The organism is Streptomyces sp. NPDC059567 (assembly GCF_042735655.1).
Taxonomy (GTDB): domain Bacteria; phylum Actinomycetota; class Actinomycetes; order Streptomycetales; family Streptomycetaceae; genus Streptomyces.
Genome location: NZ_JBHWBS010000018.1, coordinates 1 through 55,941, shown reverse-complemented (window position 1 = coordinate 55,941; position 55,941 = coordinate 1). Strand labels below are relative to the sequence as shown.

Here is a 55,941-nt window from a genome sequence, read left to right as displayed (position 1 = left end):
CGGTCAGGTCTACACGACCCTCAACCGTCTCGAACGGGACGGCATGGTCGCGCAGGGCGGCGAGGACGACGCCGGCCACGCGCTCTACGCGATCACCGACAGCGGTCGCGAAGAGCTCAAGAAGTGGTTCGAGAAGCCCGTGGACCGCACCAGCCCGGCCCGCGACGAGCTCGCCATCAAGCTCGCCATGGCCGTCGGGGCGCCCGGGGTCGACATCCGCGCCGTCATCCAGTCCCAGCGCCGCCACACCGTGAAGGCGATGCAGGACTACACCCGGCTCAAGGCCCAGGCACTCGCCGCCCTCGAGAGCGGCGAGTCCCGGGAACGCGACGACGTGGCCTGGCTCCTCGTCCTGGAGCAGCTGATCTTCCAGACCGAGGCCGAGGCCCGCTGGCTGGACCACTGCGAGGCCCGGCTGATCCGGCTCTCGACGGCCGCCGCCCTCGGCACCACCGGCTCCTCGGACCGCCCCGCCTCCGGCACCGGCTCCGACACCGGTGAGGCACGACCGCCCGACTCCGCCGGCACGGCCTCCCAGGACGCCCGCACGGCGCCGCTGCGCTGACCCGCGGCCCCGCACACCGCACCACCACCTCAACCGCTCCGTACGAGACCAACCGCTCCGTACGACACCGCACGCGACCTCACGTGACCGCACGTCACACGACCGTCCGTCGGCGTACGCCCAAGGGGGACCCCTCCATGTCCACACAGCAGCCCGTGCTGCAACTGCAGAACCTGACCCGTGTCCACGGCTCCGGCGAGACCGAGGTGCACGCCCTGCGCGGCATCGACCTCGATGTCTTCCCCGGTGAACTCGTCGCCGTCATGGGCCCGTCCGGCTCCGGCAAGTCCACCCTGCTCACCATCGCGGGCGGCCTCGACACCCCCACCTCCGGCCGGGTGATCGTCGAGAACACCGACATCACCACCGTCGGCCGCAAGGCCCTCGCGGCCCTGCGCCGCCGCAGCATCGGGTACGTCTTCCAGGACTACAACCTGATCCCGGCGCTCACGGCCGCGGAGAACGTCGCCCTGCCCCGCGAGCTGGACGGCACCTCCGCGCGCAAGGCGCGCGGCGAGGCACTCGCCGCGCTGGAGGAGATGGACCTGGGTCACCTCGCCGACCGCTTCCCCGACGAGATGTCCGGCGGCCAGCAGCAGCGTGTGGCCATCGCCCGCGCCCTCGTCGGCGACCGTCGGCTCGTCCTGGCCGACGAGCCCACCGGCGCCCTGGACTCCGAGACCGGAGAGTCCGTCCTCGCCCTGCTCCGCTCGCGCTGCGACGCCGGCGCCGCGGGCGTGCTCGTCACCCACGAGCCGCGGTTCGCCGCCTGGGCCGACCGCGTCGTCTTCCTGCGGGACGGCGCCGTCGTCGACCAGACCGTACGCAGCGACGCCGACTCGCTCCTCTCGGGCCAGGCGGCCGAGCGGTGAACAACTGGTTCCACTCCTGGCGGGCCGCGATCCGCATAGCCCGCCGTGACGCCTGGCGCTACAAGGGCCGCAGCTTCCTGGTCCTCGCCATGATCGCCCTGCCCATCCTGGGTGTCAGCGCCGCCGATCTGACCTTCCGCAGCTCCGAGCTGTCCACCGAGGAGAGCCTGGACCGGACGATCGGCGCCGCCGACGCCCGGTTCACCGACGCCGCCGTGGCCGGCGTGCCGATCCTCCAGTCGCCGGACGGCGAGATGAACACGCCGGCGCAGGACTACGGCGACAAGATGTGGCCCACCGGCGGCACCGATGTCTCCAAGACCTTCCCGGCCGGATCCACCGTCCTGACGGACGGCTCCGGAAACGCGAAGCTCACCACCGTCCACGGACTGCTCCAGACCGAGGTCCGTGAGCTCAAGGCCGCCGACCCGATCGCCAAGGGCATCATGTCCCTCCAGGAGGGACGCTTCCCGGAGAAGGCGGACGAGTTCGCCGCGACCACGCACTTCCTGGAGAGCAGCGGCCTGTCGATCGGTTCGACCCTGTCCGCGCGCGGCTACGACAGGACCTACCGGATCGTCGGCTCCTACGAGCTCCCGAACGATCTGAAGGCCGACCAGGTCAATGCCCTGCCCGGCGCCTTCCTCGCCCCGTACGCGAAGGTGGCCGAGAAGGCCGGTATCACCCGGGGTGGAGTCGAGACCACGTACCTGGTGAAGGCCCCCGGTGGTTTCACGTGGAACACCGTGCAGCAGATCAACACCAAGGGTGTCGCCGTCGTCTCGCGCGCCGTGCTCCTCGACCCGCCCGCCGACTCCGAGGTCCCGCTGTACCAGAAGGAGGGCTGGGGCACCTACGAGTCCAGCACGGGCGCCCAGGCCGCCGAACTCGCCGCGGTCGGCACCGTCGTCGGCCTCGCGATGCTGGAGATCTGCCTGCTGGCCGGACCCGCGTTCGCCGTCGGCGCGCGCCGCTCGCGCCGTCAGCTGGGGCTCGTCGGCGCCAACGGCGGCGACCGGCGACACATCCGGGCCATCGTCCTGGGCGGCGGTCTCGTCATCGGTGTCGCCGCCGCCGTCACCGGCACGGTCCTCGCGCTGATCCTGACCTTCGCCCTCCAGCCGGTCCTCGAGGACTCGTTCGGGCAGCGCTTCGGCAGCTTCGACATACGCCCGCTGGAACTGCTCGCCATCGCGTTGCTCGCCGTTCTGACCGGCGTCCTGTCCGCGATCGTCCCGGCCGTCACCGCCTCCCGGCAGACCGTCCTGGCCTCGCTCACCGGCCGCCGCGGTGTCCGCCGCAGCAGCCGTGTCCTGCCGCTGGTCGGCCTCGGCGCCCTGCTCCTGGGCGCGGCGATCGCGCTGTACGGATCGGTGGTCTCCGACCAGTTCGTCATCGTCGCGGGCGGCAGCGCCATCGCCGAGCTGGGCGTGGTCGCCATGACCCCCGCCCTCGTGGGTCTCTTCGGCCGGGCCGGCCGCTGGCTGCCCCTGTCGCCGCGCCTCGCCCTGCGGGACGCCGTGCGCAACCGGGGGCGTACGGCACCCGCCGTCGCCGCCGTGCTCGCCGCCGTCGCGGGAACCGTCGCCGTCTCCACGTACACGGCCAGCTCCGACGCGCAGGAGCGGGCCGAGTACCGGGCGAGCCTGCCGCACGGCGCGGTCTCCGCCCTCGTCATGGAGGACGGCGGCCGGGACGTCCCCGCCGTCCGCGACGCAGTCCAGCGTCACCTGCCCATCGACGTCCGCGCGGATGTCGACCGTGTGCAGGTCGGCAAGCCCAACTGCCAGCCTTATATGGACTCCCCGGGCTGCGGCAGGTCCGAGATCATCATCCCGAAGGCCAACGAGTGCCCGCTGTGGGCATCCGAGAACGGCGATGACCCTTCGGAGAAGTTCACCAAGGAACAGCGGCGCAAGCTCGCCGAGGACTGGCGCTGCAAGTCGAGCAATGACGGCGGCATCTACGTCGAGGGCGGGCTGCTGATCGGCGACGCCAAGGTCCTCAAGGTCCTCGGGATCAACGACCCGGGAGCCGAGAAGGCCCTGGCCGAGGGCAAAATCGTTTCCTTCTCCAAGCCCCAGGTCGATCAAGGCGGAAAGATCTCCGTCAAGCTGATCGCCGACACGATGAAGGCGAGCGAGGCCGAGCAGGCGGGCAAGCCCGTCCCGGGCGAGATCAAGTCCCTGCCCGCCTACCAGGTGCCCGCCGGGAAGAGCTCGTACGGCGTCCAGGCCCTCCTCACCCCGGCCGCCGCCAAGGCCGCCGGCTTCGGCACGGCGCCGCTGGGCTCGCTGTTCTCCACCGACACGATGCCGACCAGCGAGCAGCGCCAGAAGCTCGACGGCGAGATCGCCAAGATCGGCAGCGATGTCGAGCTGCGGGTCGAGGACGGCTTCGTCGGCAAGAGCAGCATCGTGCTCCTCTCGCTGGCCGTCTTCGCCGGTCTCGTGACCATCGGCGCCGCCGGTATCGCGACCGGACTGGCACAGGCCGACGCGGAGGCCGACCTCAAGACGCTCTCCGCCGTCGGAGCGCCCCCGCGGGTCCGCCGCACGCTCAGCGGCTTCCAGTGCGGGGTGGTCGCCGCGATGGGTGTGATCCTCGGGTCGGCGGCCGGAGTGCTGCCGGCGATGGGCCTGCGGCTCACCGAGGGGCGCGAACGCGAGCGCTTCTACCAGGAGAGCCTCGACCAGGGCTGGGGCGCCATGGACTCGCCCCCGTACGTGCCGATCGTCGTCCCCTGGGAGACGCTGGTGGCGCTGCTGGTGATCGTGCCGATCGGCGCCGCGCTCCTGGCGGCCCTGGTCACCCGCTCGCGCGGGGCCCTGGCCCGCCGCGCCGCGATCTGACCGGACCGTTGCCGTCCTGTGCCCCCGGAGAAGGGTGGATCACCCTCCTCCGGGGGCACACCGTGTGGTGAGGCACGTGTGCGAGAGAATGGCGGCATGGAGATGCCGAGGAATGAACGGTCGCAGGAGAGCCCCCAGGTCCTCATCGTGGGACAGGACGGAATGGCGCTCGGCGGCACTCAGGGTGACGACGAATCCCGCGAGGTCCCGGTGACGGAAATGGTCGAGCAGCCTGCGAAGGTCATGCGCATCGGCAGCATGATCAAGCAGCTCCTGGAAGAAGTACGCGCGGCACCTCTCGACGAGGCCAGCCGGGTCAGGCTCAAGGACATCCACGCCAGCTCCGTGAAGGAGCTGGAGGACGGGCTCGCGCCCGAACTGGTCGAGGAACTGGAGCGTCTCTCCCTGCCGTTCACGGACGAGGCGATTCCCTCCGAGGCGGAACTGCGCATCGCGCAGGCCCAGTTGGTGGGCTGGCTGGAGGGCCTCTTCCACGGAATCCAGACGGCGCTGTTCGCCCAGCAGATGGCGGCCCGCGCCCAGTTGGAGCAGATGCGCCGGGCTCTTCCGCCGGGTGCGTCGCATGACGATGACGACGACCAGGGCCACGGACACGCGGTCCGCTCGGGGCCGTACCTGTAGGCCGGTGGGGCGTCCGATACGCGGAAGGGCCCGGCACACCGTGTGTGCCGGGCCCTTCCGCGTACAGGCGCCTTGTGGGGCGGGTCAGGCCCGCGGGGCCAGCAGCAGGACCTTGCCCACGTGCGAACCCGAGTCCAGCGCCCGGTGGGCCTCCGAGGCGTCGGGCATCGGCACCGTACGGTCGACCACGGGGCGTACCGTGCCCGCGCCGATCAGCGGCCAGACGTGCTCGCGCACCGCGGCGACGATGGCCGCCTTCTCGTGAAGCGGGCGGGCACGCAGCGTGGTCGCGGTGATCGCCGCACGCTTGGAGAGCAGCGCTCCGAGGTTCAGCTCGCCCTTCACCCCGCCCTGCATCCCGATGATCGCCAGACGGCCGTTGACCGCGAGGGCCTTCACATTGCGGTCCAGATACTTCGCTCCGACGATGTCGAGGATCACGTCCGCCCCGGCCCCGTCGGTGGCCTTGCGCAGCTCCTCGACGAAGTCCTGCTCGCGGTAGTCGATCAGGATGTCCGCGCCCAGCTCGGCGCACCGCGCCAGCTTCTCGGGGCCGCCGGCGGTGACGGCGACCCGTGCGCCGATCGCCTTGGCCAGCTGGATCGCCATGGTGCCGATGCCGCTCGCACCGCCGTGCACGAGGAGCGTCTCGCCGGGCCGCAGGTGGGCGATCATGAAGACGTTCGACCAGACGGTGCTGGTCACCTCGGGCAGCGCCGCGGCCGTGACCAGGTCCACCCCGTCCGGTACGGGAAGCAGCTGGCCGACGGGCACGACGACCTTCTCCGCGTAGCCGCCGCCCACGAGCAGCGCGCACACCTCGTCGCCGACGGACCAGCCGGACACGCCCGTCCCGAGCGCGGTGATCCGCCCGGAGCATTCGAGGCCGGGGTACGGGGACGTGCCCGGTGGCGGGTCGTAGAAGCCCTGTCGCTGGAGCAGATCGGCACGGTTGACGGCGCTCGCCACCACCTCGACGAGGACCTCGCCCTCGGCGGGCACGGGATCGGGCACCTCGGCCCAGACGAGTGCCTCGGGGCCGCCGGGTTCCGGAATCGTGATCGCATGCATGGCGGCGAGGCTACTCGGGCGGCGTCGACAGCGGGGTGACGGACGCCGCCCGGACGATCGTGATCACACGGTCCGTCAACTGCAGTGGGCTGGCGGCGGGATCGTCGTATCCGAGCAGCCGGTGCCCGCGCAACACGCTGACCACCAGGTCCTCGGTCTCCCGTACGTTCTTGCCCACCTCGGCCTTTATCACCGGCCGTTCGACCAGATCGAGGCCCGAACCCTGCTGGATCAGGTCCTCCATCACCGTGCCCGCGCTGGGGCTGAGCACGGAGAGCCCGAGCAGCCGGCCGGCCGCGCTGGCGCTGGTGATCACGGCGTCCGCACCGGACTGGCGCAGCAGCGGCGCGTTCTCCTCTTCACGGACCGCGGCGACGATCTTCGCGCCCCTGTTGAGCTGCCGGGCGGTGAGCGCCACCAGCACGGCGGTGTCGTCGCGCTGGGTGGCGATGACGATCTGACGTGCCTTCTGGACCTCGGCGCGGAGCAGCACATCGCTGCGGGTCGCGTCGCCGACGACACCGACGAAGCCGTCCGCGTTCGCCGTCTCGATCACCTTGGTCGAGGGGTCGACGATCACGATCTGATCCTTGCGAAGCCCCGTCGCACAGAGCGTCTGGATCGCCGAGCGGCCCTTGGTGCCGAAGCCGACGACGACGGTGTGGTCACGCAAGGTGGACCTCCAGCGGTTCAGCCGCCACTCCTCCCGGGTCCGTTCGGTGAGGACCTCGAGAGTGGTGCCGACCAGGATGATCAGGAACAGGACGCGCAGGGGCGTGACCACCAGGATGTTCACGAGCCGCGCGGAGTCGCTGTACGGGACGATGTCGCCGTACCCCGTGGTGGAGAGGGTGACGGTCGCGTAGTAGGCGCTGTCGAGGAAGTCCAGGCTGCCGTCGGAGTTGTCGTTGTAGCCCCCACGATCGATGTAGACGATCACGGTGGTCAGGGCCAGCACGCCGAGGGCCATCAGCAGCCGCTTGGTCACCTGGCGCAAGGGCTTCTCGACGACGCGCCGGGGCATCCGGATCCGGGACGGGGACGTTTTCTCGTCCGCGTTCCGGGCCATGACGTCACGGCTGGGAAGTTTCACGTGAAACACGCTCCTTGGGACGCGCCGGGACCTGGTGCCTGGCCCGGGGCCACCGGCCAGGGGAGGTCGAGGATCTCCAGTGCGTCCCCCGACCGCGCGCCCCCGGGCGGCACGACGGCCATCCCGTCCGCGGCGGCGATGCCCCTGAGCATCGCCGGGCCGTTGTAGTGCAGCGGCACGACCTCGTCGCCCCGGTGGACGACCGGGACGAGCCGGGTGTCGTACGGATGGCCCTGGACCTCGTCCCGCACGGAGACGCGGTACGGCGGCTGGACCGGGGCGCCCGCGAGGGCGTGCAGCAGCGGCTCGGCCAGCGTGAGCAGTCCGGAGACGGCGGCGAGGGGGTTGCCGGGCAGGCCGACCAGGTGCCGGTCGCCGTCGAGGCGGGCGAGCAGCATCGGATGGCCGGGGCGGACCTTCACACCGTCGACGAGGAGTACGGCTCCGGCCTTGGCGAGGACCGGGTGGACGTGGTCGACGGGCCCCGCGGCCGTGCCCCCGGTGGTGATCACGAGGTCGGCCTCGGAACCGGTGACGGCGGCGTACAGGGCGTCGGCGTCGTCGCCGATCCGCCGGGTGGCGAGCACGTCGGCGCCGAGCGCGTTCAGCCAGGGGCCGAGCATGGGGCCGAGGGCGTCACGGATCAGACCGTCGTGGGGGAGTCCGGCGGTCAGCAGCTCGTCGCCGAGGACGAGGACCTCCACACGAGGGCGGGGCAGGGTCGCCAGCTCGTCGTAGCCGGCCGCCGCGGCGAGACCGAGGACGGCGGGGGTCACCGCGGTCCCGGCGGGCAGCAGCCGGTCGCCGGCGCGGCACTCCTGTCCGCGGGGGCGGATGTCCTGGCCGGGCAGGACCTCGCGCCGGGCATGCAGATGGCCGCCGGCGTCCGCGCGGGAGTGTTCGCTGCGGATGACCGCGGTGGTCTCGGGCGGGACGCGGGCGCCGGTGGCGATCCGTACCGCCGTGCCGTCCGCGAGCGGAGCGAGGGGTGCGTGGCCCGCGAGTACCGCGCCCTCCTCGTGGATCTGCCACGGGCCGGGGCCTGCGACCGCCCAGCCGTCCATGGCCGAGGTGTCGAAGGACGGCAGATCGGTGAGCGCGCGGAGCGGCTCGGCGAGGACCTGGCCGAGGGCCTGCCCGAGGGGCGTACGGCGGGGTTCCCGGCCGGCCCCGCCCGCGGTCCCGGCCCGCACGGCGACCGCCCGGGCGGCGGGCCAGGCGGTGGCGCGGTGGGACTCGGCGCGGTGGGACGGGGCGGAGTGGGACTCGGCGCGGTGGGACTCGGCGCGGTGGGACGGGCCGGGGTCGCCGGGGCGCGGGTCGCCGGGCGCGGGGCCGGGCGACGCGGGGTCGACGGACCTCTCGCCGGACCCGGATGCGGCGGATCGGTAGGCGGCAGCCCGCGGCCCGGCGGGGTGGGACGGACCGGAGTCGGGCTCGCCGGGGTGCGGGTCGGCGGACCCGGATGCGGCGGATCGGTTTGCGGCTGCCCGCGGCCCGGCGGCGCGCGGCGGGGCGACGAGGGCGAGGGCCTCGTCGCTGCCGTCGCTCTCGGGCTCCGGGGCGGGGGCCGCCTCCGGCTCGGTGCCCGCGCCGGTCCCGGGCCCGGCCGCCCGCTCCTGCGGGGTCATCCGGCTTCGCCCTGCTCCGTCTCGGCCTGCTCCGCCTCGGCGGCCCAGCGGTTGGCGAGGGCGGCGGCCTTGCGGGCGGCCTCGGCGACCGCCTTGGGGCCGCCTTCGCCGCCGGCCGCCTGCGCCGCCGCGTACCCGACCAGGAACGTGGTCAGCGGCGCGGCCGGGCGGGCCACCCCGTGGGCGGCGTCCCGGGCCAGATCGAGCAGTACGCCGGTGTCGACGTCGATCTCGATGCCCAGCTCGTCCTTGACTGCGGTGATCCATTCGTCCAGCACGTTCCCATGCTCCCTGATGCGGGCCCGGGCCGTGGCAATGTCCTCCCAGGTGTCGCAGTCGAAGGAGGCGAGAGGCTCCGCGGCGACCCGGACGATGTGGAGCTCCCGGGTGAGCAGACGCAGCGGGAGGCCGGTGAGGGTGCCGTGCGCGTCGGCGATGAGAGCCAGCTCACGCCGGAGCACGTCGGTGCGGTAGGCGGCCACGAGCGGCTGGTCCCGGCCGTCGGCGTCGACCAGCAGCGCGGCCTCGGCGTCGGGCGCGGCGGACAGGGCGGCCAGGAGCTGCCGGCCGGTGCCCTCGTCGAGGAACGGCAGGTCGGCGGAGAGGACGAGCGCCGTGTCGGCGTCCACCTCGCGCACCCCGGCGCCGAGCGCGGCCAACGGCCCCCCGCCGGGGGGCTCCTCCCTGGCCCACACCACGGGGCGGACGGTCGTCCGACAGCCGCCGACGACCACGGTGCGCCCGGCGCCCCGGCAGCCCGCGAGGACCCGGTCGAGCAATGCCCGGCCCCCGACCCGTACCGCGGGCTTGTCCGCCCCGCCGAGCCGCTTCGCGGCGCCCCCGGCGAGCACGATGGCGTCATACACGGTCGTCATCCCAGCAGTATGGTCCGCGCCCGCGCGGTACGACCCCAAAGATCGCCGCCTGTCTCACGTACGGAGACAGGCGGCCGATCGGGGTGATCCGCGCGACCTCGCGCACCACGGCCCCCGGCGGGAGCGGGCGACGTCAGAGCGTGCGGAGCAGGACCGCGGGGCGCTCGACGCAGTCCGCGACGTAGCGCAGGAAGCCGCCCGCGGTGCCGCCGTCGCAGACGCGGTGGTCGAAGGTCAGCGACAGCTGGACGACCTGGCGCACGGCCAGCTCTCCCTCGTGGACCCACGGCTTGGGGATGATCCGGCCCACCCCGAGCATCGCCGCCTCCGGGTGGTTGATGATCGGCGTCGAGCCGTCGACCCCGAACACCCCGTAGTTGTTCAGCGTGAACGTCCCGCCGGTCAGGTCCGCCGGCGTCAGCGTCCCCTGCCGGGCGGACTCGGTCAGCCGCGCGAACTCCTCCGTCAGCGACTCCGCCGTCCGCGTGCCCGCGTCCCGCACCACCGGGACGACCAGTCCCCGCGGGGTCTGCGCCGCGAACCCGAGGTGCACCGACGGCAGCCGGACGATCTCCCGGGCCGCCGTGTCCACCGTGGAGTTGAGCTCCGGGAAGCGGGCGAGGGCATGGGTGCAGATCCGGGCGAGCAGCGCGAGCAGCGAGATCTTCGACCCGCCCGCCGCGTTCATCGCGGCCCGCGCCGCCATGAGTTCGGTGGCGTCGGCGTCCACCCAGCAGGTCGCGTCCGGGATCTCCGTACGGCTGCGCGAGAGCTTGTCGGCCACGGCGCCGCGGACTCCGCGCAGCGGAACACGCTCGGCTCCGGCGGCGACGACGGCCACGGGCGACGGCGCGGCGGGAGCAGGTGCCGGGCGCTCGGCGGCGGCCAGGGCCGACTCGACGTCCGCCCGCAGGATCAGTCCGGCCGGACCGGACCCGCGCACCTCGCGCAGGTCGAGCCCCTTGTCCCGGGCCAGCTTCCGCACGAGCGGGGAGATCACCGGCACGGGTCCCTCGGGAAGCGCCGGCTTCACGGGCGCCGCCACCTGGGCGACGGGGGCCGCCGGGGCGGTGTCCCTGCGGACGCGGCGCCTGCGCGCCGCGGGCCCCGCCGTGCCGTAGCCGACGAGCACGTTGCCGGAGTACTCCGAGGACTCGGCGTCCTCGGCAGCCGCCGCCGACTTCGTTGGCGCCGCCACCGGAGCTTCCGCTCCGCCCACGGCGACCGTCAGCAGCGGTGCGCCGACGGGCAGTTCGGTGCCCTCCTCGCCGAAGCGGGCGGTCACCACCCCGCCGTAGGGGCACGGCACCTCGACCATCGCCTTGGCGGTCTCGACCTCGACGACCGGCTGGTCGATGGCGACGACGTCGCCGACGTTCACCAGCCAGCGCACGATCTCCGCCTCGGTCAGCCCCTCGCCGAGGTCCGGCAGCTTGAACTCGAGCACCTGGGCCATCAGCTCCCCGCCTCCCACTGCAGCCGCGCCACCGCGTCGAGCACCCGGTCCACGCCCGGCAGATGGTGCCGCTCCAGCATCGGCGGCGGGTAGGGGATGTCGAAGCCGGCGACCCGCAGCACGGGCGCCTCCAGGTGGTGGAAGCAGCGCTCGGTCACGCGCGCGGCGATCTCCCCGCCCGGCCCGCCGAACCCGGCCGACTCGTGCACGACGACCGCCCGTCCGGTACGCCGTACCGACGCGCTGACGGTCTCGTCGTCGAACGGCACCAGCGAGCGGAGGTCGACGACCTCCAGGTCCCAGCCCTCTGCCTGGGCGGCCTCTGCCGCCTCCAGGCAGACCGGCACGGACGGCCCGTAGGTGATCAGCGTGGCGCTGGTGCCGCGGCGCCGCACGACGGCCTTGCCGATCGGCTCCACCCGCGCGGGCGCCTCGGGCGACCAGTCGGACTTCGACCAGTAGAGCCGCTTGGGCTCCAGGAAGACGACCGGGTCGTCGGAGGCGATCGCCGCCCGCAGCAGCCCGTACGCGTCCTCGACGGTGGCCGGGGTGACGACATGGAGACCCGAGGTCGCCATGTAGTACGCCTCGGAGGAGTCGCTGTGGTGCTCGACGCCGCCGATCCCGCCGCCGTACGGCACCCGGATCACCATCGGCATCGGCATCGCGCCGCGCGTGCGGTTCCGCATCCGCGCGACGTGGCTGATCAACTGCTCGAACGCCGGGTAGGCGAAGGCGTCGAACTGCATCTCCACGACCGGCCGCAGCCCGTACATCGCCATGCCGACGGCCGTGCCCAGGATGCCGGCCTCGGCCAGCGGGGTGTCCGTACAGCGGTCCTCGCCGAACTCCTTGGCGAGGCCGTCGGTCACCCGGAAGACACCGCCGAGCGTGCCGACGTCCTCGCCCATGACGTGGACGGTCGGGTCCTCGGCCATCGCGTCCCGCATGGCCCGCTGCAGCGCCTGGGCCATCGTGGCCGGCTTCGCGGGCTTGGCGGGCTTGGCCGCCACCTGCGTCGTCATCACGCCTCGCTCTCGGCGTCGAGCTCGGCCCGCAGCTGCGCGGCCTGCTCGCGCAGCTGGGTGGTCTGCTCGGCGTAGACGTGCGCGAACAGATCCATCGGGTCCAGGACCGGCTCGGCGTTCATCCGCTCGCGCAGCGCCGCCGCCATCGTCTCGGCGGCCTCGGCCGCGGCCCGCTTTCCGTCCTCGTCGAGCATCCCGCGCTCCGTCAGCTCCCGCTCCAGGAGCAGGATCGGGTCGTGTGCCCGCCACGCCTCGACCTCGCTGTCGCCGCGGTAGCGGGTGGCGTCGTCGGCGTTGGTGTGGGCCTCGATGCGGTACGTGACGGCCTCGATCAGCGTCGGACCGCCGCCGCGACGCGCGCGTGCCACGGCCTCGGTGAGCACCTGGTGGACGGCGACGGCGTCGTTGCCGTCGACGAGCCGGCCGGGCATGCCGTATCCGACGGCCTTGTGGGCCAGGGAGGGGGCCGCGGTCTGCTTGGCGAGCGGCACGGAGATCGCGAAGCCGTTGTTCTGCACCAGGAAGACCACGGGGGCCTGCCAGACGGCCGCGAAGTTCAGCGCCTCGTGGAAGTCGCCCTCGCTGGTGCCGCCGTCGCCGACCATGGCGAGCGCGACCACGTCGTCGCCCTTGAGCCGGGCGGCGTGGGCCAGGCCCACCGCGTGCGGGAGCTGGGTGGCGAGAGGCGTGGACAGCGGCGCTATGCGGTGCTCACGCGGGTCGTACCCGGTGTGCCAGTCGCCGCGCAGCAGCGTCAGCGCCTGGACCGGGTCGAGGCCGCGGGCGACGGCCGCGAGGGTGTCGCGGTACGAGGGGAACAGCCAGTCCCGGTCCTCCAGGGCCAGCGCGGCCGCGACCTCGCAGGCCTCCTGGCCGGTCGTCGACGGGTACACGGCGAGCCGGCCCTGCTTGGTGAGGGCCGTGGCCTGGGCGTTGTACCGCCGGCCGCGCACCAGCTCCGCGTAGAGCCGCCGCAGCAGCTCGGGGTCGGCGGCGGCCACCGCGTCCGTGCCGAGGACACGGAACGGCTCGGCGTCGGGCAGCAGGGGGGCCGGGTCGGTGCGCGGCTTCCACGCCGGGGGCGGGGTGGGCCGGTAGACAGGGGTGGCACCGGGCGGCTCTTGGACTGTCGAACTGCGCTGTTGCAACGAGTCCACCTCCTCGTGGGAGCGGGCATAAGACCCGAAGGCGGGTGGCGCGGGTGTGGCGCGCCTCACCTACCGATTGTTCGGTCGTGGAGGCATTTTGGCTACAGGCACCCTCAGCCTGTGGACAATCGGTTCTCCACAGCCTGGGATAGGAGCATGTCGTCCATGGGAGAGAGGCGGGGGGACATGGCGGATGAACAAATGGCCGAGAGCTGGGAGCGGGAGCTCGCCCAGCCGCCGGGCACGGCGCCCGGCGGGGCGCCCCAGGGGCCCCAGGGCCCTCCGGCGCGCCCGCTGGACGCCATCGACCGCGACATCCTGCGCATCCTCCAGACGGATGGTCGCGCCTCGATACGCTCCGTGGCCGAGCGGGTCCATGTGTCCAGGGCCAACGCCTACGCGCGGATCAACCGGCTGATCGACGACGGGGTGATCCGCGGCTTCAGCGCCCGGGTCAACCACGAGCGCGCGGGCCAGGGCGCCTCCGCCTACATCACGCTCAAGATCGTCCAGAATTCCTGGCGCACCGTGCGCGAGCAGCTGCAGGCCCTGCCGGGCGCCGCGCACATCGCGCTGGTCAGCGGGGACTTCGACGTCCTGCTGCTGGTCCACACCCCCGACAACCGGACCCTGCGCGAGCTGGTGCTCACCAAGCTCCAATCGATCCCCGAGGTGCTCTCCACCCGCACGCTGCTGGTCTTCGAGGAGACGGACCTCGACCCGGACCACTGAGGGAGCGCCCGGTTGCAGGCCGAGGGGCCTACAAGGCCGAGTGGCCCCTGCAGGCCGAGAAGGGCCTTGTACACGCCTCTGAGGGCCCTCACAGGGCCCTCAGAGCGGCTTCAGCGGGCCGTACGCAGCCCGTCGAACGCGAGGTGCACGACGGTGTCGGCGAGCTGCTCGCGCACCGCGTCGGCGCCCGGCAGCGGCCGGTACCACTCCACCAGCGAGTTGATCATGCCGAAGAGCAGTCGCGTGGCCAGCTTGATGTCCACGTCGGCCCGCAGATCACCGTCGGCCACGGCCGCCTTCAGCAGCTCGGCCACCCTGTGGTCGAACTCCCGGCGCCGCTCCATCGCCCACCGCTCGGTGTCGGTGTTGCCGCGGACCCGCAGCAGCAGCGTCACGTACGGAAGCTCCGCCATCAGTACCTCGACGGTGCGCCGGGTGACGTACTCGACCCGCTCGATGGCCCGCCCGCGCCCCGCGCCCGGCTCGTCGAGGATCGCGAAGAGCCCGTCGATGGCCCGGCTGACGGCCCGCCGCAGCAGTTCCTCCTTGCCCGCGACATGGTGGTATATCGAGGACTTGGAGATCCCCGCGGCCTTGGAGAGGTGCTCCATGGACGTGCCGTCGTAGCCGCGCTCGTTGAAGACGCGCACGGCGACGGAGAGCAGCGTCTCGGGGGTGTACGTGTCGCGCTTCGCGGTCGTCATGCCGTCGCCTCCTGTGCGGCCGCGGCCGCCTCGGCGGCGACCCGCTCGGCGGCTGCCCGGCGGAGCAACGCCTGCGAGGGGGCGTAGCGGCCCGTCGGGTACTCCTCGTGGAGGTTCGACAGCATCTCCAGGACCCAGCCGGCGCCCAGCTCCTCGCCCCAGGCGAGGGGCCCGCGCGGGTAGTTCACGCCGAGCCGCATCGCGGTGTCGATGTCGTCACCGTCGGCCACCGAGCGCGCGGCGGCGTCGAAGGCGAAGTCGGCGAGCATCGCGACCGTACGGGCGACGATCATGCCGGGGATGTCGCGGATGACGCTGACCGCCTTGCCCGCCGCCTGGAACAGGCCGATCGCCTCCTGGAGGGCGTCGTCGTCCACGGTGGCCGAGGGAGCCAGCGCGATCCGCTCGCAGGTGTAGAAGTTCAGCGCCAGGTCGACGTGGATGACCGGCATCGCGGCGTCGTCGGCCGAGGTCCCGTCGGCGAGGAAGAGCCGGGTGCCGCTCGGCAGCTCGATCCAGCCCGGGTAGCCGGGCGCGCCGTCGTCGCCGAAGTCGACCGGGATCGCGGCTTCCTGGATCCGCTCCACCAGGTCGCGCATGTGCTCGAAGTCGCCCTGGACCGTCACGGAGGCCGGCGGCTCGGCCGGGGGCGCGGTGTGCGGCTGGGGAGCCGCCGCGCCGTCCCCGTACGGGTACCAGCCCTGCCCCGACTTGCGACCGAGCCGCGCCGACTCGACGAGGCGCCGCTGGGCGAGGGACGGCGTGAACTTCGGGTCCTGGTAGAAGGACTCCCACACGGACCGGGTGACGGCCTCGTTGACGTCCTGGCCGATGAGGTCGGTCAGTTCGAAGGGGCCCATCCGGAAGCCGCCGCACTCGCGCAGCACCGCGTCGATGGTGGCGGGGTCGGCCGCGCCCTCCTCGTACACCCGCAGTGCCTCCGCGTAGAACGGTCGGGCTATCCGGTTGACGATGAACCCTGGGGTGTCGGCGCAGCGTACCGGCGTCTTGCCCCAGCTCTTCGCGGTCTCGTACGCGCGCGTGGCGGCGGATTCGTCGGTGGCGAAGCCGCTGACGACCTCGACGAGCGGGAGCAGCGGCGCGGGGTTGAAGAAGTGCAGCCCGACGAACCGGCCGGGCAGCCGCAGCCCTCCCGCGATCGCGGTGACGGAGAGGGAGGAGGTGTTGGTGGCGAGCAGGGTGTCGTCGCCGACGATCTTCTCGAGCTCGCCGAAGAGCTGCTGCTTGACCGGGAGGTGTTCGACGATCGCCTCGACGACGAGCGCGGCGTCGGCCAGTTCGGTCAGCTCGGCCGCGGCATGCAGCCGGGCGACGGCCCCCTCGCGCTCGGCCTTGTCCATCCGGCCCTTCTCGACGAGGCGGTCCAGGCGGGCGGCGAGGGCGGTCACGGCCTCCTCGGCCCGGCCGGGGGCGCTGTCGTAGAGCCGGACGGGATGGCCGGCGACCAGGGCGACCTGCGCGATTCCCTGGCCCATGGTCCCCGTGCCGACGACGGCGACGGTCCGGCTCCGGTCGATGGCGTCGGTGCCGGGCTCGGGCACGGGAACCGGCGCGGGCTTCGGCGCGGAATCCGACACGGCGTCCGGCGCGGAATCGCTCACATTGGCGGTCATGCGACTGATCCTCCCCGATGGGTTGTCCACAGCTTCGACAGACCCCCTTGTCCCGACCGATCGTTCGGTTACTCTAACTCTGTCCGTCCCTTCCTGCCCAGCTCAACGAGGAGTTGGTCCTGCCATGGCCGCCGCTCAGCTGACCACCGACGCTCTGGCCGAGAAGCACCGGTCCACACTCGACCAGGCTCTCGACACGATCCGCACCCGTGCCTACTGGTCGCCCCACCCCGAGCACCCGAAGGCCTACGGCGAGAACGGCTCGCTGGACGCCGCCGCCGGTCTCGACGCGTACAAGACACTGCTCGACAACCGCTTCGAGCTGGACCAGCCCGGCACGGACGGCTGGACCGGTGGCGAGATCTCGCCGTACGGCCCGGCGCTCGGCGTGGAGTACCCGCACGCCGACATCGACGTCCTGCTGCCCGCGATGCGCGCCGGCATGGGCGCCTGGCGCGAGGCCGGACCCGAGGTCCGCGCCCTGGTCTGTATCGAGATCCTCGCGCGGATCTCCGCCCGCACCCACGAGTTCGCGCACGCGGTGATGCACACCAGCGGCCAGGCCTTCATGATGGCGTTCCAGGCCGGCGGCCCGCACGCGCAGGACCGCGGCCTCGAGGCAGTGGCGTACGCGTACGCGGAGCAGACCCGCACCCCCGGCGGCGCCGCCCACTGGTCCAAGCCGCAGGGCAAGCGGGACCCGCTGGAGCTGACCAAGCAGTTCACCCCGGTCGCCCGCGGCATCGCGCTGATGATCGGCTGCAACACCTTCCCGACCTGGAACGGCTACCCCGGCCTGTTCGCCTCCCTGGCCACCGGCAACGCGGTCCTGGTCAAGCCCCACCCCCGGGCCGTCCTCCCGCTGGCGCTCACCGTCCGCGTGGCCCGCGAGGTCCTCGCCGAGGCCGGCTTCGACCCGAACCTGGTCGCGCTGGCCGTCGAGCGGCCCGGCGAGGGCATCGCCAAGACCCTGGCCGTCCGCCCCGAGATCCGGATCATCGACTACACCGGCTCCACCGCCTTCGGCGACTGGCTGGAGGCCAACGCCCGCCAGGCGCAGGTCTACACGGAGAAGGCGGGCGTCAACACGGTCGTCGTCGACTCCACCGACGACTACAAGGGGATGCTCTCCAACCTGGCCTTCTCCCTGTCCCTGTACAGCGGCCAGATGTGCACGACCCCGCAGAACCTGCTGATCCCCCGCGACGGCATCAGCACCGACGCGGGCAACAAGTCGTACGACGAGGTCGTCGCCGATCTCGCGGCGGCGGTGGGCGGTCTGCTCGGCGACGACGCCCGGGCGAACGCCCTGCTCGGCGCGCTGGTCAACCCTGACGTGAAGGCGCGTCTGGAGGCCGCGGCGGGCCTGGGCGAGGTGGCGCTGGCCTCCCGCGAGGTCGCGAACCCGGACTTCCCGGGCGCCGTCGTCCGTACGCCGGTCATCGTGAAGCTGGACGGCTCCAAGCCCGACGCGGATGCCGCGTACTTCTCCGAGTGCTTCGGCCCGGTGTCCTTCGCCGTCTCCGTCGACTCGACCGCCGACGCCCTCGAGCTGCTGCGGCGCACGGTCCGCGAGAAGGGCGCGATGACGGTCGGGGCGTACACCACCTCGGCCGACACGGAGCGCGCCGTCGAGGAGGTCTGCCTGGAGGAGTCGGCCCAGCTCTCGCTGAACCTGACGGGCGGGATCTACGTCAACCAGACGGCGGCGTTCTCCGACTTCCACGGCTCCGGCGGCAACCCGGCCGCGAACGCGGCCCTGTGCGACGCGGCCTTCGTCGCCAACCGCTTCCGGGTGGTGGAGGTCCGCCGCCAGGCGTGAGCCACGGTCTCGCGGAGGCCCTACGGGGTCTCCGCGAGCCCTGCCGGAGCCTCGATCTCGGCGTACCGCTGCACCCACGCGTGCATCGCGATCGCGGCCGCGGCACCCGCGTTGATCGACCGGGTCGAACCGAACTGGGCGATCGAGCAGACCATCTCCGCATGCGTCCGGGCCTCCTCGGTGAGGCCCGGCCCCTCCTGGCCGAAGAGCAGGACACAGCGCCGCGGCAGCACGGTCCGCTCCAGCGGCACCGCGCCCGGCAGATTGTCGATCCCGATGATCGGCAGGCCCTCGGCCGCGGCCCACGCGGTCAGCGACTCGGTGTCCGGGTGGTGGCGCACATGCTGGTAGCGGTCGGTGACCATCGCCCCGCGCCGGTTCCAGCGACGGCGACCCACGATGTGGATCTCCTTCGCCAGGAACGCGTTCGCGGTCCGCACTACTGATCCGATGTTGAAGTCGTGGCCCCAGTTCTCCACGGCGACATGGAAGTCGTGACGGCGGGTGTCCAGGTCGGCGACGACCGCCTCGCGCGTCCAGTACCGGTACCGGTCGACGACATTGCGCCGGTCCCCGCCCGCCAGCAGCTCGGGGTCGTAGCGCTCGCCGTCCGGCCAGGGCAGCGGATGCGGCCCGACACCGACCTCGGGGGCGTACCCCTCGTCGTACTGGATCGGCTCGGACTGCTCTGCGGTGCTCACCCCACGAGGGTACGGGCGGCGGGTTCCTCACTCGAACGGCGCTGGTCGGGCACCTTCCCACCCCTACGGGACAGCAGCCTGTCCCGGCCGCGCCCCACCCGCACGCCCAGCCAGACCAGGAACGCCGTCGGCAGGAACACCGCGTCCGCGGAGATCATCGCGAGCGAGAACAGCGGCAGCCCGAGCAGCACCGCGATCCCGGCGTGCTCCAGCATCATCGCCACCAGCAGGACGTTCTTGACCTTGCGGTTGAACAGGGCGAAGGGGAACGCGACCTGGATCAGCACGGTGCCGTAGGTCAGCACCATCACCATCACTCCGCTGGAGCCGAGGAAGTCGGAGAGTGCGGGCCACGGAGTGAAGTAGTCCAGCTTGAGCGGGTAGTACAGCGCGGTGCCGTCCTGCCAGCGCGAACCCTGGATCTTGTACCAGCCGGCTGTGGCGTAGATCAGACAGACCTCGGCCATGATCACGACGAGTGTCGCGTTGTGGGCGAGATTGGCGAGGACGTCGAGGAGCGTGCGCGGCTCGCCCGGGGCGTAGCGGCACACCGCCCACCACAGCGCCTGCGCCAGCCACAGCACCCACATCAGCACCAGCAGCCAGGTGGAGCCGGTGACACCGAGGAAGTAGGTGGCGACGAGCAGGAAGCCGCCGAGGACCGCCCACAGCAGCGGTCCGACGACGTCGCGGCGGGGCGGCAGACCGTCGGCCGCGGCGCGGGCCTCGCGGGCCGCCCGGCGGGCGTCCAGGGACCAGACCTGGCCGCAGCGGGTCAGGACGAGGTAGATCGCGGCGAGGTGGATGACGTTGTCGCCGCCGTCGCCCACGAAGACGGAGCGATTCTGCAGGGACAGCACACCGACCATGAAGACCACCGACACGGCGCGGGTGCGCCAGCCGACCAGCAGCAGCGCGGCGGAGAGCACGGCGAGCACGTAGACGAGCTCGAACCAGAGCTCGCCGTCCGACCACATCAGCACCGTGAACGCGCTGTTGTCGGCGATCAGCTGTCGGCCCATCTCCCACGACCAGGGGCTGTCGGGGCCGTACAGCTCATGGCGGTGGGGCAGCTCGCGCAGCAGGAAGAGCAGCCAGGTGAGCGAGAAGCCGATCCGGATGATCGCGCTCTGGTACGGCCCGAGGGCGTTGGCGGTGACCCGCTGGATGGCCCGCGCGAGCCGCCGGTCGACCGGCTCGTGGGGCAGGCCGGGTACGGCGTACGCGCCCGGGGCCGCGTGGTCGCCGGAGGTCTGGTGCAGCCCGGGGGCCTGGTTCCGGGACGGCTGGTTCTCCGGGGCCGGGCTCTGGGACGGCTGGCTCTCGGGCACCTGGTTCTCGGGCACCTGGTTCTGGGACGGCTGGCTTTCGCGCGCCTGACTCTCGGGCACCTGGTTCTGGGACGGCTGGTTCACCGGGCCGCCTCCGTGCGGTCGTTCTTGGCACCACGGGGCAGATCGGCGGCGGTCACCTTCCACCACGGGTACTCCCGGTGGACGGGGTCCGTGGACGTCTTCTCGGTGCTCCACGACGGGGCCGGGACGGCGCGCACGGTGGAGCGGAGCTGGATCCGCTCCACCGTGCCGTCGAGGCGCTGCTCGTCGAGGCGGAGCATGACGATCCGGCGGACGTAGCTCTCGGAGAGCCGGCCGCGCAGCCCTTGGGCCCGATGGTCCTCGGTGTGGGTGTTCAGATAGAAGTCCCACGCCCGGCGGAGCTCGTTCTGCTCCGTGTGGCTGGGGAGGAGGCTGCCGCGGATGGCCTCGGTGTCCTGCGCGGTCAGACTGATCCAGTCAGTGGTGCGCCGGGAGCCGTCGGCGGCCGCGACCTCCGCGCGGACCTGGACGGCGTTGTTCTGCTGGAGCGGGTTGGGCGCGAAGAGCTTCCAGTTCTGCTCGAACTCGGGATAGATCCAGTCGTCGACGACGGCTCCGTGCTGCTTGGTGAGCGTGTTCGACGGCGCGACGTGCAGAAACACCATCGCGAGATGGACCAGGGCGAAGACGCCGGCGGCGGCCAGCGCGACGGCCGCGACGACCTGGTACGGAAGCGAGAGCGAGGCTATCCCGGCGCCCGTGCGGGGCTCCGTTCCGGTGGCTGGGCGCGCCTCACGCGCGCCCGTGTCGTCGTACGAGTCCATCCCGCCCCGATCCCCGATCCGTCCCACCGCAGTTATCCACAGGGTTGACACCATACGGGCCGCCGACCGACCATTGAAGTCATTCAACCGAACGATCGGTCGGTAGGCCGGCGGTAGGGGGTCCGATGACCACAGGGACGTCAGCGACAGCGGTGACCGCGGGCGCACAGGACGCACAGTCCGCGCGGGACGCGGCCACGGCGGCGACCCAGGCCGCCTACGAGGCGGTGTTCGACGCCGCCGTCGCCGCCGACGAGCGCATCGAGCCACGCGACTGGATGCCCGACGCCTATCGGGCGTCGCTCGTCCGCCAGATCGCGCAGCACGCCCACTCCGAGATCATCGGAATGCAGCCCGAGGCCAACTGGATCACCCGCGCGCCCTCACTGCGCCGCAAGGCGATCCTCATGGCCAAGGTCCAGGACGAAGCAGGCCACGGGCTGTACCTGTACAGCGCGGCGGAGACCCTCGGCACCAGCCGCGACGAGCTCCTCGACAAGCTCCACTCCGGCCGCCAGAAGTACTCCTCGATCTTCAACTACCCCACGCTGACCTGGGCCGACGTCGGCGCGATCGGCTGGCTCGTGGACGGCGCCGCCATCACCAACCAGGTCCCGCTCTGCCGCTGCTCCTACGGCCCGTACGCCCGCGCGATGGTCCGCGTCTGCAAGGAGGAGTCCTTCCACCAGCGCCAGGGCTACGAAGCCCTGCTCGCCCTCTCCCGCGGCACCGAGGCCCAGCACGCCATGGCCCAGGACGCGGTCGACCGCTGGTGGTGGCCCTCCCTGATGATGTTCGGCCCCCCGGACGACGAGTCGGCGCACTCCGCCCAGTCCATGGCCTGGAAGATCAAGCGCCACTCCAACGACGAGCTGCGCCAGCGCTTCGTCGACATCGCCGTCCCCCAGGCCGAGGCGCTCGGGCTCACCCTCCCCGACCCGGACCTGAAGTGGAACGAGGAGCGCGGACACTACGACTTCGGCGCCATCGACTGGACCGAGTTCTGGGACGTCCTCAAGGGCAACGGCCCCTGCAACGAACAGCGGCTCGACAAGCGCCGCCAGGCCCACGAGGACGGCGCCTGGGTCAGGGAAGCCGCCGCGGCATACGCCGACAAGCACGCACAGCAGCAGAAGCACGGGGAGGCAGGAGCATGACCACCGACGGATGGCCCCTGTGGGAGGTGTTCGTGCGCTCGCGCCGCGGACTGTCCCACACCCACGCGGGCAGCCTCCACGCGCCGGACGCCGAGATGGCCCTGCGCAACGCCCGCGACCTGTACACCCGTCGCAATGAAGGCGTATCGATCTGGGTGGTCCCCTCCGCCGCGATCACCGCCTCCTCGCCCGACGAGAAGGACCCCTTCTTCGAACCGTCGGCGGACAAGCCCTACCGCCACCCGACCTTCTACGAGATCCCCGAGGGAGTGAAGCACCTGTGACCGCGCAGACCACCGCGACCACGACCGCAGCCCTCGCCCTCGGAGACGACGCCCTCGTCCTCTCCCACCGCCTGGGGGAGTGGGCCGGCAACGCACCCGTCCTGGAAGAGGAGGTCGCCCTCGCGAACATCGCACTCGACCTTCTCGGCCAGGCCCGCATCCTGCTCTCCCTCGTCGGCGACGAGGACGAGCTCGCCTACCTCCGCGAGGAACGGGCCTTCCGCAACACCCAGCTGGTCGAGCAGCCCAACGGCGACTTCGCCCACACCATCGCCCGCCAGCTCTACTTCTCCACCTACCAGCGGCTCCTCTACGCCCGGCTGGCGACCGGCGACGGGCCCCTGAGCGGACTCGCGGCCAAAGCCGTCAAGGAAGTCGCCTACCACCAGGACCACGCCGAGCACTGGACCCTGCGCCTCGGCGACGGCACCCCCGAGAGCCACGACCGGATGCAGCGGGCCTGCGACGCACTCTGGCGCTACACCGGCGAGCTGTTCCAGCCCGTCGACGGCCTCGACATCGACCACGAAGCCCTGCAGAGCGCCTGGCTCGCCTCCGTCACCGCCGTCCTCGAAAAGGCCACCCTCACCGTCCCCAACGGGCCGCGCACCGGCGCCTGGGCCGCGGGAGCGGGCCGGCAGGGCCTGCACACCGAGCCCTTCGGGCGGATGCTCGCCGAGATGCAGCACCTGCACCGCAGCCACCCGGGGGCGGCATGGTGACCATGACGGACCTGGAGCAGGAACTGAGCCGGATCGCCGGCGCCGTCCCCGACCCCGAGCTGCCCGTCCTCACCCTCGGCGAACTCGGCGTCCTGCGCGGCGTCCAGGTCCTCGGCCCCGGCCGCGTCGAGGTCGAGCTGACCCCCACATACACCGGCTGCCCCGCCATCGAAGCGATGTCCAGCGACATCGAGCACGCACTGCACGAGCACGGCGTGCCCGAGGTCACCGTCGTCACCGTCCTCGCACCCGCCTGGTCCACCGACGACATCAGCGACGAAGGACGACGCAAGCTCGCCGAGTTCGGCATCGCCCCGCCCCGCCCCCAAGGCCCCGCCGGCGGACCCGTCGCCCTCACCCTCGCGATCCGCTGCCCGAACTGCGGCTCCACCGACACCGAACTGCTCAGCCGGTTCTCCTCCACCGCCTGCAAGGCGCTGCGCCGCTGCACGGCCTGCCGCGAACCGTTCGACCACTTCAAGGAGTTGTAGATGCAGTCCTCACGCCCCGGACGGGCCGGGTTCCATCCGCTCCGGGTGAGCGAGGTCGAGCAGCTCACGGACGACTCGGTGGCCGTCACCTTCGCCGTCCCGCCCGAGCTGCGCGAGGCCTACCGCCACACCCCCGGCCAGCACCTCGCCCTGCGTCGCACCGCCCGGCACGGCGAAGAGATCCGCCGCACCTACTCGATCTGCGCCGCCGCCACCCCCGAAGGCCAGGACCCCGTCCTGCGCGTCGGCATCCGGCTCGTCGACGGCGGCGAGTTCTCCACGTACGCCCTCAAGGAACTGGCCGTCGGCGACACCGTCGAGGTCATGGAACCGATGGGCCGCTTCACCCTCGCCCCCCGCCCCGGACGGTTCGCCGCCGTCGTCGGCGGCAGCGGCATCACCCCGGTCCTGTCGATGGCGGCCACCCTCCTCGCAGCGGAACCGGACTCCCGGTTCTGCCTCGTCCGGAGCGACCGCACCGCCTCCTCCACGATGTTCCTCGACGAGGTCGCCGACCTGAAGGACCGCTACCCCGACCGCTTCCAGCTCGTCACCGTGCTCTCCCGCGAGGAGCAGCAGGCGGGCCTCCCCTCCGGACGCCTCGACAAGGAACGGCTCACCGGCCTGCTCCCCGCACTCCTGCCCGTCGCCGACATCGACGGCTGGTTCCTGTGCGGCCCGTTCGGCCTCGTCCAGAGCGCCGAACACGCCCTGCGCGGACTCGGCGTCGACCGCACCCGAATCCACCAGGAGATCTTCCACGTCGACGACGGCTCGGCACCCGCCCCGGCACCCCGCGCCGACGCACCGGTCCACGCCACCCTCACCGCGACCCTGCACGGCCGCTCAGGCAACTGGCCCGTACAGGAAGGCGAGACGCTCCTCGACACCGTCCTCCGCGCCCGCGCCGACGCCCCCTACGCCTGCAAGGGCGGAGTGTGCGGCACCTGCCGCGCCTTCCTCGTCGACGGCGAGGTCCGGATGGACCGCAACTTCGCCCTGGAGCCGGAAGAGACCGAGGCCGGATACGTCCTGGCCTGCCAGTCCCACCCGGCCACCGCGGAAGTGGAGCTCGACTTCGACCGCTGAGGGCCCCGCGGCCATTCCCTTCGCCTAGAACCTGTTCTATCTTGACGATCCGTCAGATCGGCAACGGGAGGGCATGGCCGTGGACTTCACCTTCACCGAAGAACAGCAGGCGGCCGTCGAGGCGGCCAAAGCGGTCTTCTCCGGCGTCACACCCGACGGCGTACCGAGCCCCGCGCTCACCCCCCACGCCGTCGCCGACGACTTCGACCGACCCCTCTGGTCCCGCCTCGCCGCCTCCGACCTCCTCGGCCTCGTCCTCGCCCCCGAACACGGCGGCGCCGGCCTCGACACCATCGCCCTCTGCCTCGTCCTCCGCGAATCCGCCCGCGTCCTCGCCCGCGTACCCCTCCTGGAGACCAGCGCGGTCGCCATGACCATCCAGCGCTACGCCACCGACGACACGGCGACCGAACTCCTCCCCCGCGTCGCCCGCGGCGAACTCGTCCTCACCGCCGCCGCCAACGGCCGCACCGGCCACGACCCCGCCGAACTCGCCGTCACCGCCCACCGCGACGGCACCGCCTGGATCCTCGACGGCCTCCAGAGCGCCGTCCCCTGGGCCCACGGCGCCGACCGCATCGCCGTCCCCGCCCACACCACCGACGGACACACCGTCCTCGCGCTGCTCCCCCGCACCCACGACGGCCTCACCCTGGCCGAGCAGTACTCCACGAGCGGCGAACTCCTCGCCGAACTCCACCTCGACTCCGTACGCCTCGACAGCACCGACGTCATCGACACCGAAGGCGCCTGGGAATGGCTACGCGGCGTCCTCGCCACCGGAACCTGCGCCCTCGCCCTCGGCCTCGGCGAGAACGTCCTCACCATGACGAGCCAGTACACCGGCAAGCGCGAACAGTTCGGCCACCCCGTGGCCACCTTCCAAGCCGTCGCCGTCCAAGCCGCCGACCGCTACATCGACCTGCGCGCCATGGAAGTCACCCTCTGGCAGGCCGCCTGGCGCATCAGCACCGGAGCCGGCGGACCACTGCCCGCCGCCGCGGACATCGCCGTCGCCAAGATCTGGGCATCCGAAGGCGTCCGCCGCGTCGTACAGACCGCCCAACACCTCCACGGAGGCTTCGGCGCCGACACCGACTACCCCCTGCACCGCTACCACGCCTGGGCCAAACAGCTCGAACTCGCCCTCGGCCCCGCCGCCGCCCACGAGGAAGCCCTCGGCGACCTGCTGGCCGCCCACCCCCTCGGCTGAACCGCCACCTACAGGACGAAGCCCGGGCCGCCGTCGTTCCCCACGACCGGCCGCCCGGCACCGTCCCAGGCCAGCATCCCGCCGTCGACGTTCACCGCGTCGATCCCCTGCTGCACCAGATACTGCGTGACCTGCGCCGAACGGCCACCCACCCGGCACATCACATACGCGCGACGGCCATCGGCCACCGCCTCGGTCACCTCACCGAACCGCGCCACGAAGTCACTCATCGGCACATGCAGCGCGTCCACGACATGCCCGGCCGCCCACTCGTCGTCCTCCCGGACATCCAGCACCAGGGCATCGGCCGGCACAGAGGCCGCTTCCACCGAGGGCAGCGGGGCGAAGTTCATGGGACGGGCCTTCTCTCATTCAGTACCGAGCTCTGACGAAAACCTACTGCACCAGTGCGGCCAGCTCCGCCTCACGCTCGGAGACCTGCGCCAGCAGCTGCTCGGCGATCTCCTCCAGCAGCCGGTCCGGGTCGTCCGGCGCCATCCGCAGCATCGCGCCGATCGCACTGTCCTCCAGCTCCCGCGCCACCAGCGTCAACAGCTCCTTGCGCTGCGTCAGCCACTCAAGGCGCGCGTACAGCTCCTCGCTCTCGCTGAGCCGCTCCTCCTCCGGCACCGGACCCGCGGCCCACTCGGCGGACAGCTCACGCAGCAGCGCGACGTCACCGCGCGCGTACGCGGCGTTCACCCGTGTGATGAACGCGTCGCGCCGCTTGCGCTCGTCCTCGTCCCGCGCCAGATCCGGGTGTGCCTGCCGCGCCAGCTCGCGATACAGCTTCCGGGCCTCCTCGCTGGGCCGGACCCGCTTCGGCGGCTGCACCGGCTGCTCGGTCAGCATCGCGGCGGCCTCGGGGGACAGCCCGTCGGAGTCGATCCAGTCGTGGAACAGCTCCTCGACGCCGGGCATCGGCATCACGACCGCCCGCGCCTCCTCCGCCCGCCGCAGATCCTCCGGATCCCCGGTCTTGGCCGCCCGCGCCTCGGCGATCTGCGCGTCCAGCTCGTCGAGACGGGTGTACATCGGGCCGAGCCGCTGGTGATGCAGCCGGGAGAAGTTGTCCACCTCGACCCGGAACGTCTCCACCGCGATCTCGAACTCGATCAGCGCCTGCTCGGCCACCCGCACGGCCTTCTCCAGCCGCGCCTCGGGCCGCTCCGCACCGGCGTCACCACCCGGGCTCGCGCCCTGGTCCACGTCCTGGTCCACGCCTACGTCCTCGCTCCGGTCCGTCACCCCACCAGCCTACGATCCCGTCGGGGGCCCCTCCCCCCTCCCTCCCTCCCCCGCCCCGCCCCACCCCCGTCCCCCGTCGGCGACGTCAGCCCGTGGCCAGGCAGGCGTCGGCCGTCATACTCCGAGCTCGGCCGCTATCCGGCCGTTGTTCACCGCTGTGACCAGGTCGGTGTGGTCCGCCGTGGTGCGGTCGGCGTACGCGACGGCGAAGGCCGCGATCGCCTCGTCGAGCTCCTCGTTCTTTCCGCAGTAGCCGGCTATCAGGCGCGGGTCGGCGCTGTGGGCGTGCGCGCGGGCCAGCAGGGCGCCGGTCATGCGGCCGTAGTCGTCGACCTGGTCCGGTGTGAGGGCGGCGGGGTCGACGCTGCCCTTGCGGTTGCGGAACTGGCGCACCTGGAACGGGCGCCCCTGCACGGTGGTCCAGCCGAGCAGGATGTCGCTGACGACCTGCATCCGCTTCTGTCCCAGGACCACACGGCGTCCTTCGTGTCCCGGGTCGGGGACGGTGAAGCCGACGGCCGGGAGGTGGGGGAGCAGGGCCGAGGGCCGTGCCTCCTTCACCTGGAGGACCAGGGGCTCGCCCCGGTGGTCGAGGAGCAGTACGACATAGGAGCGGGTGCCGACGCTGCCGGTCCCGACGACGCGGAAGGCGACGTCGTGGACGGTGTACCGGGCGAGCAGCGGCAGCCGGTCCTCGGAGACGGTGGTCAGGTAGTCGCCGAGGGAGGCGGCGACCGCCGCCGCTTCCTGGTCCGGTACGCGGCGCAGTACCGGCGGTGCGTCGACGAAGCGCCGGCCTCCGCCGTCGGCGTCGGTCACGGACTCGGTCGACTTCGCGGCGAAGCGTGCGCTGGTGTTGTTCCGGGCCTTCTCCGAGACCCGTTCGAGGGTGCCGAGCAGGTCGCGGGCGTCGGTGTGGGAGACGAGTTCCTCGTCGGCGATGGCGTTCCAGGCGTCGAGGGCGGGGAGCTTGGCGAGCAGGCGCATCGTGCGTCGGTAGGCGCCGACGGTGTCGAAGGCGGCGGCCCGGCAGGTGTCCTCGCTCGCTCCCGCTTCCCGTCCGGCGAGCACCAGGGAGGTGGCGAGTCGCTTGAGGTCCCATTCCCAGGGGCCGACGACGGTCTCGTCGAAGTCGTTGAGGTCGATGACGAGGCGGCCGCGGGCGTCTCCGTAGAGGCCGAAGTTGGCCGCGTGCGCGTCGCCGCATATCTGGGCGGCGACGCCGGTGACGGGGGAGCCGACGAGGTCGTGGGCCATGAGTCCGGCGGAGCCGCGCAGGAACGCGAAGGGGCTGGCGGCCATTCTGCCGACGCGTATCGGTGCGAGTTCCTTCACGCGGTCGCGGCTGGATTCCTCGACGGCGCGGACGGCGTCGGGACGGTCGTCGGCGAGGGTGAGCGTGCTGTGGGTGGAGCGTGGGAGGCGCTCGCGCAGGGACTTGCCCTGTTCCTTGGGGGTGTCCGTCGCCCCTGCGGCTGCCCGCTGTGCGAACCCGGGCACGTGCGGAACGCGTCCGCTGTCCGTGCCTCGCTGTTCCGGTACGACCGTCCGGATCTCGCCCATGAGACGTCCTCCCCCGACTTGGTGTGGCCCTGCCCAACATCAACTGGGCATGACGGTACCGCCGGGTCAGGCGGCCCGTCTTCCCCTGTGGACAACGGCCTGTGGACAACGGAGTCGGGACGCTCAGACCGCGACGGCCTCCTCCAGCTCCTCCTCCAGCTCCTCCAGCGCGTCCTCCGTCTCCCGCCGTCGGCGGGCCTCGGCAACCGCCGCGGCGACCGTGAGGGCGACTCCGGCGAGGAACCAGAGGGCGAGGACGAGGAGATGTCCGCCGAGTGCGTGGTCGTCGAAGTAGACGTGGGCGCGGACGCCCTCGACGAAGCCGGCTCCGTTCCAGAAGGCATGCAGGGCGGCGAAGAGGCCGGGCTGGAGTTCGGGGCGGTAGATGCCTCCGGAGCTGGTGAAGTTGAGCATGACGAACAGGACCATCACGCCGAGGGTGGTCCAACGGCGCAGGAAGGTGTGGAGCCCGACGCCGATCAGCAGGATGCCGGCCGAGTACAGCCATGACATCGCCCAGACTCCGCCGAGTCCGTGGTCGACGAGGTGGAACATCGGTCCGGCGAAGACGGTGCCGATGAGGCTGACGGCGAGCGACGTTCCGGCGGCGAGCAGGGCGCGGATCCGGAGGGGGAGGACGGCACCCGCGCCGCCGATGACGGCGACGGAGGCGTACGAGCCGATGCTGAGGGCGACCAGCAGGAAGAAGATGCCCTGTCCGGTGGGGTCGCCGTCGGAGACGGGGGCGACGTCGGTGACCTTCAGGGGCGCGTCCTGTCCTGCGGCGACCTTGGTGAAGACCTTCTCGACGGCCATGGCGCTGGTGTCCGAGGAGGCGGAGGCGACGAGCAGTTCGGGGTGGGTGCCGGGGATGTAGGCGCCGTAGGAGGTCTGCTCGCGCAGGGCGGTGACGGCGGTCTGCCGGTCGGCGACGGTACGGACGTCGAGGGCGCCGGCGCCCTTGTCGTGGAGGGTCTGGGCGAGGACCTGGGCGGTGGGACCGGAGCCGACGACGTCGACGCGCAGGTCGTGGGGCTGGGGGGCGTGGAAGGCGCCGAGGTAGGCGAGTCCCATGCCGAGGCACATGAGGAGCGGGGTGAGCAGATGCCCGAGCACGTGCCGCAGCGCACCCGCCGGTGCCGACGCCGATCCCCGTGCGGCACCCGCCGGTGCCGACGCCGATCCCCGTGCGGCACCCGCCGGTGCCGACGCCGATCCCGAGACCCGTGCGGCACCCGCCGGTGCCGATCCCGAGACCGGTGCCGTTCGCGCCGATGTCGATCCGACGGTCTCTGGGGACTCGGACACGAGCACCCACCTCCATGGTTGGCTTTTACAACTAAACAACCGTTGTACTATACAACTAACCGCCATCGAGCAAACCGGGACCCAAGGAGCGCACCATGACCGACGCCCCGCGCGAGACCTCGGTCGACACCATCCAGCGGGAGCTGACGGCGTTCGCCCGCCGGGCCCGCGCCGCGGCCGCCCGGCTCCATCCCGAGCTCCCGCTCGTCTCGTACACGCTGCTCGCCCACATCGTCGACCAGCAGGGCTGCCGCGCCACCGATCTCGCCGCCCACTATCTGCTGGACAAGTCGACGGTCAGCCGCCAGGTCGGCGGCCTGGAGAAGCTCGGTCTGGTCGAGCGCCGGCCGGACCCCGAGGACCATCGGGTCCAGGTGCTGCATCCGACGGAGGCGGGCACCCGTGTCCTCGCCTCCACCCAGGCGAGCCGACGGGCCGCCTACCAGGAACGCCTCAAGGACTGGTCGGCCGAGGACCTCGCCCGATTCGCCGCGTACCTGCTCCGCTACAACGCGGCCGGCCCCGCCGCCCTCCCCGACAACAGCCCCGTCGCCCCCACCACGACGAGCCCCTAAAGCCCCGCGTCGCGCGCCAGGAGCGCCGCCTGCACCCGGTTCTCGCACCCCAGCTTGGCGAGGATCCGGCTGACGTACGTCTTCACGGTGGCCTCGCTCATGTGCAGGCGCCGCCCGGCGTCCGCGTTGGACAACCCCTCCCCGAGCACCGCGAGCACCTCGCGTTCCTTCTCGCTCAGCGCCGCCACCCGCGTCCGCGCCTGCTCGGCGCGGGCCACTTCGCGTCCCGAGGCCAGCTTTTCCACCACGTGCCGGGTGGCGGCGGGAGACAGGTAGGCGTCTCCCGCCGCCGCGGCCCGTACCGCCCGGATCAGCTCGGCCGGAGCCGTGTCCTTGAGCAGGAACCCCGCGCCGCCGTGCTCCAGGGCGCGCAGGACGTTCTCCCGTTCGCCGAAGGTCGTGAGCACGATCACCTTCGTCGAGGGTGCCGCCCGGCGCAGTTCGGGCAGGGCGGAGAGCCCGTCGAGGACCGGCATCTGGATGTCGAGGAGTACGACGTCGGCGGAGTGCGCCCGCGCCTGCTCGACCGCCTCCCGCCCGTTCGCGGCCTCCGCCACCACCTCGATGTCCTGGTCGGAGGTGAGGATCATCCGGATCCCGGCCCTGATCAGCGGCTCGTCATCGGCGATCACGACCCTGATGCGCTGCCCTGTCACAGCTACTCCCCAACGGCTACCGATTCGGGCGGGCCAGCGTTAGCGCTTGACCTCGTACGACTTTTTCTCGATCAGCTTGCCGTCCTTGAAGCAGAACCGGAAAACCGGCTCTGCTTCGCTGTCCACGACCTCCGAGGACATCAGCACCAGGCACTTCGACCCCTCGGGCTCCGCGGGGCCCTTGCCGTGCAGACCGGCGGTGGCGATGGTGTCGCCGGAAGGGAGCTGGTCGCGGACCTCCTTCTCGGCCGCGCCGACCTTGACCGCGTCGTACTCGCCCGGATCGATCATGCCCTTCTCCATGGCGCCGACCAGGAAGTAGATGCCGAAGCCCCCCGCCACCAGCAGCAGCACCAGGGCCGCGAACGCGATCCCGCATCCCACCGCGACTCCGCGGCCCGTGCTCCTGCCCCCGCGCATCGCCATCGCCAGCTCCCGTTCCGTGAACGTCCAGTCGGCCGGTCCGACCGTGACCGGACCAAGGTCGCCGACCAGGGGCCGCGTCGACTGCTGCCGGAAGTCGTCGGCCACATCGACCAAAGGCGCTGCTTCGACCACCCCGTAGGGGAGTACGCCGGCGACCCGGAACCCGCCGCCGTCGGCCGGGCCCGCGTGGACCATGCCGCCGACGAGCCGGGCCCGCTCGTACAGCCCGGTCAGCCCCTGCCCGCCGCTCACCACGTCCCGCGGCGGGTCGGCGACCGGCTCGTTGCCGATCTCGATGACGAAGGAGTCCGGCTCGTACCGCACCTCGACGTCGATCGGTGCCCCCGGCGCGTACTTGTAGGCGTTGGTGAGCGCCTCCTGGACGATCCTGTACGCGGCGTGGTCGGCGGCCGGCGGGAGGGTCTGGTACTCCCCGAGCCGTCGTAGCTCCACCTTGTTCCCGGCGGCCCGTGCCGCCTCGACGAGCCCCTCGATGCCGGCGGTCCCCCGTGCCGCCCGTCCCGATTCGTCGCCGGCCCGTACGGGCGCGGTGGGCGCCTCGACCGGTGCCTCGATGCCGTCGTTCAGGATGCCGACGACCTCGCGCAGTTCGTGCATGGCGGTCACCGACGCGTTCCGCAGGACGCCGACCGCCTCGCGCTGCCGGTCGGTCAGCTCCCGGTCGACCTCCAGGGCGCCGGTGTGCACGGAGATGAGGGCCAGTTGGTGTCCGAGGCTGTCGTGCATGTCCTGGGCGATGCGCTGCCGCTCCCGGAGCCGGGCCGACGAGGCCACCATCGCGCGTTCCCTGAGCAGCTGGGCGTTGCGCTCCTGCAGGGCGTGGAGAAGGCTCCGGCGCTGGGTCCAGTACCGGTTGGCGAGGCCGGGTGCCAGCGTCGTCCCCAGGTAGTACAGCGTCGACATGAAGACGACGGTCAGGGTCCGGTGCAGGTCCCAGATCTCCACCAGGGACGCGGCGATGTTCAGTACGTACGCGACGGTGAACGCGATCAGCGCCCGGCCGGCGCCGGCGATGTACCGGCCGGCGGACCAGCCGACGAGGATCAGCAGCACCAGCAAGCCGGGCAGGAGGGGCGCGAGGCCGCCGGTGAGGATGAGCGTGGTGGAGGGCAGTCGGCGGCGCAGCAGCGACAGGACCGCGGCGCCCAGCGCCACCGCGGCGAGCTGCCATCCTTCCTCGCCGGCGAGTTCCTCGGTGCCGGCGGCAAGCAGCGCCATGACGACAGCGAGCACCACTTCGCCGGCGGTCCTGCGCCGCGACCACATGCCGGGCGTCGCGAACCATTTCCAACCGGCGGGGATACCGGCCCTGATCTTTGAAGTCGCGTCCACGCTCGCACCCTAGGCAGCGCCCGCCCCGCGCGGCGGCTCTCTTTCGTCGCTCCCCGGCGCGACGAACGTCTCACTCGCCGGCCGCGCCGGCCGCCGACCGGCGGGCGCACGTCCACAACACGCGGAAGCCCCGTAGGTCGATGACCTACGGGGCTTCCGTCTGGTGCGCGAGGGGGGAGTTGAACCCCCACGCCCTTGCGGGCACTGGAACCTGAATCCAGCGCGTCTGCCTATTCCGCCACCCGCGCATTGGGTGTGCTCCGGGCTCCCTCACCTTTCGGTGCGATCGCCTGGCGACATCTGAAGATTAGCACGTCGCAGACCGTGGATTCACATCCGTTGTTTGACCCCCTCCTCGAACGAACAGGGACAGACGGAGACCCGGACCGGGACGGATGCCGGGACGGATGCCGGGACGGATGACAGGGCGGAAGCCGGGACGGACAGGACGGATGCCCGGCACAGACAGGGTGGATCTCGGGACGGATCTCGGGACGGATCTCGGAACGGATCTCGGAACGGATGTACGGATCCACAGAGAGAGGAGGGACACTCGGCGTGAACGAGGAGCCGAAGGGTAACGGGAGGAACGGGGCGGACCGCCCCCACCGTCCCGCCCGGTCCCCCTGCTCACTCCCCGGGTGCGGGACACTGTCCACAGGCCGCCTCTACGATCCGTGGGGAAGGTCTGTGAGAGGTGACACTCGTCCACAGGGCAGAGAAGGGGAACCAGCCGATTTCCCGACGCGTGGATACGATCAGTAAGCAGTACCAGGACGACAACGACGGAGGAGGTGCCCCATGGGAGTCCTGAAGCGTTTCGAACAGCGGCTCGAAGGTCTGGTCAACGGCACCTTCGCCAAGGTCTTCAAGTCCGAGGTCCAGCCCGTCGAGATCGCGGGCGCTCTCCAGCGTGAGTGCGACAACAACGCGACGATCTGGAACCGCGAGCGGACCGTCGTCCCCAACGACTTCATCGTCGAGCTGAGCACGCCGGACTACGAGCGCCTCAGCCCGTACTCGGGTCAGCTCGGCGACGAGCTCGCCGGCCTGGTCAGGGACTACGCGAAGCAGCAGCGCTACACCTTCATGGGCCCGATCAAGGTCCACCTGGAGAAGGCCGACGACCTCGACACCGGTCTGTACCGGGTGCGCAGCCGCACTCTCGCGTCGAGTTCGTCACAGCATGCCGCACCGCAGCAGGCCCCGGCCGCCGGCCCCTCGCAGGGTCATGCGCCGGGTGGTTACGGCTACCCTCCGGCCGGTGCTCCGCCGATGCCCGCGGCCCCGCCGCCGGGCGCCGGCGCACCGCGCCCCGGCCAGGCGCCCGCCGCCGGCCGTCCCACCGCCGGTGGCCCCGGCCCCATGCCTTCCTCCGGCGCCCAGGTGCGCCGGTGGATCGAGATCAACGGCACCCGCCATCAGATCTCCCGCCCGACCCTGGTCCTTGGCCGCAGCACCGACGCGGACGTGAGGATCGACGATCCCGGCGTCTCCCGCCGGCACTGCGAGATCCGGACCGGAACGCCCTCGACGATCCAGGATCTCGGATCCACCAACGGCATCGTGGTGGACGGGCAGCACACCACCCGCGCTACGCTCCGCGACGGCTCGCGGATCGTCGTGGGCAGCACCACCATCGTTTACCGGCAAGCCGAAGGGTGAAGCGGGGGCAATGTCAGAGCTGACCCTGACGGTCATGCGGCTGGGTTTCCTGGCCGTTCTGTGGCTGTTCGTGATCGTGGCCGTCCAGGTCATCCGCAGCGACCTGTTCGGCACGCGTGTCACGCAGCGCGGTTCGCGCCGCCAGGACGCCCGTCCGCAGCAGAATCCGCGCCAGCAGGCGGCCGCGCCGCCCCAGCAGCGCGGGCAGCAGAACACGGGCGGCGGGCGGCAGCGCCGCGGCGCCCCGACCAAACTCGTCGTCTCCGAGGGCACCCTCACCGGCACGACGGTCGCCCTGCAGGGGCAGACCATCACGCTGGGGCGTGCACACGATTCGACGATCGTGCTGGACGACGACTACGCGTCCAGCCGCCACGCCAGGATCTACCCGGACCGGGACGGCCAGTGGATCGTCGAGGATCTCGGGTCCACCAACGGCACGTATCTCGACCGGACCCGCCTCACCACCGCCACACCGATTCCGCTGGGCGCGCCGATCCGCATCGGCAAGACCGTCATCGAGCTGCGGAAGTAGTACGACAATGAGCGAGCGGAGCGAGCGGGCCGAAGCGGTCCTCACGGTGGGCCGCACGGCGGACCGTGGGGTCCCGGCCGTGTCCCGGCACGGGCTCCCGACCGGAGGGTGGGCAGTGTGGCTCGAGACCGGCTGTACCCCGAGGCGACGTCGACGGGGCAGGTGCGCATGAGCCTGTCACTGCGCTTCGCCGCCGGGTCGCACAAGGGCATGATCCGTGAGGGCAACGAGGACTCCGGCTACGCCGGTCCCCGGCTCCTCGCCATCGCCGACGGCATGGGTGGCCAGGCCGCCGGTGAGGTCGCCTCCTCCGAGGTGATCTCGACGCTGGTCACCCTCGACGACGACGTCCCCAGTTCGGACATCCTCACGTCGCTCGGTGCGGCGGTGCAGCGTGCCAACGACCAGCTGCGGATGATGGTCGAGGAGGACCCCCAGCTGGAGGGCATGGGCACGACGCTCACCGCCCTGCTGTGGACGGGCCAGCGCCTCGGCCTGGTGCACGTCGGCGACTCTCGGGCGTACCTGCTGCGCGACGGGGTACTGACGCAGATCACGCAGGACCACACCTGGGTGCAGCGCCTCGTCGACGAGGGCCGGATCACCGAGGAAGAGGCCACGACCCATCCGCAGCGCTCGCTGCTGATGCGGGCGCTGGGCAGCGGCGACCATGTCGAGCCCGACCTGTCGATCCGTGAGGTCCGGGCGGGCGACCGCTATCTGATCTGTTCCGACGGGCTGTCCGGAGTCGTCTCCCACCAGACGATGGAGGACACCCTCGCCAGCTACCAGGGCCCGCAGGAGACCGTGCAGGAGCTGATCCAGCTCGCGCTGCGCGGCGGCGGCCCCGACAACATCACGGTGATCGTCGCCGACGTCCTCGACGTCGACGGCGGTGACACGCTCGCCGGTCAGCTGAGCGACACCCCGGTGATCGTCGGCGCGGTCGCCGAGAACCAGGTGCAGCCCGCGGACGGCGGGGCGATGCAGACGCCGGCCGGTCGTGCCTCCGGGCTCGGCCGCCCCGCGCCGCACCAGCAGCCCCCGGCGGGCGGCTTCGGTCCGCCCGGCAGCGGCGACGACCACGGGTACGGCGGGATGCCCCCGCAGGGCTCGTTCGGGTCGTACGGCGACGAGGACTTCACCAAGCAGCGCGGCGGCCGCAAGTGGCTGAAGCGGAGCTTCTTCCTGATCCTGGCGCTGGCCGTGCTCGGCAGCGGTGCGTACGGCGGCTACCGCTGGACGCAGACGCAGTACTACGTCGGCTCCAACGAGGAGCACGTGGCGCTGTACCGGGGCATCAGCCAGGACCTGGCCTGGGTCTCGCTGTCGGAGGTGGAGAAGGACCACCCCGAGATCGAACTCAAGTACCTGCCGGCGTACCAGCGCAAGCAGGTCGAGGACACGATCGCCGGCGGCAGCCTCGGCAAGGCGCAGACGAAGATCGCGGAGCTTTCGGCGCAGGCCTCGGCCTGCAAGAAGGCCGAGCAGCGCCGTGAGGCCGCCGACAAGGCCGCGGACCAGGCGAGCAAGCCGCCCGCCGACGGTTCCACCCCCGACTCCAAGCCCACCACAGCCGCTCCCTCCCCGGGCCCCACCCTCACGGAGGACGAGCAGAAGCTGGCCTCGAACTGCGGCAAGCAGTAAGCACCCGTAGGGGGCCTTTCACCACCATGAGCGTTGTCACCAACACGACCACCATCGGCGCGATCGAGGCGCCGAGCCGCCGCAACACCGAGCTGGCGCTGCTGGCGTTCGCCGTCGTCATCCCGGTGTTCGCCTATCTGAACGTCGGCCTGGCGATCGACGGCAAGGTGCCCGCGGGAATGCTCGGGTACGGGCTCGGCCTCGGCCTGCTCGCGGGCGTCGCGCACCTCGTGGTGCGCAAGTTCGCGCCGTACGCGGACCCGCTGCTGCTGCCGCTGGCGACCCTGCTGAACGGTATGGGGCTGGTGCTGATCTGGCGCCTGGACCAGTCGCCGCGCATCATCTCCCGGTACAAGACGTTCACCCCGGACGCGCCCAGCCAGATGCTGTACTCGGCGATCGCGGTCGCCATGTTCGTGGGTGTGCTGCTGGTCCTGAAGGACCACCGGGTGCTCCAGCGCTACACGTACATCTCGATGGTGGCGGCCCTCGTGCTGCTGCTGCTGCCGCTGGTGCCGGGCCTCGGTGCCGATGTCTTCGGCGCGAAGATCTGGATCAGCGTCGCCGGCTTCTCCATCCAGCCCGGCGAGTTCGCCAAGATCATCCTGGCGGTCTTCTTCTCCGGCTATCTGATGGTGAAACGGGACGCGCTGGCGCTGGCCAGCCGCCGGTTCATGGGGCTCTATCTGCCGCGTGGCCGTGACCTCGGCCCGATCCTCACGATCTGGGCCGTCAGCCTGCTCATCCTGGTCTTCGAGAACGACCTCGGTACGTCGCTGCTGTTCTTCGGCATGTTCGTGATCATGCTGTACGTGGCGACGGAGCGGACCAGCTGGGTCGTCATGGGTCTGCTGATGTCCACCGCGGGCGCGGTCGTCGTCGGCTCCACGGCCGGCCACGTCAAGTCCCGTGTGGCCGCCTGGCTGGACCCGTTCGAGTGTCTGAAGACGGCGCCCGAGGGCTCCAACATGGCCGCCGCCTGTGACCAGATGACGCAGGTGCTGATGTCGTTCGGTTCCGGCGGCATCCTGGGCACCGGCCTCGGCCAGGGCAACTCCGACCTGATCGGCTTCGCCGCCAACTCCGACTTCATCTTCGCCACCGTCGGCGAGGAGCTCGGCCTGGCCGGCGTCATGGTCTTCCTGCTCCTGTACGGCCTGATCATCGAGCGGGGCGTCCGCACCGCCCTCGCGGCCCGCGACCCCTTCGGCAAGCTGCTCGCGATGGGCCTGTCCGGCGCCTTCGCGCTCCAGGTCTTCGTCGTCGCCGGCGGTGTGATGGGCCTCATCCCGCTGACCGGTATGACCATGCCGTTCCTCGCGTACGGCGGTTCGTCCGTGATCGCCAACTGGGCCCTGATCGGCATCCTGATCCGGATCAGCGACACCGCGCGCCGCCCGGCGCCCGCCCCCGCCCCGTCCCCCGACGCCGAGATGACCCAGGTGGTCCGACCGTGAACAAGCCCCTGCGCCGGGTCGCGATCTTCTGCGGCCTGCTGGTCCTCGCCCTGCTGCTCCGCGACAACTGGATCCAGTACGTCCGCGCCGACGAGCTGAACGCGCACCCGAAGAACCGGCGCGTCACGATCGAGCGGTACGCGAACGAGCGCGGCAACATCATCGTGGACGGCAAGCCGATCACGGGCTCGGTCGACTCCCAGGACCCGTACTACCGGTTCAAGCGGACCTACGTCGACGGCCCGATGTGGGCGCCGGTGACCGGGTACGCCTCGCAGGCGTACGACGCCAACCAGATCGAGAAGATCGAGGACGGCATCCTCACCGGCAACGACGACCGGCTCTTCTTCGACCGCACGCTGTCGATGTTCACGGGCGACAAGAAGAAGGGCGGCAACGTCGTCACGACGCTGAGCGGCGCCGCCCAGAAGGCCGCCTTCGAGGGGCTCGGCAGCAAGACGGGCGCGGTCGTGGCCATCGAGCCGAGCACCGGCAAGATCCTCGCGCTCGCCTCGACCCCGTCGTACGACCCCTCGTCCTTCGCCGGCTACTCCAGCAAGGACGAGAAGGCGTGGATCGCGCTGGAGAACGACAAGAACAAGCCGAAGCAGAACCGCGCCCTGCGCGAGATCTACCCGCCCGGCTCCGTCTTCAAGGTCGTCACCGCGGCGGCGGCGCTGGAGAACGGCAAGATCACCGACATCAACGCGGCGACGGACACGCCGGAGCCGTACAAGATCCCGCTCTCCACCAAGCCCATGATCAACCACGCCAGTGGGTGCGAGAACGCCAGCCTGAACCAGGCGCTCGAGGTCTCCTGCAACTCGGTCTTCGCCAAGCTCGGTGACGAGGTCGGCCGCGACAAGATGGCCGAGATGGCCGAGAAGTTCGGTTTCAACGCCGAGCAGTTCACGCCGGTCCGCTCGGCCGCCTCCGTCTACGACAAGAAGGCCGACCGCGGCGGAAACGCGCTCTCCTCCATCGGTCAGTTCAACACCGCGACGACCCCGCTGCAGATGGCCATGGTCACGGCCGCGATCGCCAACGACGGCAAGCTGATGAAGCCGTACATGGTCGACAAGCTGGTGGCGCCGAACCTCGACGTGATCAAGCAGAACGAGCCGGAGGAGATGAGCCGCCCGGTCTCGCCCGAGAACGCGCAGCTGCTCCAGCAGATGATGGAGAACGTCGTCGCGAACGGCACCGGCGGCAAGGCCGACCTGAACATGGACGGCGTGAAGGTCGGCGGCAAGACGGGTACGGCCCAGCACGGCGAGAAGAACGCCAAGCGCCCCTACGCGTGGTTCATCTCATACGCCAAGACCGACCAGGGCTCCCCGGTCGCGGTCGCCGTTATCGTCGAGGACTCGGAGGGCACGGACCGCGAGGACATCAGCGGTGGCGGCCTCGCCGCCCCGATCGCCAAGGCCGTGATGAAGGCGGTAGTGAAGAGCAGGAGCTGACCTTTCGGCCGGGCACCGGCCAGGTACCGGTCAGGTATCAGGTGCCGGTCCGGGGCGGATCGCCTTCCCGTGGCCGGTAGCGTATGCGCGAACAGCACACCGCCGGACCACACACGGGTGCGGTCGGGACAGACGGAGAGGGCTGGATCAGTTATGGAAGAGCCGCGTCGCCTCGGCGGCCGGTACGAGCTGGGCTCGGTGCTCGGCCGTGGTGGCATGGCGGAGGTCTACCTCGCCCACGACACCCGGCTCGGCCGCACCGTCGCCGTGAAGACGCTGCGGGCCGACCTCGCCCGCGACCCGTCCTTCCAGGCCCGGTTCCGCCGTGAGGCCCAGTCGGCCGCCTCGCTCAACCACCCGGCGATCGTCGCTGTCTACGACACCGGCGAGGACTACGTCGACGGGGTCTCCATCCCGTACATCGTGATGGAGTACGTCGACGGCTCGACCCTGCGTGAGCTGCTGCACTCCGGGCGCAAGCTGCTGCCCGAGCGCACGCTCGAGATGACGGTCGGCATCCTCCAGGCGCTGGAGTACTCGCACCGCGCCGGCATCGTGCACCGTGACATCAAGCCGGCGAACGTCATGCTGACGCGGACCGGTCAGGTCAAGGTCATGGACTTCGGCATCGCGCGCGCCATGGGCGACTCGGGCATGACCATGACGCAGACCGCGGCGGTCATCGGCACGGCGCAGTACCTCTCCCCTGAGCAGGCCAAAGGCGAGCAGGTCGACGCCCGCTCCGACCTGTACTCCACCGGCTGCCTGCTGTACGAGCTGCTGACCGTCCGGCCGCCGTTCGTCGGCGACTCCCCGGTCGCGGTCGCGTACCAGCACGTGCGCGAGGAGCCGCAGCCGCCGAGCAACTTCGACCCCGAGATCACGCCGTCGATGGACGCCATCGTCCTGAAGGCGCTGGTCAAGGACCCCGACTACCGCTACCAGTCCGCTGACGAGATGCGTGCCGACATCGAGGCCTGCCTCGACGGGCAGCCGGTCGCCGCAGCCGCGGCGATGGGCGCGGCCGGGTACGGAGGCGGCTACGGCGGCGGGTACGGCGGCTACGCGTCGGACGACCAGCCGACGACGGCGCTGCGCCAGGCCGACCCGGCCGGCCAGACGTCGATGCTTCCGCCGATGAACTCTGACGACGGCGGCTACGGCTACGACGACCGCCCGGACCGCCGCCGCCAGAAGAAGTCGAGCACCTCGACGATCCTGCTGGTGCTCGCGGGCATCCTGGTGCTGGTGGGCGCGATCCTGATCGGCCAGTCGATCTTCGACGGCAAGAAGGGCACCGACCAGGTGCCCGTGCCGCAGTTCGTCGGCCACACGTTCGCTGAAGCCGAAGGCCTGGCGGCCAACGCCCAGGTCAAGGTGGCTCAGGCGGGTTCGGAGCGGTGCGAGCAGCCCGAGGGCAAGATCTGCAGCCAGACACCGGCGTCCGACGGCACGACGAAGATGGACGTCGGCGCGACGATCCAGGTGATCGTCTCCGAGGGCGCGCCGCAGATCGAGGTCCCGGACGTCGTCGAGAAGTCCCAGGAGACCGCTGAGCAGTCGCTCAAGGACAAGGGCTTCAAGGTCAAGATCGCGTTCGAGGAGTCCGAGGAGGAAGCCGGGCGCGTCCTGAAGCAGGACCCGAAGGGCGGCTCGAAGGCGGAGCAGAACGCCGAGGTCACGATCACGGTGGCGAAGAAGAAGCAGACGCCGCTTCCGGACGTCATCGGACGGGACGTCAACGTCGCCATCCAGCAGCTCAACGCGCTCGGGTTCACCAACATCGCCCAGCAGCAGGAGGACTCGCAGCAGCCTGCCGGCACGGTCACCGGTCAGACGCCCGAGGGCCAGTCGCAGCAGCCCAAGGACGTCCAGATCACGCTGAAGGTCTCCAAGGGCCCGCAGCAGACGCAGCAGCCCGTTCCGAGCCTCTTCGGCCTGACGCTGGACCAGGCCCGTGCCCAGCTGTCCGCGGCCGGTTACCAGCTCGGCAACGTGGACGGCTCGAGCGATCCCAACGCGAGGATCAAGGAGCAGGACGTCCAGGCGGGCACGGTGGGCCAGCCCAACCAGGCGATCAACGTGAAGATGTTCGGCAACAACGGCGGCATCTTCGACTAGCGACCGCACGCAGTACGGGGAGGGCCCCGGCATCCATGAGGATGCCGGGGCCCTCCCCGTTGTCTCCGAGCCGGGTTCTTTCCGTCCCGGGTGCCTGCCCGGGCTTCCGCCCTAGCTGTATTGCCTCGTTAGGTTGGGGACGCGGCTTGCGGGTGGTTTGCCTGCGAGTGCGGTGTGTCCGCGGTGGTGATTGTAGGAGTGGAGCCAGCCGGGGAACGCTTCGCGGCGTTCGATGTCTGACCGGGCGGGCGTAGGCCCATTCGTCGAGCAGGGTGCGGTTGAAGCGTTCGACCTTGCCGTTGGTCTGGGGCCGGTAGGGCCGGGTTCGTTTGTGGGTGATCCCGGCCGCCGCCAGGCTGTCGCGCCAGTCGCGTGAGCGGTAGCAGGAGCCGTTGTCGGCCAGAACCCGTTCGACGGTGATCCCAGCGCCGGTGAAGAAGGCGTGGGCCCGTTGCCAGAAGGCGGTGGCGGTCTGCTTCTTCTCGTCCGCGTGGATCTCGCTGTAGGCGAGGCGGGAGTGGTCGTCGACGGTGGTGTGCAGGTAGCTGTAGCCGGCGTTCCTGCGGGTCTTGCGGACCGCTTGCCGGCCCAGGACCTTGCGTCCGCCGCCGTCGGGGATGTTGCCGAGCTTCGAGGGGACCAGGCCGAGCAGGTGGGCGATACGGGCCGGTCCCCAGCGGCGCAGGAGGCGGACCTTGATGATCCGGCGTTCGGTCCGGGTCGGTGTCCGGCGCGGCGTGTGATGGGGACGGCTGGAGCGGTCACCCATGCCCGCTTCGCCCAGGGCGCGGTAGCGGTCGGCCCATCGCTGGGCGGTGGTCGGTGAGACCTGGAAGCGTTCGGCGGCCCGGCGCAGGGGCCAGCCGTCCTCGACCGCACAGCGGGCCAGACGCAGTCGGCCGGTCTCGGTCAGGGGGGCATTACGGTGGGGTACGAGGGCCTTTCGGTCAGGTGCAGACGTCGTGATCCACACCGGGTGCAAAGCAGGCGTCTCAGCTCTCGGCGGGGGCGGCGGGCTGGTCTGCTTGCCGGGAATCGGATCGCCATCAACGGGGTTGGTGGGGGATGAGCCGTTAATCGCCATCAACGGGGTTGGTGGGGGATGAGCCGTTATTGGAGGGCCATGCGAGCGATTCAGGTGTACGAAGTGGGCGGTCCCGAGGTGCTGCAGGAGGCCAAGGTGGACCAGCCGCGGCCGGGTCCGGGCGAGGCGGTCGTGGAGGTCGCCGCATCCGGGGTCAACTTCCTCGACGTCTACCACCGCGAAGGCCGGTACAGCCTCCCGCTGCCCTTCACCCCGGGCGCTGAGGGCGCCGGCACGGTCGTCGAAGTTGGACCCGGCGTCGCTGACGTCGCAGTCGGGGACCGGGTCGGTTGGGTGGAGATTCCCGGCACGTATGCCGAGCGGGCCGTCGTGGACTCCTCCCGGCTGGTGCCGCTGCCCGACGATATCGGCTTCGAGACAGCCGCCGCCGTGCTCCTCCAAGGCATGACCGCGCACTATCTCGTCAAGGACGCCTACCCGGTTCAGCGGGGCGACACGGTGCTCGTGCATGCGGCTGCTGGTGGCATGGGGCTGCTTTTGACCCAGCTCATCACCCATCTCGGCGGCAGGGTGATCGGCACGACGTCGACCACGGCGAAGGCCGAGCTGGCGAAGCGTGCCGGGGCCGCTGAGGTGATCCTTTCCTCCGCAGTCGACGATCTCGCAGCCGAGGTGAGGCGGCTCAACGGCGGTCAGGGACTGCCGGTTGTCTTCGACGGCGTCGGCGCGCACACCTTCGATGCGAGCCTCGCCAGCCTGCGAAGCCGCGGCCATCTCGTGCTCTTCGGCGCGGCAAGTGGTGCCGTGCCGCCGTTTGATCCGATGCGGCTCGCCCACGGCGGTTCGCTGACCCTGATCCGGCCCAGCCTCGGGGACTTCATCGCCGATCGGTCCGAACTGCTCCGACGGGCCGCCGATGTGTTCGAGTGGGTGCGCTCCAAGGCGCTTGAGGTCACCGTAACGGGCCGCTACGCATTGTCCGAGGCCGCCCAGGCCCACAGCGATCTGGAGGCTCGGCGTACCACCGGCAAGCTGCTCGTCGTACCCGATGCGGCCGCTATTGGACGCCGCGAGGAGACGCAGAGCTGATCGCGGGTGACGAGGTCGGGGATCTCGGAGACTGAGAAATCGAGGGCATGGCCGACCGTCATCGCCAAGATCCCCGACAGCGTCAGGCACTCAGCAGTCCAAGATCAAGTTCTGGCGGGTTTCTGGCGTATCTGGGGCACACCCCTTCAAGATCCCTCAGCCGAGACCTGGCTCACCCGTCCACAACCTCCCGGGACAGAACACCTAGCGCAGCTCCGCCGGCGGTGTGCGGTCGCTGTCGACCTTCTCCGTGCGCTCCAGCTCGCCCCACACGATGTAGCGGTAGTCCGAGGTGTACATCGGCGTGCACGTCGTCAGCGTGATGTAGCGGCCCGGCTTCGTCCTGCCCGATTCCTTCGGGATCTGCTGGAGGACGTCCACGTTGTACTTCGTCGTCTCCGGCAGGGTCTTGTAGACCTTGTAGACGAACCAGGTGTCCTTGGACTCGAAGACGATCGAGTCGCCGTTCTTCAACTTGTGGATGTTGTGGAACTTCGCCCCGTGCCCGTCGCGGTGCGCGGCCAGCGTGAAGTTGCCCTGCTTGTCCTGCGGGAGGGCCGACTTGATCGGGTCGAGGTAGTAGCCGGCGACACCGTTGTTCAGGGTCTCGGTCGCGGTGCCCTTCTTGACGAGTATCTCGTCGTCGCCCATCGCCGGGACGTGCAGGAAGCCGATGCCGCCCTTCGTGTCCAGCGCACCCGGGCCCTGCGCCCACTGGTCGCGGACCTGGTCGCCGTCGCGGCCGGCGGCGCGGTCGGCGAGGACGTTCGTCCACCACAGCGAGTAGACGACGAAGAGACCGAGCACCAGGCCCGCGGTGATGAGGAGTTCACCGAAGACACTGATGACTCCGGCGATCCGGTTGCGCGCACGTGCCACTGCGTCGTCCCGTCTGAGGTGTGGGTCGTGAGGTCGAGGGTCTCAGCCTACGAGCGCGTCCGGCTTTCCCTTGCTCCGCGGGCGTTCCTCGACCATCTTGCCCCACACGATCATGCGGTACGTACTGGTGAATTCGGGCGTACAGGTCGTCAGCGTGATGTACCGCCCCGGCCCCTTGAAGCCCGACTGCTGCGGCACCGGGTCGATGACCGACACGTTCGACGGCGCCGTCTGGGGCAGGATGCTCGCCATCTCGTACGTGTAGTACGCGTCCTGGGTCTCGACGACGATCGGGTCGCCGGGCTCCAACTGGTTGATGTAGCGGAACGGTTCCCCGTGCGTGTTGCGGTGCCCGGCCACGGCGAAGTTGCCCTGCTTGTCGCCGGGCATCGCCGTCTTCAAGGTGCCCTCCGCGTAGTGGCCCACCATGCCCCGGTCCAGGACCTTGGGCTTGCTGATGCCCTCGGCGACCGGGACGACCACGTCCAGCTTGGGGATGTACATGATGGCGAAGCCCTGCCCCGGCTCGAACTCGCCCGGCGCCCGGCCCTTGGACCAGGAGTCCTCTATCTGCCCCTTGGCCTGGTTCGCCTGCTGGCCGGCCCGGACGTTCGTCCACCACAACTGGTAGGTGACGAACAGCAGCATGACCACGCCGAAGGTGATGAACAGCTCGCCCACGACGCGGCTCGCGACGACGCCGACGCTGTCCTTCTGGGCCTTGGCCGCACGGCGGGCCTCGACGCGCGAGAGCGGGGCCGCGGGGGCCTCGGAGGACGTCTCCGACGGCTCCGCCGGCGTCGCTCCCCGGCGTCCGCGTCCCTTGGCGGCCTTGCGGCGCTCGGCCCTGCCAGGGCCCGGGAGGGGGGCTGCGGCGGGTTCGGCGGTCCGCAGGGCCATCGTCTCGTCGTACGGCTCGTCCTGGGCCTCGTAGGGCGTCTCGTAGGGAGTCTCAGGCGCCGGCTCGGGCGTCGGCCCGGGCGCCGGCTCGACGGAAGGCTCCGCTGTCGGCTGGTACACAGCCTCGTACCCGGACGCGTCGTACCCCGACGCGTCGTAGGCGGGCGTCTCGTACCCGGGTGTCTCGTACGTGGGCGTCTGGTACGCCTCGTAGGCGGGCGTCTCGTACGCCTGCGTCTCGAACCCCTGCGCGGTCCGGTACGCCGTCTCGTCGTACGAAGCCGTCGGCATCGGCTCCCCCGGCCCCGGCTCGTCCGGCAGATTCGTCGCCCGGAACCACGGCGACTCCGCCGTCACGCGACGGCCTTGCCCACCACCGGCGCGAGCCCCGCCGACCGGCCCACCGCCCCCTTGTCGCCGCACTGCTCCAGCCAGTTGGCGAGCATCAGGTGGCCGTGCTCGGTGAGCACCGACTCGGGGTGGAACTGCACGCCCTCGACCGCCAGATCACGGTGGCGCAGCCCCATGATGATGCCGTCGTCCGTGCGCGCCGTGACCTCGAGCTCGTCCGGCAGCGCGGCGGGCTCGGCGGCCAGCGAGTGGTAGCGCGTCGCGGTGAACGGCGAAGGAAGGCCCGCGAAGACGCCCTTGCCCTCGTGCGTGACGAGCGAGGTCTTGCCGTGCAGCAGCTCGGGGGCGCGGTCGACGACACCGCCGTACGCCACCGCCATCGACTGCATCCCCAGGCAGACGCCGAAGACGGGCACGCCGGTCGTGGCGCAGTGGCGGACCATATCGATGCAGACACCGGCCTGTTCGGGCGCGCCGGGGCCGGGCGAGAGCAGGACGCCGTCGAAACCGTCCTGCGCGTGGCTCAGTTCGACCTCGTCGTTGCGCAGCACCTCGCACTCGGCGCCGAGCTGGTAGAGGTACTGAACGAGGTTGAAGACGAAGCTGTCGTAGTTGTCGACGACGAGAATCCGCGCGCTCACTGGCCGTCCACCGTCACATCGTTGAACGGAAGCAGCGGCTCCGCCCAGGGGAACACGTACTGGAAGAGTGCGTAGACGATCCCGAGGACGAGTACGAGCGAGATGATCGCCCTGATCCACGCGTTGCCCGGCAGATGCCGCCAGATCCAGCCGTACATGACGTCCACTGCCCCTTCCGTTCGTTACGGGCACCAGAGTACGGGGGATCGGGGCTGTCAGGGGTCAGCCGGCCAAAGCAGGTGGCTTGCCCTGCGTCACAGGCTGGGTGGCGTCCAGGTGCGCCCAGGCGATCAGCCGGTGGCTGCTGCCCCACTCGGGCTCGCAGGTGGTGAGGGTGAGATAGCGGCCGGGCCCGTCGAATCCGGACCTTCGGGGGACGGGGTCGATCACACCGATGTCGGTGGGGACGGTCCGATAGGGCTTGCGTGCGACGCGGTACGTGAACCAGGTCGTGCCGTCGGTGAGGACGACCGCGTCACCCGGGCGGAGCCGGGGGAAGTCCTTGAACGGATCTCCGTACGTGCGCCGGTGGCCTGCCACGGAGAAGTTGCCGGTCTCGCCGAGGCGGGCGGTGGCGGCGTAGTGGCCGAGGCCCTTCTTCAGGATGGCCGTGGAGGTGCCCTCCAGGACGGGCCACTCCCAGTTCCCGCCGAGCCGGGGGATGTACATGACGGCGATGCCCTTGCCGGCCGTGTACGCCTTCGGGGGCGGTGCGGTCGCGGTGGTGTCGGGGACGGGCCGGTCGATCCACTCCTGTTCCAGGGTGTCGATCTGGCCGGCCGTGGCGCTCTCGGCCTGGACGCCGGTCCAGAACATCACGTACACGACGAAGAGGACGATCAGGGTCCCGACGGTGATGCACAGCTCGCTGAACGTTCTGACGATCAGTCGCACCGCCACCGGCCGGGCCTCCCCGCAGTCAGCTCACAGGCTTCGCGTAGTGGAGATCCACTGTGCCGGAGTAGCCGGGAAGAGTCACCGCCCTGCGCTCGTCCACTTTCCAGCCGAGTCCGTACGCCTTCACGTAGAGCTGGTAGTTCTGGACGGCGGGCGCGTCGGCGAGCGCCTTGGTCAGCTTCCCGCGGTCGCCCACGGCGGTGATCTTGTACGGGGGCGAGTAGACGCGGCCCTGGAGGATCAGGGTGTTGCCCACGCAGCGCACGGCGCTGGTGGAGATGAGCCGCTGGTCCATCACCTGGATGCCCCGGGCCCCGCCCTTCCACAGGGCGTTCACGACGGCCTGGAGGTCCTGCTGGTGGATGACGAGGTCGTTGGCCTGCGGTTCGGGGTAGCCGGGGGCGGCCTGGGCGTTCGGCGGGGCGTCGTTGAGGGTGACGGTCAGGCCCTGCCCGGAGATCGGGGTGGTGCCCGCGGCCGTCTCCAGGGCGCGCAGCTTGGCGTCCTCGGCGCTGGTGGAGCCGTCGTCGCGGGCGGCGAGGGCGTCGACCTGGCCGCGCAGGGCGGCGGTGGACTCGTCCAGGCCGGCGTTCTTGTGGCTGCGCTCCTCGATCAGGTCGGAGAGCCTCAGCAGGGAGGCGTCCGTCCGGATGTTCGTACCCTTGGCAGTGTTGAAACTGGTCACGAAGATCAGTCCGGCGAGGGCGAAGACGGCAGCGGTCAGCACCCGGACGGGGCGCCACCCAGTGGTTCGGCCCGGCCCGGGGGATGAGTCGGCGGAATTGCTCAACGTACCCTGATCCCCTTCGGTGCCGCGGAACCACTACGCTAACGGACGCCCGGGGGACGCAGTGGTCCTCCTACGTCACAGTCGTCCCGCCCCGGCGCCAGCCACAGTTCCCTGCGCGGTCACGCAGCGCATCGACAGGAGAGTCCCTCGTGCCGAAGTCACGTATCCGCAAGAAGGCCGACTTCACGCCCCCGCCCGCCAAGCAGGCCACCAACATCAAGCTGACCAACCGCAGCTGGGTGGCTCCCGTGATGCTGGCGCTGTTCGCGATCGGGCTGGTGTGGATCGTCGTCTTCTACGTCACCGACGGCACGCTGCCGGTGAAGTCCATCAACAACTGGAACATCGTGGTGGGCTTCGGCTTCATCGCGGCCGGGTTCGGCGTCTCCACGCAGTGGAAGTAGCTGCTCCCCGCTCTGCCCGTCAAGCCTTGCCCTGAACTTATCCACAGCGTTGTGCACAGCACTGGATAACTTACGAAGATCTGTGGATAACTCAAGGGTAGGTTGACGCCGGTGTGACTGCGGCGCCCCTGCCGGAAGCGCGCCCCGCCCCTCACTCCCGCTGGAAAAGCCCAGCTCAGGAGTGAGGGGCGTAGTCGTTCTCCACGAGGTGCACAAGATCCACCACTCGCTGTGGATAACTCTGGGGAAAGCTTTTCGGGAAGCTCGTCCACAGCCCTCGTCGCTCAGGTGAGCACGGCCGAGCGGGCGAGGATCATGCCCAGGTCGATCAGGAGCACCAGTCCACAGGCCGTGTACTGGACGACGTTCCGCCGGGCCCTCGGCGCGTGCAGCAGACCGTAGGTCACCAGGGCGCCGCCGACGAGGCCGCCGATGTGCGCCTCCCAGGAGATTCCGGGGCGGGTGAAGGTCAGCAGCAGCGACAGGCCCACGAAGAGGATCACCGGCCGCATGTCCAGCCGCTGTCGGCGGGTGAGCACCGCCCAGGCGCCGATCAGGCCGAAGACGACGCCCGAGGCGCCCAGCGAGGGCTGGTTCGCCGGGGAGAGCAGGAAGGCGAGCGCGGAGCCGGAGAGTCCGGAGAGCAGACAGAGCGTGGCGTAGCGGATCCGGCCGAGCTCCGGCTCCACGATCCCGCCGATGACCCACAGTCCCAGCATGTTGAAGACGAAGTGCGCGACCTCCTGGTGCAGGACGGTCGAGGTCACCAGCCGGTACCACTCGCCGTCCGCGACCCCCACCACCTCGGCGAGCGACGGGCTGAAGGCGTAGCCGATCAGCGCCAGCTCGTCCACGACCCGGTCGCCGGCCACCTGGACGGCGATGAAGAGGGCCAGGTTGATCGCGATGAGGATCTTGGTGACCAGGCGCCCGTCGGACGCCACCCGCCCGCCGGCGAGCGTCCGCGGCTGGTTGGCGTCGGGGGCGTGACCCGTGCCGGAGCCGTTGCGTACGCAGTCCGGGCACTGGAAGCCGACGGAGGCGGAGACCATGCACTGCGGGCAGATCGGCTTGTCGCAGCGGGTGCAGCGGATGCCTGTCTCGACGTCCGGGTGGCGGTAACAGCGCGGCAGGCCGGACTGCGGCTCCATGGAGGTCCCTCCCGAGGAGATGGGGCGACGAGGCAGCGCCCCGCCCTCCTGATACGGATGAGCGGGGCGGAAAGGTTCCCTGGCGGAACGGGCACCGACCGGCGGTCCGATCGGCACGTCGTTCAGCGCGTCTTCGGCGCGTCGTTCAGCGCGTCTCGATGACGACGGACTCCAGGATCACGTCGTCGAGGGGGCGCTTGGTGTTCGCGTTGACCGGCGTCGCGGCGATCGTGTCGACGACCTTCTTGCTCGCCGCGCCGACGACCTCGCCGAAGATCGTGTGCTTGCGGTTCAGCCAGGTCGTGGCCCCGACCGTGATGAAGAACTGCGAGCCGTTCGTGCCCGGGCCCGCGTTGGCCATCGCCAGCAGGTAGGGACGGTCGAAGAAGAGCTCCGGGTGGAACTCGTCGGTGAACTCGTACCCCGGTCCGCCCGTGCCGTTCCCCAGCGGATCGCCGCCCTGGATCATGAAGCCCTCGATGACCCGGTGGAAGACCGTGCCGTCGTACAGGCGGTCGGCGGCGACGTTGCCGGTGGCCGGGTGCGTCCACTCCCGCTCGCCCTGTGCGAGCTCCGTGAAGTTTCTGACCGTCTTCGGGGCGTGGTTCGGCAGCAGCCGAATCTCGATGTCGCCCAGGGTGGTCTTGAGAGTGGCGTAGAGCTGCTCGGCCACGGTCCGCCTTCCGTAAGTCTCCGCTGACGCGCATCGCATCCTCGCACGGAAGAGACAGGGCGATGCCCCGGATGCCCGCCCCACATGCCGGACCGCGATCGGACAGGCATGATTTCGAAATGGGTGGAAAGGCGAAAAACCGACACCGCCACCGAGGAGGAGGATCCCGTGACCCGGATGGACAGCGTGCGCGCCGCGACCGATTCGGCCAAGGACAGCGTGCTGCACGCCGCGGAAGTGGTGGCGCCCTACGCGAGCACGGCCAAGGAGCAGGCCTCGCAGTACGCCGGCACGGCCAAGGACCACGCCGCGCTCTATGCGCACGAGGCGCGCGTCCGGCTCGCGCCGAAAGTCTCAAAGGCCGCTCAGCAGGCCCGTAAGCAAGCTCGTGTGCAGTACGAGTGCCATGTCGCACCCCATGTACCGCCGCGGGTGGACGAGGCCGCGCAACGTGCCGCGATCGTCACCCGCAAGGCCGCCCGTCAGGCGGCCGACTACACCGTTCCGCGTGTCGAGAACGCGGTCGCCGCGACCGGTCCCGTCCTCGATGAGGCGGGGTCGCGTTCGGTGGCCGCCTGGGCCGCGCTGCGCGGACAGGTGACACCGAAGGAGATTCGGAAGATCGTGAGGAAGCATGAGCGTCGGGCCAAGGCCGGACGCGTCGCCATCGGACTCGCGGTCCTCGGCGTGGTGCTCGGCGGCGCCTTCGCCGCCTGGAAGTGGTGGGACAAGCAGGCCAACCCTGACTGGCTGGTCGAACCGCCCGCTCCTACCGAAGTCGATGAGGGGTCGTCGGAACCGTCGTCCCGTACGTCGCCGCTGTCGTCCGTCGACGGCAGTGGAGCTCTCGATCCCGAGGTGGAGGCCAAGGAGGCCGACACCGATACCGATGCGGGGCGCGACGAGCGTCGCTGACCGCGGGGTTCGCCGACCACGGACTGCCTCCGCGTGGCGCGGTGGCGCGGTGGCGCGATGGGTCGTGGGGCACGGGGAGCACGAACTCCCTGCGCCCTACGCCTTCGCGGCGAGCGCGATGTCCGTCAGCTCCGTCTGGTCCGTGAGAGCGGTCTCGTCCGGGGCGCCGGCCGGCAGGTGGCGGACGGAGGGCGAGGAGCCGTGCGCCTCGGCGCCGATGCGCTGCTTGATGGTGGGCGGCAGGGAGCGGTCGCGGACGCCGGGCCACTGATGCGCCGCCCGCTGTGCCGGTACGACGGCCTGGGTGCGCGCGGCCGGGGCGGCGGACGAGGCCGGCTCCTCCGGCTGCTGGACGGCGGGAGCCTGTGCGGCGGTGGCGGTGGACGCCAGGCCGACGGAGGCGAGCAGGGCGAAGAGTACGGAGATGAAGGCGGTCCAGAACTGCTTGACCTTGGCGGTGGCCATGGCCCCTCGCTTTCGTGACGTTCTCGGATGGTGCATTTCGATTTGCGCGCTTTTCGTACCTTCCTCATGATGTGGACGGGCGCCTCGATTCCTCGGAGCGACGCCGCCTCCGCGCAGTTCTTCCGATGAACACCACCCGTACGGCTCAGCGGGCGCCGCCGAGCTCCGTGGCCGCGCCGGTGGCTTCCGCCTGCGCGCGCGCCTTCCGGGCCCATCGGACCGCGGGTTTCGTCGCCGCCGAGGCCGCGAGGAAGATCCCGCCGAGCAGCGGGAGCCGCAGGAGCAGCAGCGCGTTGAGGAAGGTGAGCAGCGCGTACGGGCGGTCCCGGAGCACCGCGAGGCGCGGTTCGCCGCCGGTCGCGGCCGGGGCGGCGGGCACGGACGGCGGCCCGCGCAGGACGAGGGCGCAGAGCGTCCCGTCCGGCCGCGCGGGCGCACGCACCGGCGCGCGCACCGAAAAATGCCCCCTGACGCCGCGTTTCCGCAGGTCAGAGGGCATTCTGGGAGTGGAGCCTAGGGGAGTCGAACCCCTGACATCTGCCATGCAAAGACAGCGCTCTACCAACTGAGCTAAGGCCCCGGAACGAGAACAGAGTACCGGGTCACCCCCTCTTTCCCGCAAAAGGATTGGGACTCCCCGTCGGCGACCACGCTCCGTAAGATGCTGACCGAGGTTCGCAGTGGCGAACCGCAGGGATGGGGAGAAGCAATGGACACAGCGCAGCAGGAAGCCACGGCAAGAGCCAGAGAGCTTCAGCGCAGTTGGTACGGAGAGCCACTGGGGGCGCTCTTCCGTCGCCTGATCGACGATCTCGGGCTGAATCAGGCAAGGCTCGCGGCCGTGCTCGGTCTTTCGGCGCCCATGCTCTCCCAGCTGATGAGCGGCCAGCGGGCCAAGATCGGCAACCCGGCCGTCGTGCAGCGTGTCCAGGCCCTTCAGGAGCTCGCCAGTCAGGTCGCGGACGGCAGCGTCAGCGCGGCCGAGGCCACCGACCGCATGGACGAGATCAAGAAGTCCCAGGGCGGCTCCGTGCTGACCGGCACCAGCCAGACCACGACCAGCTCGGGCGCGCCGACCGTGCGCCGCGTGGTCCGCGAGATCCAGTCGCTGCTGCGCTCGGTCGCGGCGGCGGGAGACATCATCGATGCGGCGGACTCCCTCGCCCCGGCCCACCCGGAACTGGCAGAGTTCCTCCGGGTGTACGGCGCCGGGCGTACCGCAGATGCGGTCGCGCACTACGAGTCGCACCAGAACTGACGTAGAGCAGACGGTTCGGCACACACGGCAGAACGAGACGGCACGACGGGGAGCGGGCGCAGCGCAATGGGTGAGGTCTTCGCTGGTCGGTACGAGCTGATCGACCCGATCGGACGCGGTGGCGTCGGTGCGGTGTGGCGTGCCTGGGACCACCGCCGCCGCCGCTATGTGGCGGCCAAGGTGCTCCAGCAGAGCGACGCCCACACGCTGCTCCGCTTCGTCCGGGAGCAGGCGCTCAGGATCGACCACCCGCATGTCCTCGCACCGGCCAGCTGGGCCGCGGACGACGACAAGGTGCTGTTCACCATGGATCTGGTGGCCGGCGGGTCTCTGGCGCACGTCATCGGCGATTACGGTCCGCTGCCGCCGCGCTTCGTCTGCACCCTGCTGGACCAGTTGCTCGCCGGACTTGCCGCGGTGCATGCGGAGGGGGTCGTGCACCGCGACATCAAGCCGGCGAACATCCTGCTCGACGTCACCGGGACCGGGCGGCCGCATCTGCGGCTGTCCGATTTCGGCATCTCGATGCGCAAGGGCGAGCCCCGTCTCACCGAGACCAACTACGTGGTGGGGACGCCCGGTTACTTCGCTCCCGAGCAGATGATGGGTTCGGAGCCCGACTTCCCGGCCGACCTCTTCGCGGTCGGCCTGGTCGCGCTCTATCTGCTCCAGGGCCAGAAGCCCGACTCCCGTGCCCTGATCGAGTACTTCATGGCGCACGGGACCCCGGGAGCCCCGGAAGGCATTCCGGAGCCGCTGTGGCAGGTCCTCGCGGGCCTGCTCCAGCCGGACCCGCAGGCCCGCTTCAAGACGGCGACGGGCGTGCGCAAGGCGCTGACCTCGGCGGTCGAGATGCTGCCCGAGGCCCGCCCGGACGAAGAGCCGGTCGAGGTCTTCGACCAGATCGGCCCGCTGCCCGCCGGATTCGGCCCGAACGGCCCGGAGACCCCGGCCCCGGCCCAGCCACCGGCCACCCCCACCTCCGTACCCGTACAGCCCCCTGCGCAGCCTCAGGCACAGCCGCAGGCACAGGCCCAGCCACAGCAGCCCGTGCCGACGCCGAGCCCCTCCGAGACGGGCAGCTTCCACCTGCCCCCGCCCCCTCAGCCGGTCGCCGCCCCCACGCAGCCCCCGGTCGCCGCCCCATCCGCGCATACGGCCTCCCCCCATCCCGCCGCCGCGCCGGACTTCGCCCAGGCCCCGACGGCCGCGGTGTCGTTCAACCAAGCCTCCACTCGTCAATACACCGCTCACGCCCATCAGGTTCCCGCCCAGGCCGCTCCCGCCGCCCCGGTCCCGGCAAAGCGACCGGGACCGCCCCCGAAGGTGGCGGTCCCGGTTCTGGTCGTCGCGCTGATCTGCTTCGCCGTCGGCATCTGGGCGCTCACCCAGACCTGACCGGCCGGGCCGCACGACCCGGCCCGCCCCCGCCGACCAGGCCGCCCCGGCACGACCTGGCCCGCCCCCGCCGACCAGGCCGCCCCGGCCTACCAGGCCGTCGGTGGTCCGAACTGCGGTGGCCCGTCCTGCGGCGCCGTCCGCGCCGCCCGGCGCCGCCCGGCGAGCGTCCACAGGCCGAGCCCGACGATCAGCACCGTTCCGGCGCCGATGCCCGCCGCCGCGACCAGGGCCATGCTGTCGCTCTTCTGCGCCTGCGGCCCGCTCGCGCCGCTGGCCGCCGCGTCCCGGTCGTCGTCGGTGACCTTGAAGGCCCCGGCGTCACCGTCGTACGCGGGCCCGGCCTTCGCCGTGCCGGTGACGTTCACCCGCAGGGTCAGCGGCACCGGCTTGTCCCCGTATTCCTTGGCGACCTCCGGGCTGAGCGTGGCCGACAGGTAGTACCAGCCCGCGAACCGCAGGGCGTTCGTGTAGCTGTTGGAGGAGTAACGGTTCTCGAACGCGACCGGCCGGTGCGGATCGAGTGCCAGCGTCGCCTGCTTGCCGTCGTAGCTGAGGGTGTCCTCGTCGACATGACCGAGGGCCGGGTTGTCGAGCGACAGGACCAGCGCGTTGCTCACGTACGTCGTGGCGCCCGAGGGGCTGCTGCCGATCTCCGCGGTGGCGAAGAGCTGCTGCCCCCAGTCGACGGGCACCCGGTAGAAGAGCGTCTGCCCGGGCTTGATGTCGGCGCGCCACTCGCCCTGCTTCAGCGAGGTGGCGTCGTGGAAGCCCGCGCCGCCCTGCCGCTTCTGCGGGCCGCCGGCGGGCGGCGGGGGCGAGGAGGAGGGCCAGTTGTCGGGCAGCTCGGTGGGCCCGGTCTGCTTCACCCCGGGCTCGGTGAGGTACCGGATCTCCAGTTCCCAGTCGTCGGGCGTGGAGACCGCCTTGGAGGTCCGCTCGACCAGCACGTAGTAGGCGCCCGCCTGCTGGCAGGTCGAGCTGTCGGCCTCGATCGTGCGGTGGGCGTACGCGGTGATGGGCCGGGTGAACCCGGCGGAGCCGAACGCCGTGTCCTGGTAGCCGCACTGCGCGTTGGAGCCGTCCTGCAGGCTGACCTTGATGCCGTCGCCGTACTCCACCTTGCCGCCGGCCTTGGGGACGGCG

General features: G+C 71.1%; 53 protein-coding genes, 2 tRNA genes and 1 pseudogene (1 of these 56 only partly in view). 24 read left to right on the top strand and 32 right to left on the bottom strand.

From position 1 onward, the window contains the following. The 4 genes from ACFVZW_RS11815 to ACFVZW_RS11800 form a co-directional block, all read left to right on the top strand. A protein-coding gene (locus ACFVZW_RS11815; protein ID WP_384519906.1) for a PadR family transcriptional regulator crosses the window boundary here: on the top strand, positions 1 to 565 show its 3' portion. 110 nt of this gene lie to the left of the window's left edge; 565 of the gene's 675 nt are visible here — the last part of the coding sequence; the start codon falls outside the window, past its left edge; its stop codon occupies positions 563 to 565. A 137-nt stretch (positions 566 to 702) separates the two neighbouring features. Then, positions 703 to 1,437, top strand: a complete 735-nt coding sequence (locus ACFVZW_RS11810) for an ABC transporter ATP-binding protein (RefSeq protein ID WP_384519904.1) — start codon at positions 703 to 705, stop codon at positions 1,435 to 1,437. Further along, complete coding sequence (locus ACFVZW_RS11805) at positions 1,434 to 4,289, top strand: FtsX-like permease family protein (RefSeq protein ID WP_384519903.1); 2,856 nt, start codon at positions 1,434 to 1,436, stop codon at positions 4,287 to 4,289. The genes ACFVZW_RS11810 and ACFVZW_RS11805 overlap by 4 nt, the downstream gene beginning before the upstream one ends. A 96-nt stretch (positions 4,290 to 4,385) precedes the next feature. Then, a complete protein-coding gene (locus ACFVZW_RS11800; RefSeq protein WP_329118562.1) occupies positions 4,386 to 4,931 on the top strand; it encodes a bacterial proteasome activator family protein in 546 nt (181 codons plus the stop codon). Between the two features lie 84 nt (positions 4,932 to 5,015). Here the strand turns inward: ACFVZW_RS11800 and ACFVZW_RS11795 are convergent, their stop codons facing one another. The 7 genes from ACFVZW_RS11795 to pdhA form a co-directional block, all read right to left on the bottom strand. Further along, positions 5,016 to 6,002 (bottom strand): NAD(P)H-quinone oxidoreductase, encoded by a 987-nt coding sequence (locus ACFVZW_RS11795; protein WP_384519901.1) that lies wholly within the window; start codon positions 6,000 to 6,002, stop codon positions 5,016 to 5,018. A gap of 10 nt (positions 6,003 to 6,012) precedes the next feature. After that, positions 6,013 to 7,071, bottom strand: coding sequence for a potassium channel family protein (locus tag ACFVZW_RS11790; protein WP_384519984.1), 1,059 nt, complete (start codon positions 7,069 to 7,071; stop codon positions 6,013 to 6,015). A gap of 20 nt (positions 7,072 to 7,091) precedes the next feature. Then, entirely contained in the window at positions 7,092 to 8,726 is a 1,635-nt protein-coding gene (locus ACFVZW_RS11785) for a molybdopterin molybdotransferase MoeA (RefSeq protein WP_384519900.1), read from the bottom strand. Next, positions 8,723 to 9,601: a DUF6457 domain-containing protein gene (locus tag ACFVZW_RS11780; protein WP_384519898.1), complete on the bottom strand. Its 879-nt coding sequence runs from the start codon at positions 9,599 to 9,601 to the stop codon at positions 8,723 to 8,725. Before ACFVZW_RS11780 ends, ACFVZW_RS11785 begins: the two co-directional genes overlap by 4 nt. A gap of 133 nt (positions 9,602 to 9,734) precedes the next feature. Further along, complete coding sequence (locus ACFVZW_RS11775; protein WP_384519897.1) at positions 9,735 to 11,057, bottom strand: dihydrolipoamide acetyltransferase family protein; 1,323 nt, start codon at positions 11,055 to 11,057, stop codon at positions 9,735 to 9,737. Further along, positions 11,057 to 12,082 (bottom strand): alpha-ketoacid dehydrogenase subunit beta, encoded by a 1,026-nt coding sequence (locus ACFVZW_RS11770; protein WP_384519895.1) that lies wholly within the window; start codon positions 12,080 to 12,082, stop codon positions 11,057 to 11,059. Before ACFVZW_RS11770 ends, ACFVZW_RS11775 begins: the two co-directional genes overlap by 1 nt. Continuing rightward, entirely contained in the window at positions 12,082 to 13,242 is a 1,161-nt protein-coding gene (gene pdhA, locus ACFVZW_RS11765; protein ID WP_384519893.1) for a pyruvate dehydrogenase (acetyl-transferring) E1 component subunit alpha, read from the bottom strand. Before pdhA ends, ACFVZW_RS11770 begins: the two co-directional genes overlap by 1 nt. A gap of 192 nt (positions 13,243 to 13,434) precedes the next feature. Here pdhA and ACFVZW_RS11760 point away from each other — a divergent pair, with 192 nt between their 5' ends. Continuing rightward, positions 13,435 to 13,965 (top strand): Lrp/AsnC family transcriptional regulator, encoded by a 531-nt coding sequence (locus tag ACFVZW_RS11760; RefSeq protein WP_384519983.1) that lies wholly within the window; start codon positions 13,435 to 13,437, stop codon positions 13,963 to 13,965. Between the two features lie 110 nt (positions 13,966 to 14,075). On the opposite strand, the gene ACFVZW_RS11755 is transcribed toward ACFVZW_RS11760, so the two are convergent. Together ACFVZW_RS11755 and ACFVZW_RS11750 are read right to left on the bottom strand one after the other, a co-directional pair. After that, complete coding sequence (locus tag ACFVZW_RS11755) at positions 14,076 to 14,669, bottom strand: TetR/AcrR family transcriptional regulator (RefSeq protein ID WP_383548844.1); 594 nt, start codon at positions 14,667 to 14,669, stop codon at positions 14,076 to 14,078. Next, positions 14,666 to 16,165, bottom strand: a complete 1,500-nt coding sequence (locus ACFVZW_RS11750) for a 3-hydroxyacyl-CoA dehydrogenase (RefSeq protein WP_384519981.1) — start codon at positions 16,163 to 16,165, stop codon at positions 14,666 to 14,668. The genes ACFVZW_RS11755 and ACFVZW_RS11750 overlap by 4 nt, the downstream gene beginning before the upstream one ends. A gap of 262 nt (positions 16,166 to 16,427) precedes the next feature. On the opposite strand from ACFVZW_RS11750, the gene paaN reads away from it, so the two are divergent. Next, entirely contained in the window at positions 16,428 to 18,125 is a 1,698-nt protein-coding gene (gene paaN / locus ACFVZW_RS11745) for a phenylacetic acid degradation protein PaaN (RefSeq protein WP_384519891.1), read from the top strand. Between the two features lie 20 nt (positions 18,126 to 18,145). Here the strand turns inward: paaN and ACFVZW_RS11740 are convergent, their stop codons facing one another. The 3 genes from ACFVZW_RS11740 to ACFVZW_RS11730 all read right to left on the bottom strand — a co-directional run bounded on the left by ACFVZW_RS11740 (position 18,146) and on the right by ACFVZW_RS11730 (position 20,966). Beyond that, entirely contained in the window at positions 18,146 to 18,826 is a 681-nt protein-coding gene (locus tag ACFVZW_RS11740) for a TrmH family RNA methyltransferase (RefSeq protein ID WP_384519889.1), read from the bottom strand. After that, positions 18,823 to 20,034, bottom strand: coding sequence for an HTTM domain-containing protein (locus tag ACFVZW_RS11735; protein WP_384519980.1), 1,212 nt, complete (start codon positions 20,032 to 20,034; stop codon positions 18,823 to 18,825). Before ACFVZW_RS11735 ends, ACFVZW_RS11740 begins: the two co-directional genes overlap by 4 nt. A gap of 203 nt (positions 20,035 to 20,237) precedes the next feature. Next, entirely contained in the window at positions 20,238 to 20,966 is a 729-nt protein-coding gene (locus ACFVZW_RS11730) for a DUF5819 family protein (protein WP_384519887.1), read from the bottom strand. Between the two features lie 125 nt (positions 20,967 to 21,091). Here ACFVZW_RS11730 and paaA point away from each other — a divergent pair, with 125 nt between their 5' ends. From paaA to ACFVZW_RS11700, 6 genes are all read left to right on the top strand, one after another. Next, positions 21,092 to 22,123, top strand: a complete 1,032-nt coding sequence (paaA, locus tag ACFVZW_RS11725; protein ID WP_384519885.1) for a 1,2-phenylacetyl-CoA epoxidase subunit PaaA — start codon at positions 21,092 to 21,094, stop codon at positions 22,121 to 22,123. Continuing rightward, positions 22,120 to 22,407, top strand: coding sequence for a 1,2-phenylacetyl-CoA epoxidase subunit PaaB (paaB, locus tag ACFVZW_RS11720; protein ID WP_260228409.1), 288 nt, complete (start codon positions 22,120 to 22,122; stop codon positions 22,405 to 22,407). The genes paaA and paaB overlap by 4 nt, the downstream gene beginning before the upstream one ends. Next, positions 22,404 to 23,129, top strand: coding sequence for a 1,2-phenylacetyl-CoA epoxidase subunit PaaC (gene paaC, locus ACFVZW_RS11715; RefSeq protein ID WP_384519883.1), 726 nt, complete (start codon positions 22,404 to 22,406; stop codon positions 23,127 to 23,129). The genes paaB and paaC overlap by 4 nt, the downstream gene beginning before the upstream one ends. After that, on the top strand, positions 23,123 to 23,620 hold the full coding sequence (paaD, locus tag ACFVZW_RS11710) for a 1,2-phenylacetyl-CoA epoxidase subunit PaaD (RefSeq protein WP_384519881.1): 498 nt from the start codon (positions 23,123 to 23,125) through the stop codon (positions 23,618 to 23,620). Before paaC ends, paaD begins: the two co-directional genes overlap by 7 nt. Continuing rightward, positions 23,621 to 24,709, top strand: a complete 1,089-nt coding sequence (locus ACFVZW_RS11705; RefSeq protein ID WP_384519879.1) for a 2Fe-2S iron-sulfur cluster-binding protein — start codon at positions 23,621 to 23,623, stop codon at positions 24,707 to 24,709. A gap of 79 nt (positions 24,710 to 24,788) precedes the next feature. Then, positions 24,789 to 25,922, top strand: a complete 1,134-nt coding sequence (locus tag ACFVZW_RS11700) for an acyl-CoA dehydrogenase family protein (RefSeq protein WP_384519978.1) — start codon at positions 24,789 to 24,791, stop codon at positions 25,920 to 25,922. Between the two features lie 8 nt (positions 25,923 to 25,930). Here the strand turns inward: ACFVZW_RS11700 and ACFVZW_RS11695 are convergent, their stop codons facing one another. From ACFVZW_RS11695 to ACFVZW_RS11680, 4 genes are all read right to left on the bottom strand, one after another. Continuing rightward, a complete protein-coding gene (locus ACFVZW_RS11695) occupies positions 25,931 to 26,275 on the bottom strand; it encodes a rhodanese-like domain-containing protein (RefSeq protein WP_362359586.1) in 345 nt (114 codons plus the stop codon). Positions 26,276 to 26,318: 43 nt separating this feature from the next. Beyond that, entirely contained in the window at positions 26,319 to 27,143 is an 825-nt protein-coding gene (locus ACFVZW_RS11690; protein WP_384519976.1) for a hypothetical protein, read from the bottom strand. Between the two features lie 141 nt (positions 27,144 to 27,284). Continuing rightward, on the bottom strand, positions 27,285 to 28,733 hold the full coding sequence (locus ACFVZW_RS11685) for a DUF2252 domain-containing protein (protein ID WP_384519877.1): 1,449 nt from the start codon (positions 28,731 to 28,733) through the stop codon (positions 27,285 to 27,287). Positions 28,734 to 28,856: 123 nt separating this feature from the next. Then, positions 28,857 to 29,819 (bottom strand): hypothetical protein, encoded by a 963-nt coding sequence (locus tag ACFVZW_RS11680; RefSeq protein WP_384519974.1) that lies wholly within the window; start codon positions 29,817 to 29,819, stop codon positions 28,857 to 28,859. Between the two features lie 317 nt (positions 29,820 to 30,136). Here ACFVZW_RS11680 and ACFVZW_RS11675 point away from each other — a divergent pair, with 317 nt between their 5' ends. Then, positions 30,137 to 30,616, top strand: coding sequence for a MarR family winged helix-turn-helix transcriptional regulator (locus ACFVZW_RS11675; RefSeq protein WP_384519875.1), 480 nt, complete (start codon positions 30,137 to 30,139; stop codon positions 30,614 to 30,616). On the opposite strand, the gene ACFVZW_RS11670 is transcribed toward ACFVZW_RS11675, so the two are convergent. The 3 genes from ACFVZW_RS11670 to ACFVZW_RS11660 form a co-directional block, all read right to left on the bottom strand. Then, positions 30,613 to 31,272 (bottom strand): response regulator, encoded by a 660-nt coding sequence (locus tag ACFVZW_RS11670; RefSeq protein ID WP_384519873.1) that lies wholly within the window; start codon positions 31,270 to 31,272, stop codon positions 30,613 to 30,615. The two genes, ACFVZW_RS11675 and ACFVZW_RS11670, sit on opposite strands and share 4 nt — an antisense overlap. A gap of 39 nt (positions 31,273 to 31,311) precedes the next feature. After that, positions 31,312 to 32,985 carry a sensor histidine kinase gene (locus ACFVZW_RS11665; RefSeq protein WP_384519972.1) on the bottom strand — a complete coding sequence of 558 codons (1,674 nt, stop codon included), beginning with the start codon at positions 32,983 to 32,985 and terminating at the stop codon, positions 31,312 to 31,314. A 227-nt stretch (positions 32,986 to 33,212) separates the two neighbouring features. Beyond that, positions 33,213 to 33,299, bottom strand: a tRNA-Leu gene (locus ACFVZW_RS11660). Positions 33,300 to 33,852: 553 nt separating this feature from the next. Here ACFVZW_RS11660 and ACFVZW_RS11655 point away from each other — a divergent pair. The 6 genes from ACFVZW_RS11655 to pknB all read left to right on the top strand — a co-directional run bounded on the left by ACFVZW_RS11655 (position 33,853) and on the right by pknB (position 41,939). Continuing rightward, positions 33,853 to 34,716 (top strand): FhaA domain-containing protein, encoded by an 864-nt coding sequence (locus ACFVZW_RS11655; RefSeq protein ID WP_384519872.1) that lies wholly within the window; start codon positions 33,853 to 33,855, stop codon positions 34,714 to 34,716. Between the two features lie 10 nt (positions 34,717 to 34,726). After that, entirely contained in the window at positions 34,727 to 35,251 is a 525-nt protein-coding gene (locus tag ACFVZW_RS11650) for an FHA domain-containing protein (protein ID WP_384519870.1), read from the top strand. 168 nt (positions 35,252 to 35,419) lie between these two features. Continuing rightward, positions 35,420 to 36,898 carry a Stp1/IreP family PP2C-type Ser/Thr phosphatase gene (locus ACFVZW_RS11645; protein ID WP_384519869.1) on the top strand — a complete coding sequence of 493 codons (1,479 nt, stop codon included), beginning with the start codon at positions 35,420 to 35,422 and terminating at the stop codon, positions 36,896 to 36,898. Between the two features lie 26 nt (positions 36,899 to 36,924). Then, positions 36,925 to 38,355, top strand: a complete 1,431-nt coding sequence (locus ACFVZW_RS11640) for an FtsW/RodA/SpoVE family cell cycle protein (RefSeq protein WP_329118513.1) — start codon at positions 36,925 to 36,927, stop codon at positions 38,353 to 38,355. Beyond that, complete coding sequence (locus ACFVZW_RS11635; protein WP_384519865.1) at positions 38,352 to 39,818, top strand: peptidoglycan D,D-transpeptidase FtsI family protein; 1,467 nt, start codon at positions 38,352 to 38,354, stop codon at positions 39,816 to 39,818. The genes ACFVZW_RS11640 and ACFVZW_RS11635 overlap by 4 nt, the downstream gene beginning before the upstream one ends. Positions 39,819 to 39,971: 153 nt before the next feature. Next, positions 39,972 to 41,939: a Stk1 family PASTA domain-containing Ser/Thr kinase gene (gene pknB / locus ACFVZW_RS11630; protein ID WP_384519863.1), complete on the top strand. Its 1,968-nt coding sequence runs from the start codon at positions 39,972 to 39,974 to the stop codon at positions 41,937 to 41,939. Between the two features lie 111 nt (positions 41,940 to 42,050). On the opposite strand, the pseudogene ACFVZW_RS11625 reads toward pknB, so the two are convergent. After that, positions 42,051 to 42,906: pseudogene (locus tag ACFVZW_RS11625) on the bottom strand (integrase core domain-containing protein). 156 nt (positions 42,907 to 43,062) lie between these two features. On the opposite strand from ACFVZW_RS11625, the gene ACFVZW_RS11620 reads away from it, so the two are divergent. Beyond that, complete coding sequence (locus tag ACFVZW_RS11620) at positions 43,063 to 44,073, top strand: quinone oxidoreductase family protein (RefSeq protein WP_384519859.1); 1,011 nt, start codon at positions 43,063 to 43,065, stop codon at positions 44,071 to 44,073. A gap of 204 nt (positions 44,074 to 44,277) precedes the next feature. On the opposite strand, the gene ACFVZW_RS11615 is transcribed toward ACFVZW_RS11620, so the two are convergent. From ACFVZW_RS11615 to ACFVZW_RS11590, 6 genes are read right to left on the bottom strand one after another with little or no spacing between them, the layout of a single operon-like run. Then, positions 44,278 to 44,952 (bottom strand): class E sortase, encoded by a 675-nt coding sequence (locus ACFVZW_RS11615; RefSeq protein ID WP_384519857.1) that lies wholly within the window; start codon positions 44,950 to 44,952, stop codon positions 44,278 to 44,280. Between the two features lie 42 nt (positions 44,953 to 44,994). Further along, on the bottom strand, positions 44,995 to 46,209 hold the full coding sequence (locus ACFVZW_RS11610) for a class E sortase (RefSeq protein ID WP_384519855.1): 1,215 nt from the start codon (positions 46,207 to 46,209) through the stop codon (positions 44,995 to 44,997). Next, complete coding sequence (locus ACFVZW_RS11605; RefSeq protein ID WP_376438990.1) at positions 46,206 to 46,844, bottom strand: aminodeoxychorismate/anthranilate synthase component II; 639 nt, start codon at positions 46,842 to 46,844, stop codon at positions 46,206 to 46,208. Before ACFVZW_RS11605 ends, ACFVZW_RS11610 begins: the two co-directional genes overlap by 4 nt. Further along, on the bottom strand, positions 46,841 to 47,011 hold the full coding sequence (locus ACFVZW_RS11600) for a hypothetical protein (protein ID WP_329125917.1): 171 nt from the start codon (positions 47,009 to 47,011) through the stop codon (positions 46,841 to 46,843). The genes ACFVZW_RS11605 and ACFVZW_RS11600 overlap by 4 nt, the downstream gene beginning before the upstream one ends. A 55-nt stretch (positions 47,012 to 47,066) precedes the next feature. Further along, positions 47,067 to 47,744 carry a class E sortase gene (locus ACFVZW_RS11595; protein ID WP_384519853.1) on the bottom strand — a complete coding sequence of 226 codons (678 nt, stop codon included), beginning with the start codon at positions 47,742 to 47,744 and terminating at the stop codon, positions 47,067 to 47,069. A 19-nt stretch (positions 47,745 to 47,763) separates the two neighbouring features. Next, positions 47,764 to 48,531, bottom strand: coding sequence for a DUF881 domain-containing protein (locus ACFVZW_RS11590; RefSeq protein WP_384519851.1), 768 nt, complete (start codon positions 48,529 to 48,531; stop codon positions 47,764 to 47,766). A gap of 149 nt (positions 48,532 to 48,680) precedes the next feature. On the opposite strand from ACFVZW_RS11590, the gene crgA reads away from it, so the two are divergent. Continuing rightward, positions 48,681 to 48,935 carry a cell division protein CrgA gene (gene crgA, locus ACFVZW_RS11585; RefSeq protein WP_329118500.1) on the top strand — a complete coding sequence of 85 codons (255 nt, stop codon included), beginning with the start codon at positions 48,681 to 48,683 and terminating at the stop codon, positions 48,933 to 48,935. 284 nt (positions 48,936 to 49,219) lie between these two features. Here the strand turns inward: crgA and ACFVZW_RS11580 are convergent, their stop codons facing one another. Together ACFVZW_RS11580 and ACFVZW_RS11575 are read right to left on the bottom strand one after the other, a co-directional pair. Further along, a complete protein-coding gene (locus tag ACFVZW_RS11580) occupies positions 49,220 to 50,086 on the bottom strand; it encodes a rhomboid family intramembrane serine protease (RefSeq protein ID WP_384519850.1) in 867 nt (288 codons plus the stop codon). A gap of 145 nt (positions 50,087 to 50,231) precedes the next feature. Further along, entirely contained in the window at positions 50,232 to 50,759 is a 528-nt protein-coding gene (locus tag ACFVZW_RS11575) for a peptidylprolyl isomerase (protein ID WP_384519848.1), read from the bottom strand. A gap of 168 nt (positions 50,760 to 50,927) precedes the next feature. Between ACFVZW_RS11575 and ACFVZW_RS11570 the strand changes: the two genes are divergently transcribed. Beyond that, the gene (locus ACFVZW_RS11570) at positions 50,928 to 51,674 is read left to right on the top strand and encodes a DUF5324 family protein (protein WP_384519970.1); all 747 of its coding nucleotides are present in this window, start codon (positions 50,928 to 50,930) and stop codon (positions 51,672 to 51,674) included. A 96-nt stretch (positions 51,675 to 51,770) separates the two neighbouring features. On the opposite strand, the gene ACFVZW_RS11565 is transcribed toward ACFVZW_RS11570, so the two are convergent. The 3 genes from ACFVZW_RS11565 to ACFVZW_RS11555 all read right to left on the bottom strand — a co-directional run bounded on the left by ACFVZW_RS11565 (position 51,771) and on the right by ACFVZW_RS11555 (position 52,719). After that, complete coding sequence (locus ACFVZW_RS11565) at positions 51,771 to 52,139, bottom strand: DUF6344 domain-containing protein (RefSeq protein WP_384519846.1); 369 nt, start codon at positions 52,137 to 52,139, stop codon at positions 51,771 to 51,773. 145 nt (positions 52,140 to 52,284) lie between these two features. Further along, the gene (locus ACFVZW_RS11560) at positions 52,285 to 52,593 is read right to left on the bottom strand and encodes a hypothetical protein (protein ID WP_384519844.1); all 309 of its coding nucleotides are present in this window, start codon (positions 52,591 to 52,593) and stop codon (positions 52,285 to 52,287) included. Between the two features lie 53 nt (positions 52,594 to 52,646). Next, positions 52,647 to 52,719 (bottom strand) — tRNA-Ala (locus ACFVZW_RS11555). A gap of 129 nt (positions 52,720 to 52,848) precedes the next feature. Here ACFVZW_RS11555 and ACFVZW_RS11550 point away from each other — a divergent pair. Both ACFVZW_RS11550 and ACFVZW_RS11545 read left to right on the top strand, forming a co-directional pair. Further along, positions 52,849 to 53,397 (top strand): helix-turn-helix domain-containing protein, encoded by a 549-nt coding sequence (locus tag ACFVZW_RS11550; RefSeq protein WP_384519842.1) that lies wholly within the window; start codon positions 52,849 to 52,851, stop codon positions 53,395 to 53,397. A 66-nt stretch (positions 53,398 to 53,463) separates the two neighbouring features. Beyond that, positions 53,464 to 54,795 (top strand): serine/threonine-protein kinase, encoded by a 1,332-nt coding sequence (locus ACFVZW_RS11545; protein WP_384519841.1) that lies wholly within the window; start codon positions 53,464 to 53,466, stop codon positions 54,793 to 54,795. 89 nt (positions 54,796 to 54,884) lie between these two features. Here the strand turns inward: ACFVZW_RS11545 and ACFVZW_RS11540 are convergent. Beyond that, the coding region (locus ACFVZW_RS11540; protein ID WP_384519839.1) for a hypothetical protein at positions 54,885 to 55,941 on the bottom strand (1,057 nt) is incomplete at its 5' end.

Excerpts from the sequence above, each read along its gene's own strand:
- ACFVZW_RS11810 (WP_384519904.1), top strand. The coding sequence starts at position 703 with ATGTCCACACAGCAGCCCGTGCTGCAACTGCAGAACCTGACCCGTGTC.
- ACFVZW_RS11780 (WP_384519898.1), bottom strand. The coding sequence starts at position 9,601 with ATGACGACCGTGTATGACGCCATCGTGCTCGCCGGGGGCGCCGCGAAG.
- ACFVZW_RS11650 (WP_384519870.1), top strand. The coding sequence starts at position 34,727 with ATGTCAGAGCTGACCCTGACGGTCATGCGGCTGGGTTTCCTGGCCGTT.
- ACFVZW_RS11565 (WP_384519846.1), bottom strand. The coding sequence starts at position 52,139 with ATGGCCACCGCCAAGGTCAAGCAGTTCTGGACCGCCTTCATCTCCGTA.
- paaA (WP_384519885.1), top strand. The coding sequence starts at position 21,092 with ATGACCACAGGGACGTCAGCGACAGCGGTGACCGCGGGCGCACAGGAC.
- ACFVZW_RS11545 (WP_384519841.1), top strand. The coding sequence starts at position 53,464 with ATGGGTGAGGTCTTCGCTGGTCGGTACGAGCTGATCGACCCGATCGGA.
- ACFVZW_RS11655 (WP_384519872.1), top strand. The coding sequence starts at position 33,853 with ATGGGAGTCCTGAAGCGTTTCGAACAGCGGCTCGAAGGTCTGGTCAAC.
- ACFVZW_RS11785 (WP_384519900.1), bottom strand. The coding sequence starts at position 8,726 with ATGACCCCGCAGGAGCGGGCGGCCGGGCCCGGGACCGGCGCGGGCACC.
- ACFVZW_RS11770 (WP_384519895.1), bottom strand. The coding sequence starts at position 12,082 with ATGACGACGCAGGTGGCGGCCAAGCCCGCCAAGCCCGCGAAGCCGGCC.
- ACFVZW_RS11790 (WP_384519984.1), bottom strand. The coding sequence starts at position 7,071 with ATGGCCCGGAACGCGGACGAGAAAACGTCCCCGTCCCGGATCCGGATG.
- ACFVZW_RS11760 (WP_384519983.1), top strand. The coding sequence starts at position 13,435 with ATGGCCGAGAGCTGGGAGCGGGAGCTCGCCCAGCCGCCGGGCACGGCG.
- ACFVZW_RS11580 (WP_384519850.1), bottom strand. The coding sequence starts at position 50,086 with ATGGAGCCGCAGTCCGGCCTGCCGCGCTGTTACCGCCACCCGGACGTC.
- paaD (WP_384519881.1), top strand. The coding sequence starts at position 23,123 with ATGGTGACCATGACGGACCTGGAGCAGGAACTGAGCCGGATCGCCGGC.
- ACFVZW_RS11800 (WP_329118562.1), top strand. The coding sequence starts at position 4,386 with ATGGAGATGCCGAGGAATGAACGGTCGCAGGAGAGCCCCCAGGTCCTC.
- ACFVZW_RS11750 (WP_384519981.1), bottom strand. The coding sequence starts at position 16,165 with ATGGGCCAGGGAATCGCGCAGGTCGCCCTGGTCGCCGGCCATCCCGTC.
- pknB (WP_384519863.1), top strand. The coding sequence starts at position 39,972 with ATGGAAGAGCCGCGTCGCCTCGGCGGCCGGTACGAGCTGGGCTCGGTG.
- ACFVZW_RS11675 (WP_384519875.1), top strand. The coding sequence starts at position 30,137 with ATGACCGACGCCCCGCGCGAGACCTCGGTCGACACCATCCAGCGGGAG.
- ACFVZW_RS11550 (WP_384519842.1), top strand. The coding sequence starts at position 52,849 with ATGGACACAGCGCAGCAGGAAGCCACGGCAAGAGCCAGAGAGCTTCAG.
- ACFVZW_RS11755 (WP_383548844.1), bottom strand. The coding sequence starts at position 14,669 with ATGACGACCGCGAAGCGCGACACGTACACCCCCGAGACGCTGCTCTCC.
- ACFVZW_RS11685 (WP_384519877.1), bottom strand. The coding sequence starts at position 28,733 with ATGGGCGAGATCCGGACGGTCGTACCGGAACAGCGAGGCACGGACAGC.
- ACFVZW_RS11680 (WP_384519974.1), bottom strand. The coding sequence starts at position 29,819 with ATGTGCCTCGGCATGGGACTCGCCTACCTCGGCGCCTTCCACGCCCCC.
- ACFVZW_RS11620 (WP_384519859.1), top strand. The coding sequence starts at position 43,063 with ATGCGAGCGATTCAGGTGTACGAAGTGGGCGGTCCCGAGGTGCTGCAG.
- ACFVZW_RS11775 (WP_384519897.1), bottom strand. The coding sequence starts at position 11,057 with ATGGCCCAGGTGCTCGAGTTCAAGCTGCCGGACCTCGGCGAGGGGCTG.
- paaN (WP_384519891.1), top strand. The coding sequence starts at position 16,428 with ATGGCCGCCGCTCAGCTGACCACCGACGCTCTGGCCGAGAAGCACCGG.
- ACFVZW_RS11705 (WP_384519879.1), top strand. The coding sequence starts at position 23,621 with ATGCAGTCCTCACGCCCCGGACGGGCCGGGTTCCATCCGCTCCGGGTG.
- ACFVZW_RS11665 (WP_384519972.1), bottom strand. The coding sequence starts at position 32,985 with ATGTGGTCGCGGCGCAGGACCGCCGGCGAAGTGGTGCTCGCTGTCGTC.
- ACFVZW_RS11795 (WP_384519901.1), bottom strand. The coding sequence starts at position 6,002 with ATGCATGCGATCACGATTCCGGAACCCGGCGGCCCCGAGGCACTCGTC.
- paaB (WP_260228409.1), top strand. The coding sequence starts at position 22,120 with ATGACCACCGACGGATGGCCCCTGTGGGAGGTGTTCGTGCGCTCGCGC.
- ACFVZW_RS11640 (WP_329118513.1), top strand. The coding sequence starts at position 36,925 with ATGAGCGTTGTCACCAACACGACCACCATCGGCGCGATCGAGGCGCCG.
- ACFVZW_RS11730 (WP_384519887.1), bottom strand. The coding sequence starts at position 20,966 with ATGGACTCGTACGACGACACGGGCGCGCGTGAGGCGCGCCCAGCCACC.
- ACFVZW_RS11695 (WP_362359586.1), bottom strand. The coding sequence starts at position 26,275 with ATGAACTTCGCCCCGCTGCCCTCGGTGGAAGCGGCCTCTGTGCCGGCC.
- ACFVZW_RS11645 (WP_384519869.1), top strand. The coding sequence starts at position 35,420 with ATGAGCCTGTCACTGCGCTTCGCCGCCGGGTCGCACAAGGGCATGATC.